The organism is Blattabacterium cuenoti, from assembly GCF_014251595.1.
GTDB lineage: Bacteria > Bacteroidota > Bacteroidia > Flavobacteriales > Blattabacteriaceae > Blattabacterium > Blattabacterium cuenoti_Q.
On record NZ_CP059192.1, the window covers coordinates 1 to 57,671 of the forward strand.

42 protein-coding genes, 3 tRNA genes and 1 other RNA gene (1 of these 46 running past the window's edge) are annotated in these 57,671 nt (G+C 24.3%); 33 read left to right on the forward strand and 13 right to left on the reverse strand.

Annotated elements, in window-relative coordinates; translation table 11 throughout:
* The 3 genes from nusA (at position 1) to aspS (ending at position 5,650) form a co-directional block, all read left to right on the forward strand.
* Entirely contained in the window at positions 1 to 1,239 is a 1,239-nt protein-coding gene (gene nusA, locus H0H66_RS00005; RefSeq protein ID WP_185857957.1) for a transcription termination factor NusA, read from the forward strand.
* Positions 1,240 to 1,316: 77 nt separating this feature from the next.
* Positions 1,317 to 3,935 (forward strand): translation initiation factor IF-2, encoded by a 2,619-nt coding sequence (infB, locus tag H0H66_RS00010; RefSeq protein WP_185857958.1) that lies wholly within the window; start codon positions 1,317 to 1,319, stop codon positions 3,933 to 3,935.
* A 5-nt stretch (positions 3,936 to 3,940) separates the two neighbouring features.
* Positions 3,941 to 5,650 (forward strand): aspartate--tRNA ligase, encoded by a 1,710-nt coding sequence (gene aspS / locus H0H66_RS00015; protein WP_185857959.1) that lies wholly within the window; start codon positions 3,941 to 3,943, stop codon positions 5,648 to 5,650.
* Here the strand turns inward: aspS and H0H66_RS00020 are convergent.
* Together H0H66_RS00020 and H0H66_RS00025 are read right to left on the reverse strand one after the other, a co-directional pair.
* Entirely contained in the window at positions 5,642 to 6,133 is a 492-nt protein-coding gene (locus H0H66_RS00020; protein WP_238785056.1) for an inorganic diphosphatase, read from the reverse strand. The genes aspS and H0H66_RS00020 overlap by 9 nt on opposite strands.
* 5 nt (positions 6,134 to 6,138) lie before the next feature.
* Positions 6,139 to 7,317: a dihydrolipoamide acetyltransferase family protein gene (locus H0H66_RS00025; protein ID WP_185857960.1), complete on the reverse strand. Its 1,179-nt coding sequence runs from the start codon at positions 7,315 to 7,317 to the stop codon at positions 6,139 to 6,141.
* Positions 7,318 to 7,417: 100 nt separating this feature from the next.
* Between H0H66_RS00025 and H0H66_RS00030 the strand changes: the two genes are divergently transcribed.
* Positions 7,418 to 8,962 carry an NAD(P)H-hydrate dehydratase gene (locus tag H0H66_RS00030; protein ID WP_185857961.1) on the forward strand — a complete coding sequence of 515 codons (1,545 nt, stop codon included), beginning with the start codon at positions 7,418 to 7,420 and terminating at the stop codon, positions 8,960 to 8,962.
* Positions 8,963 to 8,984: 22 nt separating this feature from the next.
* On the opposite strand, the gene lnt is transcribed toward H0H66_RS00030, so the two are convergent.
* The 7 genes from lnt to H0H66_RS00065 all read right to left on the reverse strand — a co-directional run bounded on the left by lnt (position 8,985) and on the right by H0H66_RS00065 (position 16,673).
* Positions 8,985 to 10,637: an apolipoprotein N-acyltransferase gene (lnt, locus tag H0H66_RS00035; RefSeq protein ID WP_317167876.1), complete on the reverse strand. Its 1,653-nt coding sequence runs from the start codon at positions 10,635 to 10,637 to the stop codon at positions 8,985 to 8,987.
* A 20-nt stretch (positions 10,638 to 10,657) separates the two neighbouring features.
* Positions 10,658 to 11,064, reverse strand: a transfer-messenger RNA (tmRNA) gene (ssrA, locus tag H0H66_RS00040).
* A 76-nt stretch (positions 11,065 to 11,140) separates the two neighbouring features.
* Entirely contained in the window at positions 11,141 to 12,382 is a 1,242-nt protein-coding gene (rodA, locus tag H0H66_RS00045) for a rod shape-determining protein RodA (RefSeq protein WP_185857962.1), read from the reverse strand.
* Entirely contained in the window at positions 12,366 to 14,270 is a 1,905-nt protein-coding gene (gene mrdA, locus H0H66_RS00050; protein ID WP_185857963.1) for a penicillin-binding protein 2, read from the reverse strand. The genes rodA and mrdA overlap by 17 nt, the downstream gene beginning before the upstream one ends.
* Positions 14,267 to 14,782 (reverse strand): hypothetical protein, encoded by a 516-nt coding sequence (locus H0H66_RS00055; RefSeq protein WP_185857964.1) that lies wholly within the window; start codon positions 14,780 to 14,782, stop codon positions 14,267 to 14,269. Before H0H66_RS00055 ends, mrdA begins: the two co-directional genes overlap by 4 nt.
* Positions 14,782 to 15,615 carry a rod shape-determining protein MreC gene (gene mreC, locus H0H66_RS00060; RefSeq protein WP_185857965.1) on the reverse strand — a complete coding sequence of 278 codons (834 nt, stop codon included), beginning with the start codon at positions 15,613 to 15,615 and terminating at the stop codon, positions 14,782 to 14,784. Before mreC ends, H0H66_RS00055 begins: the two co-directional genes overlap by 1 nt.
* A 17-nt stretch (positions 15,616 to 15,632) precedes the next feature.
* The gene (locus H0H66_RS00065; RefSeq protein ID WP_185857966.1) at positions 15,633 to 16,673 is read right to left on the reverse strand and encodes a rod shape-determining protein; all 1,041 of its coding nucleotides are present in this window, start codon (positions 16,671 to 16,673) and stop codon (positions 15,633 to 15,635) included.
* Between the two features lie 84 nt (positions 16,674 to 16,757).
* On the opposite strand from H0H66_RS00065, the gene folK reads away from it, so the two are divergent.
* From folK to H0H66_RS00100, 7 genes are read left to right on the forward strand one after another with little or no spacing between them, the layout of a single operon-like run.
* A complete protein-coding gene (gene folK, locus H0H66_RS00070) occupies positions 16,758 to 17,270 on the forward strand; it encodes a 2-amino-4-hydroxy-6-hydroxymethyldihydropteridine diphosphokinase (protein WP_185857967.1) in 513 nt (170 codons plus the stop codon).
* 27 nt (positions 17,271 to 17,297) lie between these two features.
* Positions 17,298 to 19,481 (forward strand): putative LPS assembly protein LptD, encoded by a 2,184-nt coding sequence (locus H0H66_RS00075; protein WP_238785057.1) that lies wholly within the window; start codon positions 17,298 to 17,300, stop codon positions 19,479 to 19,481.
* 6 nt (positions 19,482 to 19,487) lie between these two features.
* The gene (locus H0H66_RS00080) at positions 19,488 to 19,874 is read left to right on the forward strand and encodes a RidA family protein (RefSeq protein ID WP_185857968.1); all 387 of its coding nucleotides are present in this window, start codon (positions 19,488 to 19,490) and stop codon (positions 19,872 to 19,874) included.
* A 2-nt stretch (positions 19,875 to 19,876) separates the two neighbouring features.
* Positions 19,877 to 21,574, forward strand: a complete 1,698-nt coding sequence (locus tag H0H66_RS00085) for an OstA-like protein (RefSeq protein ID WP_238785058.1) — start codon at positions 19,877 to 19,879, stop codon at positions 21,572 to 21,574.
* 7 nt (positions 21,575 to 21,581) lie between these two features.
* Positions 21,582 to 22,769, forward strand: a complete 1,188-nt coding sequence (locus H0H66_RS00090) for an aspartate aminotransferase family protein (RefSeq protein WP_185857969.1) — start codon at positions 21,582 to 21,584, stop codon at positions 22,767 to 22,769.
* A 12-nt stretch (positions 22,770 to 22,781) separates the two neighbouring features.
* On the forward strand, positions 22,782 to 23,537 hold the full coding sequence (gene truA, locus H0H66_RS00095) for a tRNA pseudouridine(38-40) synthase TruA (protein WP_185857970.1): 756 nt from the start codon (positions 22,782 to 22,784) through the stop codon (positions 23,535 to 23,537).
* Positions 23,534 to 25,291, forward strand: a complete 1,758-nt coding sequence (locus tag H0H66_RS00100) for an ABC transporter ATP-binding protein (protein WP_185857971.1) — start codon at positions 23,534 to 23,536, stop codon at positions 25,289 to 25,291. The genes truA and H0H66_RS00100 overlap by 4 nt, the downstream gene beginning before the upstream one ends.
* On the opposite strand, the gene H0H66_RS00105 is transcribed toward H0H66_RS00100, so the two are convergent.
* Complete coding sequence (locus tag H0H66_RS00105) at positions 25,288 to 26,532, reverse strand: peptidylprolyl isomerase (RefSeq protein ID WP_185857972.1); 1,245 nt, start codon at positions 26,530 to 26,532, stop codon at positions 25,288 to 25,290. The two genes, H0H66_RS00100 and H0H66_RS00105, sit on opposite strands and share 4 nt — an antisense overlap.
* A gap of 56 nt (positions 26,533 to 26,588) precedes the next feature.
* On the opposite strand from H0H66_RS00105, the gene lptB reads away from it, so the two are divergent.
* Together lptB and H0H66_RS00115 are read left to right on the forward strand one after the other, a co-directional pair.
* On the forward strand, positions 26,589 to 27,323 hold the full coding sequence (lptB, locus tag H0H66_RS00110; protein WP_185857973.1) for an LPS export ABC transporter ATP-binding protein: 735 nt from the start codon (positions 26,589 to 26,591) through the stop codon (positions 27,321 to 27,323).
* Positions 27,320 to 27,952, forward strand: a complete 633-nt coding sequence (locus H0H66_RS00115; protein WP_185857974.1) for a thiamine diphosphokinase — start codon at positions 27,320 to 27,322, stop codon at positions 27,950 to 27,952. Before lptB ends, H0H66_RS00115 begins: the two co-directional genes overlap by 4 nt.
* A 7-nt stretch (positions 27,953 to 27,959) precedes the next feature.
* On the opposite strand, the gene mdh is transcribed toward H0H66_RS00115, so the two are convergent.
* On the reverse strand, positions 27,960 to 28,883 hold the full coding sequence (gene mdh / locus H0H66_RS00120; protein ID WP_185857975.1) for a malate dehydrogenase: 924 nt from the start codon (positions 28,881 to 28,883) through the stop codon (positions 27,960 to 27,962).
* A gap of 83 nt (positions 28,884 to 28,966) precedes the next feature.
* Here mdh and gcvP point away from each other — a divergent pair, with 83 nt between their 5' ends.
* Positions 28,967 to 31,867: an aminomethyl-transferring glycine dehydrogenase gene (gene gcvP, locus H0H66_RS00125; RefSeq protein ID WP_185857976.1), complete on the forward strand. Its 2,901-nt coding sequence runs from the start codon at positions 28,967 to 28,969 to the stop codon at positions 31,865 to 31,867.
* Between the two features lie 12 nt (positions 31,868 to 31,879).
* Here the strand turns inward: gcvP and tsaD are convergent, their stop codons facing one another.
* Complete coding sequence (tsaD, locus tag H0H66_RS00130) at positions 31,880 to 32,911, reverse strand: tRNA (adenosine(37)-N6)-threonylcarbamoyltransferase complex transferase subunit TsaD (RefSeq protein WP_185857977.1); 1,032 nt, start codon at positions 32,909 to 32,911, stop codon at positions 31,880 to 31,882.
* Positions 32,912 to 32,930: 19 nt separating this feature from the next.
* Between tsaD and H0H66_RS00135 the strand changes: the two genes are divergently transcribed.
* The 6 genes from H0H66_RS00135 to H0H66_RS00160 all read left to right on the forward strand — a co-directional run bounded on the left by H0H66_RS00135 (position 32,931) and on the right by H0H66_RS00160 (position 39,897).
* A complete protein-coding gene (locus tag H0H66_RS00135; RefSeq protein ID WP_185857978.1) occupies positions 32,931 to 36,734 on the forward strand; it encodes a translocation/assembly module TamB domain-containing protein in 3,804 nt (1,267 codons plus the stop codon).
* A 189-nt stretch (positions 36,735 to 36,923) separates the two neighbouring features.
* A complete protein-coding gene (locus H0H66_RS00140) occupies positions 36,924 to 37,442 on the forward strand; it encodes an Lrp/AsnC family transcriptional regulator (protein ID WP_185857979.1) in 519 nt (172 codons plus the stop codon).
* Positions 37,443 to 37,563: 121 nt separating this feature from the next.
* Positions 37,564 to 39,591 carry an HD family phosphohydrolase gene (locus tag H0H66_RS00145; protein WP_185857980.1) on the forward strand — a complete coding sequence of 676 codons (2,028 nt, stop codon included), beginning with the start codon at positions 37,564 to 37,566 and terminating at the stop codon, positions 39,589 to 39,591.
* A gap of 54 nt (positions 39,592 to 39,645) precedes the next feature.
* Positions 39,646 to 39,730 (forward strand) — tRNA-Ser (locus tag H0H66_RS00150).
* 8 nt (positions 39,731 to 39,738) lie between these two features.
* Positions 39,739 to 39,813, forward strand: a tRNA-Pro gene (locus H0H66_RS00155).
* Positions 39,814 to 39,823: 10 nt separating this feature from the next.
* Positions 39,824 to 39,897: transfer RNA gene (locus H0H66_RS00160), tRNA-Arg, on the forward strand.
* Here the strand turns inward: H0H66_RS00160 and clpP are convergent.
* Complete coding sequence (gene clpP, locus H0H66_RS00165; protein ID WP_185857981.1) at positions 39,895 to 40,566, reverse strand: ATP-dependent Clp endopeptidase proteolytic subunit ClpP; 672 nt, start codon at positions 40,564 to 40,566, stop codon at positions 39,895 to 39,897. The two genes, H0H66_RS00160 and clpP, sit on opposite strands and share 3 nt — an antisense overlap.
* Positions 40,567 to 40,695: 129 nt before the next feature.
* Between clpP and H0H66_RS00170 the strand changes: the two genes are divergently transcribed.
* The 13 genes from H0H66_RS00170 to H0H66_RS00230 all read left to right on the forward strand — a co-directional run.
* Positions 40,696 to 42,147, forward strand: a complete 1,452-nt coding sequence (locus tag H0H66_RS00170; RefSeq protein WP_317167871.1) for a lipopolysaccharide biosynthesis protein — start codon at positions 40,696 to 40,698, stop codon at positions 42,145 to 42,147.
* Positions 42,148 to 42,150: 3 nt separating this feature from the next.
* Positions 42,151 to 42,519, forward strand: coding sequence for a dCTP deaminase/dUTPase family protein (locus H0H66_RS00175; protein ID WP_185857983.1), 369 nt, complete (start codon positions 42,151 to 42,153; stop codon positions 42,517 to 42,519).
* A gap of 6 nt (positions 42,520 to 42,525) precedes the next feature.
* A complete protein-coding gene (locus H0H66_RS00180; RefSeq protein WP_185857984.1) occupies positions 42,526 to 43,548 on the forward strand; it encodes a sugar phosphate nucleotidyltransferase in 1,023 nt (340 codons plus the stop codon).
* Between the two features lie 42 nt (positions 43,549 to 43,590).
* Positions 43,591 to 43,794 carry a Sec-independent protein translocase subunit TatA/TatB gene (locus H0H66_RS00185; protein ID WP_394366939.1) on the forward strand — a complete coding sequence of 68 codons (204 nt, stop codon included), beginning with the start codon at positions 43,591 to 43,593 and terminating at the stop codon, positions 43,792 to 43,794.
* A gap of 94 nt (positions 43,795 to 43,888) precedes the next feature.
* Positions 43,889 to 44,983 carry a lytic transglycosylase domain-containing protein gene (locus H0H66_RS00190; protein WP_185857985.1) on the forward strand — a complete coding sequence of 365 codons (1,095 nt, stop codon included), beginning with the start codon at positions 43,889 to 43,891 and terminating at the stop codon, positions 44,981 to 44,983.
* Positions 44,984 to 45,020: 37 nt separating this feature from the next.
* Complete coding sequence (recA, locus tag H0H66_RS00195) at positions 45,021 to 46,007, forward strand: recombinase RecA (protein ID WP_185857986.1); 987 nt, start codon at positions 45,021 to 45,023, stop codon at positions 46,005 to 46,007.
* Positions 46,004 to 46,774, forward strand: coding sequence for an MBL fold metallo-hydrolase (locus H0H66_RS00200; protein WP_185857987.1), 771 nt, complete (start codon positions 46,004 to 46,006; stop codon positions 46,772 to 46,774). Before recA ends, H0H66_RS00200 begins: the two co-directional genes overlap by 4 nt.
* Before the next feature lie 43 nt (positions 46,775 to 46,817).
* Positions 46,818 to 49,970, forward strand: coding sequence for a cytochrome c biogenesis protein (gene ccsA / locus H0H66_RS00205; RefSeq protein WP_185857988.1), 3,153 nt, complete (start codon positions 46,818 to 46,820; stop codon positions 49,968 to 49,970).
* Positions 49,967 to 50,782 (forward strand): lysophospholipid acyltransferase family protein, encoded by an 816-nt coding sequence (locus H0H66_RS00210; RefSeq protein ID WP_185857989.1) that lies wholly within the window; start codon positions 49,967 to 49,969, stop codon positions 50,780 to 50,782. The genes ccsA and H0H66_RS00210 overlap by 4 nt, the downstream gene beginning before the upstream one ends.
* Positions 50,783 to 50,792: 10 nt before the next feature.
* Positions 50,793 to 53,453: an alanine--tRNA ligase gene (gene alaS / locus H0H66_RS00215; protein ID WP_185857990.1), complete on the forward strand. Its 2,661-nt coding sequence runs from the start codon at positions 50,793 to 50,795 to the stop codon at positions 53,451 to 53,453.
* Between the two features lie 59 nt (positions 53,454 to 53,512).
* Positions 53,513 to 56,239, forward strand: coding sequence for a 2-oxoglutarate dehydrogenase E1 component (locus H0H66_RS00220; RefSeq protein WP_185857991.1), 2,727 nt, complete (start codon positions 53,513 to 53,515; stop codon positions 56,237 to 56,239).
* A 31-nt stretch (positions 56,240 to 56,270) separates the two neighbouring features.
* Positions 56,271 to 57,497 (forward strand): 2-oxoglutarate dehydrogenase complex dihydrolipoyllysine-residue succinyltransferase, encoded by a 1,227-nt coding sequence (gene odhB / locus H0H66_RS00225; RefSeq protein ID WP_185857992.1) that lies wholly within the window; start codon positions 56,271 to 56,273, stop codon positions 57,495 to 57,497.
* A gap of 47 nt (positions 57,498 to 57,544) precedes the next feature.
* Positions 57,545 to 57,671, forward strand: the beginning of a protein-coding gene (locus H0H66_RS00230) for a type 1 periplasmic-binding domain-containing protein (protein ID WP_185857993.1). 989 nt of this gene lie beyond the right edge of the window; 127 of the gene's 1,116 nt are visible here — the first part of the coding sequence; its start codon is at positions 57,545 to 57,547; its stop codon lies off the right edge, out of view.

Here is a 57,671-nt window from a genome sequence, read left to right on the forward strand (position 1 = left end):
ATGGATAATGAAGCTTTAATAGATTCTTTTTCAGATTTCAAGTATGAAAAAAATATAGATAGAATGAGTCTTATGGCCATTTTAGAAGAATCTATACGATGCGTTTTAAGGAAAAAATATGAATCATCCAAAAATTACGATATTATTGTAAATCCAGATCAAGGTGATTTAGAAATATGGAGAAATCGTATAGTAGTACAAGATGGACAAGTAAAAGATATAAATAAAGAAATAGAATTATCTACAGCTAGAAAAATAGAACCTGATTTTGAAATTGGAGAAGAAGTGACAGAAAAAGTGGAATTACAATCTTTAGGACGTAGAGCCATTTTATCTCTAAGACAAAATTTACTTTCTAAAATTAACGAATATGATAATACAAATACTTATAAAAAATTTAAAAATAAAATAGGAGAAATAATTAATGTAGAAGTTTATCATGTTTTACCGAAACAAATAATTATGAGAGATGATGAACAAAATGAAATGGTTTTACCTAAACAAGAACAAATTCCAAGTGACTTTTTTAGGAAAGGAGATCCAGTTAGAGCCTTAGTAAAGCGAGTTGAATGGAAAGATAATAAACCTTTTGCTATTCTTAGTAGAAAAGACGAATCTTTTTTAGAGGAACTTTTTAAGTTAGAAATCCCAGAAGTTTCGGATGGTTTAATTACAGTCAAAAAAGTAGCACGTATTCCAGGAGAAAAAGCTAAAATTGCTGTAGAATCTTATGATGATCGAATAGATCCAGTTGGAGCTTGTGTAGGAATGAAAGGTTCTAGAATTCATCCAATTGTTAGGGAATTAAAAAATGAAAATATAGATGTTATTAATTATACCTCTAATATACAATTATATATTACACGATCTTTAAGTCCTGCTAGAATTTCTATGATGGAAGTTAATGAAGAAAATAAATATGTCAATGTATATGTAAAAATTGAAGAAATATCGAAAGCAATTGGAAAAGGAGGTCAAAATATTAAATTAGCGAGTCAATTAACCGGATATAAAATTCATATATTTAGAGATTTTCCTTATGAAGATGACGTAGAATTAACAGAATTTTCTGATGAAATCGAATCAGAAGTTTTGGAAAAATTTCATAAAGTCGGTTTAAATACGGCAAAATCTGTTTTAAACTACAATAAAAATGATCTAAAAAAACGTACTAATCTGGAAGAAAAAGTTATAAATAAAGTATTCACTATTTTAAGAAAAGAATTTGAAGAAGTATAAATATATCATTTTTCATTTTTTTTCTTTATAATATTTTTATTTTTGTTTTACCATTAAAATACATTTTATATTTTTATATGACTGATAAAATCAGATTAAAAACAGTATTAACAAAATTTAACATTTCTTTACAAAGAGTAATTAGTTTTTTACAAAAAAAAGGAATTGAAATAGAACATAATCCTAATGCAAAAATAGGAGAAAAAATATATAAGTTTCTTGTTCGTGAATTTCAAACTTTTAAAGAAATACGAGATGCATCAGAAAAAGTTTTTTTGCAAAAAAGAATAGAAAAAGAAAAAATAAAAAAAGAATTACTAAAATCAAAACATATTCGACATTATCCAATTATACGTGCAAAATCGGAAAAGTTAATTGAATTTAAAAAAATAGAAAAAATAGATATTGATACATTAGAAAATAAATATGGGACTAAAGAAGAAAAAAAAAATAATTTACATCAACATATACATAAAGTAAAAAAAATAGATAACAAATTAAAACATCATAATAAACCTGAACATATTGATACCATTTATCAAAAATTAGATGGAGTCATGTTAACAGGAGATAGGATCGATTTATCTCAATTTGAGAAAAAAAAAACGAAATTAGAAATTAAAAAAAAACGAAAAAGAATTAAAAAAGAAATTTTCATAGAAGAAAATATTTCTATAGAAAAAAAGAAAAATAAAGGAAAAGAAAAAAGATCTTCCTTTAAAAAACATTCTAATGAAAAAAAAATAGATAAATCTAGAAACAAAAAGAATATACAAAAATCGGAAATTACTGATGAACAAATCAAAAAACAAATTAAAGAAACTTTGGAAAAATTATCTTCCAAAGGAATGAAATCAAAAGCGTCAAAAATTAGAAAAGAAAAACGTCAGTTTAAAAAAGAAAAAAGACTTTTACAAAATGAAATAGAAAATAAAAAAGAAGAAAAAATTCTTAAACTAGCTGAATTTACGACAGTTAATGAATTGGCTTCCATGATGAAAGTCAATGCTACTGATGTGATAATATCTTGTATGTCTTTAGGAATTATGGTGACTATGAATCAAAGATTAGATGCCGAAATATTAACTTTAGTAGCAGATGAATTTGGATTTAATGTTAAATTTGTTGGACTGGATTTAGAAGAAGCTGTTCAAGATGATAAAGATTTAGAAGAACATTTAAAACCAAGACCTCCTATTATTACTGTGATGGGACATGTTGATCATGGAAAAACTTCTTTATTAGATTATATTAGAAATACTAATGTAATTGCAGGGGAAGCGGGGGGTATTACCCAACATATAGCGGCTTATAGTGTAGAATGTTCTAATAATCAGAGTATTACTTTTTTAGATACTCCAGGTCATGAAGCTTTCACCGCCATGCGTGCGAGAGGAGCACAAATAACAGATATTGCGATTATAGTTATAGCAGCTGATGATCAAGTGATGCAGCAAACTAAAGAAGCAATTAGTCATGCTCAAGCAGCTAATGTTCCTATTCTTTTTGTTTTCAATAAAATGGACAAATCTAATGCCAATTCTGATAAAATAAGGGAACAATTAGCTAGTTTAAACTTTTTAGTCAAAGAATGGGGAGGAAAATATACTACTCAAGAAATATCAGCTAAATTAGGAACTGGAATAGATGAACTATTAAAAAAAGTTCTTTTAGTTGCTCAATCATTAAATTTAAAAGCTAATCCCAATAAACCAGCTATAGGAACAGTTATAGAGGCTTCATTAGATAAAGGAAGAGGATATATTACAACTTTACTTTTACAAGGAGGAACATTAAAAGTGGGAGATTATGTTTTGGCAGGAAGTCATCATGGAAAAGTAAAAAATATTTTAGATGAACGAGGAAAATCTATTTTTTCAGCAGGACCATCTAAACCTATTACTATCTTAGGATTAAATGGAGCGCCTACTGCTGGAGATAAATTTAAAGTCTTTAAAGACGAAAAAGAAGCTAAACAACTTGCTTCTAGAAGGGAACAATTACAAAGAGAACAAAATATACGAGCTCAAAAACACCTTACTTTGGATGAAATAGGAAGACGTATAGCGTTAGGAGATTTTAAAGAATTAAAAATTATTCTTAAAGGAGACGTAGATGGATCAGTGGAAGCCATTGCTGATGCTCTTCAAAAATTATCTACAAATACAATTATAATCAATATTATTTATAAAGGAGTTGGTCAGATTACAGAATCTGATGTTTTATTAGCAAGTGCTTCAGATGCTGTTATTATAGGATTTAATGTTCGTCCTAATATTGGAGCCAATAATATAGCCAAAAAAGAGAATATCGAAATACGAACTTATTCTATTATATACGATGTGACCAACGATATTCAGGAAGCTATGGATGGAATGTTATCTCCTGAAATTAGAGAAAAAATATTAGGAAACGCTGAAATTAGAGAAATATTTAAAATACCGAAAGCAGGAACAATAGCTGGATGTATGGTTATAGAAGGAAAATTATTACGTCAAGCAAAAGTAAGATTAATTAGAGAGGGAATTGTTATTCACAATGGAGAATTTACTTCTATTAAACGTTTCAAAGAAGATGTCAAAGAAGTTTCAAAAGGATATGAATGTGGATTAGGAATTAAAAATTATCATAATCTAAAATCTGGAGATATTATAGAAGTTTATGAAGAATCATCTGAATATTATAAAAAAAGTTAATCAATATGATTTATAGAACACATAATTGTGGAGAATTGAGTCGAAAAGATATTGGAAAAGAGGTGACATTATCTGGATGGATTCAAAAAATTAGAAATTTAGGATCTTTATTTTTCATAGATATTAGAGATTATTTCGGAGTTACACAATTGATTATTTCTAAAAAGTCAGTCAAAAAAAATTTTTTTTTAGGAAAAGAATTTTTGATTAAAGTAAAAGGTAAAGTTGTAAAAAGATTATCTAAAAATAACAATATTCCTACAGGCGAAATCGAAATTTCGGTATCTCATATAGATTTATTAAATTCATCTTTATCTCTTCCTTTCAGTATAGAAAATGAAACCGATGGAAATGAAGAAATTAGAATGTTTTATCGATATCTTGATATTAGAAGAAATCCTATTAAAAATAATTTAATTCTTCGTCATAATTTATCTTTGGAAACACGTAATTTTCTTTCTAAGAATGGATTTTTAGAAATAGAAACTCCTACATTAATAAATTACACTTCAGAAGGAGCTAGAAGTTTTGTTGTTCCTTCTAGAAGACATCCTAATAAATTTTATGCATTAGCTCAATCTCCACAATTATTTAAGCAACTGTTAATGATAGGAGGAATAGACAAATATTTTCAAATTGTCAAATGTTTTAGAGATGAAGATTCTCGTTCTGATAGACAAATAGAATTTACACAAATAGATTGTGAAATGTCTTTTGTAGAAGTACATGATGTGTTAATATTTTTTGAACATTTTATTAAACATATTTTCAAAGAAATAAAGAACATTTCATTAGATCCTTTTCCTTCTATTTCTTATTATGATGCTATAAAAATGTATGGGACAGATTCTCCTGATATTCGTTTTGGAATGCCTTTTATTGAATTGAATGATTTAATTCAAAAGAAAAATATTAATTTTTTAAAAATACAAGAATTGGTAATAGGAATTAAAATTAATAAAAGTCATAATACTCATGAAAAAATAAATTTTTTTTTGAAAAAAATAAAAAATCCAAATTTTTTTTGGATAAAATACTTATATGATCGAACTTTTATTCATTCCAATCAAAACTTTTTAAATAAAGAAATTATAAAAATTTTTGTAAAACATTTTGAAGCTATTCCCGGAGATTTATTATTTTTTTCTTATGGAAAAGAAAAAAAAGCTAGAGAAGAACTTGGAAAGATACGGATAAAAATAGCAGATTTTTTAAATTTAAAAAATCCTAATGTTTTTAAACCTTTATGGATTAAAGATTTACCTCTATTGGAATGGGAAAATGAATCTAAAAAATATAAATCGGTACATCATCCGTTTACGAGTCCCAAAGAAGAAGATATTGATTTTTTGAAAAACAATCCAGAAAACATACGTTCTAAATCTTACGATTTGATTATAAATGGGATAGAAATAGGAAGTGGATCTATACGTATTCACAATAAAAACGTACAAAATTTAATTTTTAAACATTTAGGATTATCTCAAAAAGAAATCGAATATAAATATGGTTTTTTTATAAAAGCTTTTGAATATGGGATTCCTCCTCATGGAGGGATCGCTTTTGGACTAGATAGATTAGTTAATCTTTTAGAAGGAAATAAAAATATAAAAGATTTTATTGCTTTTCCAAAAAATAATTATGGAAAAGATATAATGATAAATACTCCATCTTTTTTAGAAAAAGAAAAATTAAAAGAATTACATTTACGTTAAATGATTTTGATATCGTAAACAAGATTCTTTATACACAAAAATGGCTTCTTTTTGGTCTTTCCAAGGTCCTATTTTCACTTTTTTGTTTTCTAAATCTTTATATACCAAAAAAAAATGCTCTATCTCTTTTCTAGTATGTAAAGATATTTCATCAATATTATTTATAATATTATAATTTGGATCAGCAAGAGGAACACAAATGATCTTTTCATCTTTTCCTTTTTCATCTGTCATAAAAAAAATTCCTATTGGTTTTACTTTTATTAAACAACCTGGTATTGTAGGTTCTGTTAAGAAAACTAAAACATCTAATGGATCCCCATCCATAGAAAGAGTTTTTGGAATAAAACCATAATCTGTTGGATAACTCATAGGAGAATATAATACTCGATCTAATCGAATTAGATTATTTTTTTTGTCAAATTCATATTTATTTCTACTTCCTTTAGGAATCTCAATCATTGCATCAAAACTGATTTTCATAATTTTTATATTTTTGTATAACAATTAAATTTTTCTAAATATAAAGCTACTTTTTTTGCAAAACATCCACCTAAAACTCCATCTATAACACGATGATCGTAAGAATGAGATAAATAAATTTTATATCTTATTCCTATTAAATCTCCTTTTGGAGTTTCTATGACTGATAATTTTTTTTGAATCATACCTATCGCCATAATAGCTACTTGTGGCTGATGTATAATTGGAGTTCCAAAAAGATTTCCAAAACTACCTATATTACTAATCGTATAAGTCCCTCCTTGAGTTTCTTCAGGTTTTAATTGATTAGATTTAGCTCTTTTTATTAAATCATTAATAATTTTTATTAATCCTACCAAATTATAAGAATCTGCATTTTTGATTACAGGAACAATTAAATTTCCATTGGGTAAAGCAGTGGCTAATCCTATATGGATATTTCTTTTTTTGATTATATTAGTTCCAATAACGGAAATATTTATCATAGGATGATCTTTTATAGCTTTTACCACACATTCCACAAATACAGACATTAAGGTTAATTTTTCTCCTGTATTTTTCTGAAAAGTCTCTTTAATTTTTTCTCTCCATTTCACTATATTTGTCACATCTGCTTCAACAAAAGAAGTGACATGCGCAGAAATATTCTTACTGCTAATCATATGTTTTGCAGTAATCTTACGAATTCTATCCATTTCTATTATTTCTTCATTTTCATTTTTAACATTATCGTATTTAGGTTTAGGAAAAATAATATTGTTTTTTCTGATATGGATATATTTTAACATATCTTTCTTAGTAATACGTCCTTTTTCTCCACTTCCTTCTATTGTTTCCAATTCATAAAAATTAATTCCTTCTTTTTTAGCAATACTACGTACAAGAGGAGAATAAAAACGTTTTTTACTTTTTTCTACTGAAATTTTTTCTAAAAAAAATTTTTCTTCCGTTTCTAAAATAGCAATAAAATTACCCACTTTAGCCACTTCATTAGGAGCGAATAGTTTCTTTTTTAAAACCCCATTTACAGGAGAAGATATTTCAGTATCTATTTTATCTGTAGCTATTTCTACCAAAATATCTTCTTTTTTTACAGATTCCCCTTCTTCTTTTAACCAACGAATGATAGTAGCTTCAGCTATGCTTTCACCCATGGCTGGAAGGGGTAAATTATATTCGGCCATCTAGATAAATCGTTTTATATTTGCCGATATGAATCGGATTTTGCAATCTAATCAAAATAGAAAACTTACAAAACCAAAAATAATAAATTCATTTTAAAAAATGAAAATTCTTTCTTTAAATCAAATTAGAAAAGCAGATCAATATTGTATGGATTATGAATCAATTTCTTCTACTCAATTAATGGAAAGAGCAGCTAAAGGTTGTTTTGATTGGATTATTCATCATCATCAATATTTCAAATTAAAAAAAATTCCATTTATAGTATTGGCAGGAAATGGAAATAATGGAGGAGATGGACTTTTTTTATCTAAGATGTTGCATTTATATGGAGCTTCCGTTTTTGTATATGAAATGAATATTTCAAATCATTTTTCAAACGATTTTTTAATCCAAAAAAATAAAATATTAGAACATAAAATAAATTTGAAAACAATTCATGAAGGAGATCAATTTCCTTTTTTTAATCAGGATAGTTATTTGATTGATGCTATTTTTGGAATAGGATTTAATCGCGAAATGAATCCATATTGGAAATCTTTTTTTGATTACATAAACGAAACAAAATTTAAAGCAATTATATCTATAGATATTCCATCTGGACTATTCTTAGAAAAAAAACATGAAAATTTTGAAGGAATAATTAAAGCGACTCACACTTTAAGTTTTCAAGCTCCAAAATTATGTTTTTTATTACCAAATTATGCAGATTATGTTGGGAAATGGTATTTGATAAATATTGGATGGAATAATGATTTTTTGAATAAAATAAAAACTCAAAATTATTATATAGATCATCAATTAGTTTTAAGTATATATAAAAAAAAAAAAAGAAGGAAATTTTCACATAAAGGAGATTATGGGCATGGAACTATTATAGGAGGACGTTTTGGGATGATAGGATCTGTAGCACTGGCGTCAAGTGCTAGTTTTCGTACTGGAATCGGAAAATTAAGTGTATATATTCCTTCCTGTGGGTATCAAATAATACAATCTGTACTTCCAGAAGCTATTGTACATACAGACGTCAAAGACAATTGGATCAGTAATATTGTTATTTCTCATAATAATATAAATGCAATAGGAATAGGAGTGGGAATGGGAGTTCATCCTCAAACGGTATATGCTGTAGAATCTTTTTTTTTAAATTTATTAAAAATAAATAAAAAAATACCTATAGTCATTGATGCTGACGCTATAAATATATTATCATCTCAATCAAAACTTTTGGAGCTTCTTCCAAAAGAAGCTATTATTACTCCACATCCAAAAGAATTTCAAAGATTATTTGGTTCATGGAAAAACGACTATGAAAAATTATTGATTCTAAAAAAAATGTCTATAAAATATAAAATTTTTATTGTATTAAAAGGAGCACACTCCGTGATTTCAACCCCTAATGGGGATCAATATTTTAATAGTACAGGAAATACAGGAATGGCGACAGCAGGTAGTGGAGATGTTCTGACGGGAATCATAATGAGTTTATTGTCTCAAGGTTATTCATCAAAGGAATCATGTATTATGGGTGTTTATTTACATGGATTAGCAGGAGATATTGCTTCAAAAAAATTAAGTAAAGAAGCTATCATAGCCAATGATATTATTAAAAATATAGGAGAAGCTTATCTAAAAATTAAGGTTTAAATTTTTATATTCTGATTTTAATTCATTTAATACTATAATTAATACTAGAGTTAATGACTACAGTATATAATAAAATTATGACTGTTGTTAACAAACAAACTTTGGAAATCAAATCTCCATTTTTAATATAAAAAGTTTTTTTGTGGTTGAGATATATTTTATCTAATAAAACTCCTTCTTTCCCATAAGGAATATATGATTTGATTTCTCCTTTTTCATCAATCAAACAGGAAATTCCTGTATTTGCAGATCTAGCTATGTATTTTCTGTTTTCAATTGCTCTAATACGAGCATAATACATGTGTTGTTTATGTCCTTGTGATCGATCCCACCATCCATCATTAGTAATGATAACCATTAATTCTACATTTTTTTTTCTAAAAAAATTAGAAACATATTCTCCAAAAACAGATTCATAACAAATGATAGGGGCAATTTTTATTTTTAAATAAGGATGTTGAAAAACAGAAGGATAATTTTCTTTTCCAAGTTCCATCACTGTTCCTCCAAAATTAAGTAATATATTTCCTAATATGGGTGAAAAAATTTTTTTATAAGGAAAAGTTTCTACAGCTGGAACAAGTTTAGATTTATGATGAAATTCAATATTATTATGAGTACCGATCTGAATTATTGAATTAAAAATATCTATCCATTGTATATTTTTTCTATCTTTTGAAATAATAGGAAAGGAAGTTTTACTCTTATTTTTATGGTATAAAGTAAATAATTCTACTCCTGTTATAAATACTGTATTTGGAGACTTATTTATTAAATAATTTTTAAATGTAGAAATGATTTTATTTTGATTTATATTTTTGATTGGTATTTTTTCTGGAAACATAGTTTCAGGAGCAATGATAATCATTGATTCTTTAGATATTTTTCGATTTATTAATTTTTTTAATTTTGAAATTAATTCATTTGTTGAAATAGAATATTTTTGATTATATGGGTCTATATTAGGCTGTAAAATTAATACATTTGCAGTACGTTTATATTGATTTTTTTTATATTCATATTTTATATATATAAAATATGAAATCAAAATCATAAAAAAAATTATTCCCGTATTAAAAAATATTCCCTTATAAAAAAATAAAATATTTTTATCGTTTTTATACTTAATAATCGATTCTGTCAGTCCAATGTTGACTATCCATATCCATATAGATCCTCCTAAAATTCCTGTATATTCATACCATTGAATCCATTCCGTTCTATTAGAAAACCCATTTCCTAAATTAAGCCAAGGCCAACTTAATTCCCATTCTAAATGCATCTTTTCAAATGAAATCCATAAACAAACTAAAAATACATATCCTATTTTTTTATTTTTTATATATCTTTTTATCCATGAATAAAAAGAAAAAATAATTGACATAAAAAAAGAATTAAATAATACAGGAATTAAATAAGCTTCTATAGCAAAAGTTCCATTCGTTCTTTTTGCGTAAGACAACCAATATGTAGAAATAGCATTCCATGTTAAAAACGTAATAAAAGAAAATAATAAAATACAAAATAAAGAATGATTCAGATAATTTTCTATATATAATAAAGGAATAAAAGCAATAAATAAATATATGGGAAATCCATCAGTAGGCCATCCTAATCCTAAAAGAATACCTGATAATACACTGTATATAAAAAATTCAATTTTTTGTGTAATGATTTTCTATAATTAACTTAAATAAATGGAGCTGGCGGGATTCGAACCCGCGTCCAAACAAGTAGTATAAAAGATTTCTACATATTTATCCAAAAAAAATTTTAACATTTTTATCCAAGTTTTGGATCTTAAATAAAAATTTCAGATTCAAAATTTTTAGAAAACTTAAGAATCATCCGTTTTCTTATCCTTCACATTTTGAGTACCTCTATATCAGAAATTAGAAGGAAGAATTCCTGAGAGATATTTTGCTTCTGCATTTTTGGCAGATTAAGCTATGTTCTTATCCAAAAAAAACATTAAGCAGCAAAAGCGTATTGTTTTTCGCCATTTATATATTTTGTAACGCCTGATTTTCGTGTAATACCTTACGTGACACGATATGCTTTCTTTTATTACTTATCTTGCTGTCAAATCCAAAATCAGCCCCCATTTTTTACAAAAATAATAAATTTTAAATTATTATGACTTATATTTGAAATTAAAATTCAAAAATTCAATTATATTCAAATCAAACTAGTTTGATTTGAAGCGTCTATTCTTAAAAATAAAAATAATAAAACAGTAAAAGACCATAGAGATGATCCTCCATAACTAAAAAAAGGTAAAACAATTCCTATTGTGGGAAAAAGCCCCATAACCATTCCTAAATTAATCATAATATGAATCAAAAGAATATTTCCAACTGAATATCCAAAAATTCTTCCAAAAATATCTTTTTGTCTTTCAGACAAAAAATAAATACGACTAATAAATAATAAATAAAATATAATTAAAATCATGCTTCCCATAAAACCCCATTCTTCTCCTACTGTGCAAAAAATATAATCTGTATGTTGTTCTGGTACAAATTTTCCTTTTGTAATAATTCCTTTTTGATATCCTTTTCCAAAAAATTTTCCAGAACCAATAGCGGTTTTAGAATATAATAAATTATACCCTACATTATCTCTATATTTTCTATCAAATTCATTTTGAAATAATATATTGATTCTATCTTTATGATGTTTTTTCAAAAATTTTTGAAAAAAAAGTGGAGATACAATAGAAAAAACTGAAAAATTAATCAACAAAAATGTATAAAAACATAAATCAATAAGTGATATATGTTTCTTAAATATCAAAAAAAATATAAAAATAATAAATAGAAGTAAAATTACCATCCCAGATGATAAATTTAATGAAACTACAAATAAAAAAATATAAAACAAAAAATAAAGTATAAAATAAATAGACAACCCTTCTCGATATAAAGTAAGAAAAAAAGAAAAAAAAACAATGGAAGAACCAGGATCGGGTTGTAAAAATATTAAAAAGGAAGGTAATACTAATATAATAAATATATATAATAATGTTTTATTATTATTTTTTATATTTTCCTGACACATAACATGTGCTATCATCAATGATGTTGATATTTTAGCTAATTCAGATGGTTGAAAACTAATAGGACCCAAAACATACCAAGATTTTGATCCATTAATATTTTTTCCGAAAAAAAATATGCCAATTAAAAGAAATAATGTAAATAAAAAGAAAAATGGAGTTATATGTTTATAATGAATAGGTTTAAACAAAAAAATAAAAAATATAAAAATAAAACTTAATAATATCCATATTAATTGTTTTTCTGCTTTTTCGGGAGATACAGAATATAAATTCATGCATCCAAAAAAAATCATAATAATATAAATAACGACAACTATCCAATCTATGTTTCTTAATAATATTTTATTTCTTTTGATCAATAGAATTTTTTGTGTAAAAATCGTTTAATTTTTTCATTTTTGCTATTGAACTATATATTTTTTGTAATCCTGAAGTCATTATTTTTTTTTCAAGGTTTTTTCTATTTACATTATTTTTGATATATTTTTCTGCAATAAGGCTAGCAATGGGACCAGCCCAACGAGATCCAAATCCTCCATTTTCTATTATAACAGAAATAGCAATTTTTGGATCTTCTACTGGAGCAAATAATATAAAAATAGAATGATCGGGTAAAGAAATTATTTTATGATTTATTTTAATAAAATTCTGAGCTGTTCCTGTCTTTCCAGCCATTCTGATATCAGATGATTTGAAATTTCTTCCAGTTCCAATCATAAAAACTTTTTCCATTCCATTAATAATAAAATCAAAATATTTACTTTTAACTTTAGTATGTTTGGCTACTGTATAATTAGGATTAGATATAGGTTGATGATTTATTCGTTTTACTATATGTGGAGTATAGAAAAAACCACGATTTGCTATGGCACAAACCATATTAGCTAATTGCATGGGAGTTACATTTATTTCTCCTTGTCCAATGCTATTAGAAATAATTGTAATCGCATTCCATTTTGTTATTCCATATTTTTTATTATAATAATCCCCAGAAGGAATAACACCTTTTTCTCCTGTAGCTAAATCGTTATATAAATAATTTCCAAAACCAAAACTTTTGATAATATCACACCATTCATTAACCCCTTTTGTCAAGTCTTTAGGATATTTCTCTATGACACGTTTATAAACTTGTGCAAAATAATTATTACAAGAAACAGCAACAGCTGTTTCTACACCGATAGGATATCCATGAATTCCAGAATGACAATGAATTCTTTTTCTTCCATATTTAAATCCTTTATAGCATACAAAAGTAGTATTGGTGTCGACGACTCCCATTTGAAGACCTGCTAATTCGGTTAGTAATTTAAATGGAGAAGCAGGTGGATAACGGGCTTGTGTCGTTCTATCAAATAAAGGATAATCGATTGTGTTTCTCATTAATTTTTGAAATTCTTTAGATCTATTTACACCTACAAACAGATTAGGGTCATTAATAGGACTAGATACTAAAGATAAAATTTCTCCATTTTTAGGATTGATAGCAACTATTCCTCCTTTTTTTTGAAACATAAGTTGTTCAGCATAATTTTGTAAATTCCAATCTATAGTCAAAGAAACATCATTTCCACTTACAGCTTTAACATTGTTTTTACTATTGTTATAACTCCCAATAATACATCCTTTTCTATCTCTTACCCAATATTTTACTCCTTTTTTTCCTCTCAAAACTTTTTCATAAGATTTTTCTACTCCAGACCAACCAATAAAATCTCCTATTTGATAATAATGAGGTTCCTTTTTAATATCTTTTTGAGTTACTTCACCTATATACCCTAAAACATTGGCTGAACTTTCTACTTTATAATCTCTAAGAGAACGTTTTGTCCAATCAAAACCCTTGTATTTATAAAGTTTTTCTTGTATAGTCGCAAATTTTTCTTTCGAAATAAAAGGTAAAAAAACAGATGGTAAATATTTAGAATAAGCTTTTGCTTTCTCTAAATTTTTTAAAAACATATTTTTTTCAATTCCTACAAGATTACAAAACTCCATAATGTTAAAATGTTCATCGATAAGAATCGGGATAACTATCAACTCATAAATAGATTTGTTAAAAACCAATAAATTTTCATTTCTGTCAAAAATTGATCCTCTTTCAGGAATAATAATTTCCTGTTTAATAGAAGTATTAAAAGCATTTAGAATATACTTTTCTGTATAAATTTGTATATAAAATAATCTGATTATAAAAATTACACCGATAACACTCAAAAAAATGTAAAACTTATATAATTTTTTCAATGTTTAATTTTTTTGAAAAAAAAATATATAATACATAAAATAGTTGTAAAAATAATGCTAAATATTGTTCTAAATAAAACAATTTGATTAAAAATAGTTCCTTTCAATACCTTTAATATTAACAAAGAAAAATGATGTGTAAAAACCAACGAAAATATGTAAAGTATTTTCCTAATAAAAGATAATTCATAAATTGAAAAATCACTTCTATTTATAAAATTTTTTCCATCAAAAAATTGTAAAAATTTTAGTCTCAAAAAAGCACATAATGTAGAAGAAAAAGCGTGGATTCCTCCAGAATTCATACAATGATCTATCACCCATCCTATTAAAAATGAAAAAAATAAAAATATAAATTTATTTTCATTATATGGATATATTAATATAAAAAGAACATATATATAAGAATAGCATCCTAAAAATAAAAATAAAGGATTTAATATTGATATTTGAATTAAACAAAGAAAAAAAATATAAAATAAAGAAATAATAAAATTTTTGATTAAATTCATTACTTATTTTCAACTTTATAAAGTTGAAGATTATTCCATTCTTGTTTCAATAAATTCTTGACTACATAAGCATTTTCTATCGTAGAAAAATTAGCCATTAATTTCACTTTTATTACATAGTTAGCGTGTTCTTCATCAAATTTATAAGAATAGACTTTCCCAATAGGAATTCCTTCAGGAAAAGTGGCAGATTTTCCATCTGTTTCAACGATATCCCCTTTATGTATGGTAGAATGTCTGGGGATATCATATAAAATCACATATTCATAATTCATTCCATCCCAACTAAGAGTTCCAAAATATTTATTTTTCTTTAGTCTAGCGTTTACTTTAATTTTTGGATTTAAAATAGAAATCGCTATACTAAAATGTGTAGAAGTTTTTATAATAATTCCTGCAATTCCATTGGATAATATAATACCCATATCTGGTTTGATTCCATCTATACTGCCTTTATTTATAGTTATGTAATTCTCCTGTTCATGAATACTGTTATTTATAATTTGTACGGGTGTAAAAATATATTGTTGTAAATAATTAATATCTTCTTTTTTAAAATCTTTAGATATCTTTCTTATTTTAGAAAATATTTGAGCATCACGTAATCTTTTATTTTCATTTAAAAGTTTTTCGTTTTCTATTTCTAATAAAAAATAACGACGTAGTTTATAATTTACTTCATAGATTTTTCCAATCATAAAATTGGAAGAACCAGCATAAATATTTTTATGAAATTTTGAATTTGAAAAAGAAAGAAAAATAGCCGAAAATTCTAATAAAAAAAAGAAAATGAAAAAACGCCACTTCAAAAAAAAATTAAAAAATTCACGCATAAAATTAATCTATAACCCTATTTCATTAAAAATGTAAATTTATCAATATTTTTTAACGCAACTCCTGTTCCTTTAACGACAGCTCTCAAAGGGTCCTCTACTAAAGAAACAGAAAGGCCTGTTTTATTGGAAATTCTTTTGTCTAATCCTCTTAAAAGAGAACCTCCTCCTGCCATATATATTCCTGTTTTATAAATATCTGCTGCAAGTTCCGGAGGAGTTCTAGAAAGTGTTTCCATAACAGCATCTTCAATTCGTAAAATGGATTTATCTAAAGCAGGAATTGTTTCTTTATAAGAAAGGTTCATTTCTTTAGGTTTTCCTGTAGGAAGATCTCTTCCCTGTATATGAATATCCTCTGGTGGAGTTTCTATGGATTCCATTGCTGCTCCTATATCTATTTTTATTTTTTCAGCAGTTCTTTCTCCAATGTACAAATTATATTTAGAACGAAGAAAATAAGCTATATCATTAGTAAAAACATCTCCAGCTATTTTGATCGATTTTTGGCAAACGATACCTCCCAAAGCTATAACTCCACATTCTGTAGTTCCACCTCCTATATCAATAATCATATTCCCCTCTGCTTTAGTGACAGAAATACCTGATCCTATAGCCGCGGCCATAGGTTCTTCTATGAGATAAACTTCTTTAGCATTAAGATGTTGAGCTGAATCTTTCACAGCTCTTTTTTCTACTTCTGTGATTCCAGAAGGAATACAAATGACCATTGTTAATGATGGAGTAAAAAATTTGTTATTAATACCCGGAACTTTTTTGATAAATTCTTTGATCATCAGTTCTGCTACTTGATAATCTGCAATGACTCCATCCTTTAATGGTTTATATATCTTAATATTTTCATGTGTTTTTCCTTGCATTTGTTTAGCGTCTTCTCCCACAGCTAATACTTTTTTTGTTCTTACATCTATTGCTATGATAGAAGGTAAATCGACAATCACTTTGTTATTATGCATAATAAGTGTATTTGCTGTACCTAAATCTATAGCAATTTCTTGAGTAAAAAGATTTTTCATCAAATCTATTACTAATCCCATTAGTATTATTTTATGAAAATAAATACCTAATTTAAATAAAATTACAGTTTTTCAGTATATTGAACATATTAATAATTTTTTCCTTTGAAAGAACATAAAGAACATGATGTATTTTTGTTACAAGGAAGTAACAAAGAAAATAAAAAAAAGTATTTAGATAAATCTTTAATTTTAATATCTAAAAATATTGGTAAAATTGTTGATTTTTCATCATATTTTGAAAGCGAAGCATGGAATATGAAAAATTATTCTATCTTTTATAATAGAGCTTTGCATATAAAAACGTATTATTCTCCTATTGATCTTTTAAAAAATATTTTAAATATAGAATTTATCATGGGAAGAAGAAAAAAATATTTTGAAGAAGAGCAATATCAAAATCGAGAAATAGATATAGATATTTTATTTTATGATCATGTTATTATATATAGTTGTATTTTAACAATCCCACATCCATTATTACATTTACGAAGATTTGTGTTAGAACCTATGTGTGAAATTGCTCCTAAAAAAAATCATCCAATATTTAATTTAACTATTTTAGAAATGTTAGGATTATGCATGGATAAATTATATGTTCAAAAAATATTCAAATGAATTTGACTTTTTTTAAATAAAAAAAATTTGCATAAAATTCAATTTTTTATTTACATCATCATATTATTTATTTTTTCTATTTCTTTCGGAAACGAAAAAGAAAAAAACAATGATATAAGCCCTCATAAAATAAAACATGATTTATTTTTTTTGAAAGATGTTTTAAAATATAAATCAGATATACAAGAATATGATATAAAGGAAGGAAAATCGTATTTAAAAGGAAAAGCTTCTATAGAATATGATAATACAAAAATTGAAGCAGATTATATAGAATTTAATTGGATTAATGGAGACTTATATGCAAAGTCAAAAGAAAAATCTGTTTTGTTTCAAAAAGGAAATCAACAATATTTAGTTGATCACATTCACTTAAACTTAAATAATCAAATAGGAGAAGCAAAAAATTTTTCCATAAAAGAAGAGAATCATATTTTGATAGCTAACAATATTTTCAAAAAAAAAAAGCATCTTTTAATGAATAAAATTACATATATATCAGATCCTTTTTTTTTAAAAAAAAAAGATAATTATCCTGATTTTTATTTAAAAACAGACTATTTAAAATATTCTTTTGAAAAGAAATATATTTTTTCAGGTCCCGTTTTTTTTTATTGGTATAGAGTTCCAATGCCTATTATTTTTCCTTTTTTATATATACCTATAAAATTGAACCAACCATCTTATGGTATTATATGTCCAAAATTTGGAATTCAAAATAAAAAAATCTATATGGAAGATTTAGGTCTATTTTTTCCTATTTCTGATTTTTTAAATTTTAGAGTAGATACATCAATATATGATATTGAAAAATGGAAAATTAAAACAAGAATAGAATATAAATTAAGATATGCTTACGATGGATTTATAAATTTTGATTATCAAAATATATCAAGTCGAAAAAAACATTATTTATTTCAATGGAAACATCGTTCTGATTTCAAATCAGATTCTGATATAAATTTTAACGCCGATATTAATTATGATAATATTTTTTTACATAATAAAAACGATAATTTTTCTTATATCAACATAAGGAAAAAGTTATCTAATTATTTATGGTTTATGGATATTTATATGATTCAAAATCAAAAAAATGAAATCAAATTTATAATTCCAGAATTAATTTTTCATACAAGAAAAACTTTTTTTAGCGATAAAAAAAATTTTTTTTTAAATCAAGTAAATATTGAAAATAAATTTCATTTAAATAACTTCATAGATTTTAACAAAAAAAAACATTTTCATACTGATTTTACTCACAATATGAGTATGACGGCTTATTTTCCTTTTTTTGATCCTTATTTAAGGATTTCATCTAAAATTTTTTATAAAGATTTTTATAGATGGAATTCTCCATATTTTTATGTTTCAAGTTTTCAAAAAACGGATTTATCAATTAATATAATATCTATTCCTTTTTATAAAATTTGGAAATTTAAAGATACTTTCCAAATAAAACATCAAATCAAACCGATTCTATCTTTTCATATAATATATTTTCCTCCTGTTTTTTATAATGTCAAAAATCATTTTGAAAGAAGAATCGATTTGATTTTAAATAACAATTGGATCATAAAAATACCATGGAATACTGTTTATAAGAAAATAGAAATATTTAAAGAAATCAATTCTTCATGGATTATTGATCCTGATTTTATAGGATGGAAAAATTTTTATGTAATGGGAAATACTGATTTAATCCAAAATTTGGAAGCAAAATATAAAGCAGGAATAAATTTTGACAAAGAAAAAAAAAATAATATGATATATTTTGACTTTTCTTTTTCTTCTAATCATGAGATTAATTTTTTTTCTATAAAAAACGAGTTTCAAAAAAAAGGAAAAAATCGTTATGATTACTTTTTTTTTGATCATAAAAATTATGCAAAATACCCCATTCCATGTAACTTAAAAATTGATATTCATTCCAATTACGAAAATTTTTTAACAAAAAAAAAATTTTTTCAGACCTTTATTAGTCTTAATGGATCTATAAATATTACAAAATATTGGAAAATCAGATTTCATACGGATTACGATTTATTGAAAAATAAAGTAATATTAGCAAATATTATTTTTAATAGAGATTTAAGAAGTTTTGAAATGAGTTTTAACTGGATTTTTTTTCAAAATTATTCTTGGTCATTTTTCATAGGATTAAAAGATCCTAATTTGAGAAACATTATACAGTATAATGAAAAAAACTAATTAATTATGATAGTAAACAAATTTTCAATAGAAAAAATACCATCTTATGGTCCATATAACACATGTGTTCTTGTTGGAGGTTTTTTATTTGTTTCTGGACAAATAGCCGTTAATGAAAATACAAAAAAACTTGATACCGATAATAATATAGAAATAGAAACAAAAAAAGTGATGGAAAATATCAAAATTATTCTTTCAGAAAATGGAATAGGATTTCAAAATGTTATCAAAACTTCTATTTTTGTAACAGATATAAGATTTTTTCCTAAAATCAATGATGTATATTCCAAATTTTTTCATAAAGGAAATTATCCTGCTAGAGAAACTATTCAAGTTTCTGGACTACCTAAGAATGCTAATGTTGAAATATCTTTAATAGCATACAAAAATTAATTGTGAAATATGAATATTTAATTTTTATTGTTTTTTTATTATTTCCGTTAAACAAAATATTTTCTAGTTCTAATTCTCATGAATCATTCTATAATCAAGTTCAAAAAACTATACAAATAATTCATGCAGATTTTATACAAAACGATGATCATAATAAAACTTTTGTTTTAACAGGAAATGTTCATTTAAAATATGATAAATATCATCTTTTTTGTGATAAAATTATATATTACAAAAAATATAATAAATTTCATGGATGCGGAAATATCAGATTGGAATTTAAAAAAAATAAAATAATATCTCAAAATATAGTAGGTAATTTTTTTGATTTTAAATTATCAGGGAAAGTCATTCTATATCAAGATAAAATCAAATTAACATCGGATATTATTAATTTTAATTTTAAAAAAAAATTGTTTCAAGCCATTAATAATGTTGTTTTATTTTTAGATAAAATCAAATTAACAACTGGTGTATTGGAATATAATTTTACAGGAGATCGAATTTTTTATAAAAAAAACGGAATTATTCATTATGGAGATTATACCGTTTCTAGTAAAGAAGGTTTTTTATATATCAAAAATAAAAAAATAGAATTAAAACGTAATATTAAATTAATAAGTCAAAATTATATTGTATATGCCAATACATTAGAATATTTGTTCAAACAAAATCAAGTCAATTTTCATAACACCGTGATCGTAGTGCAAAAAAAAAATTTTGATAATTTTATTTATGCTCAAAAAGCACTATTTTCATTTCAAAAAAAAATATTTTTATTTAAAAATTATGTCAGTATTCATTATGATAATATAATTGTAAGGGGAAAATATTTGTTTTTCGATCAGAAAAAAAAATGTGGTTTTATTCAAAAAATTTTGTTAAAAGATTCAACAAAAAAATATTTTTTGATAAGCGAATATGGAAAATTTGATTTTGATTCTGGTTCTTTAATTCTAAACAAAAATCCCAAAGTTATCAAAATGTTAAAAAATGATTCAGTTGTTATTTATTCAAATATTTTTAAAATAAATGTCAAAAAAAATTTTTCATATTTAATTCAAGCTTTTTCTGTGAATATTTTTTTTTTGAATCAACTTATTCAAGGAAAATGTGATCTTTTCAATTATGCATCTTCAAATAATTATACACAATTTGATGGAAATCCTATATTTTGGTTTTACAATCAAAAAATTACTGGAAAAACTATACATGTTCATTTTCAAAATGAAAATGATGGTTTTTTGAAATATATAAAAATTATCAAAAACGCCTTTTATACAGAAAAAATTAATTCAGAAGAATTTAATCAGGTCGAAGGAAATACTATGACTGGTTTCTTTGATAAAAAAAATTATTTAGAAAAAGTGATAATTCAAGGAAATGTTAATGCCCTTTTCTTTTTTTATCCGGATAAAGAAAGAAAAATAATTCATCGATCGTTTTGTGAAATTTTATCAATATATTTAGATCAATCCAAAAAAATAATAAAAATTTCTTGCAAAAATGAAGCATATTCCAAATTTATTCCAATAGATAAGAATACTCCTAAAGAGGATTTTTATTTACCCCAATTTTCTTGGAAAGATCAAAATATACCTATCAAAAACAAAAAAATTTTTATCCATCAAGAAATAGATCAATATAAAAAAGAAATCTTTTTAGAAAAAGAAGATATGAAAATTATGATAAAAAAATAAATTTCTTATGAAAAAATTAGAAAAAGATTTTTTTCAATATCAAACTCAAATAAATCCATATCCTATGAGTATTATGGTCAATCATGCAGAAGGCAGTTATATTTATGGAATCGATGGTAAAAAATATTTAGATTTTGTAGCAGGGGTTTCCGTCAATGTTTTAGGACATGGAAACAAAGAAATTAAAAAAGCCATAAAAAAACAAACAGATAAATACTTACATACTATGGTATATGGAGAGTTTATACAAAAACCTTGTGTAGAGCTTTGTAAAAAAATATCAGAAAATATTCCATACCCACTTAGTAATACTTATTTAGTTAATTCTGGAACGGAAGCCGTGGAAGGTGCTTTAAAATTGGCTAAGTGCTATACCGGAAAAGAAGAAATTATATCCTGTAAATGGTCTTATCATGGAAGTACTCAAGGTTCTATGAGTATAATGGGATATGAAAATTTTAAAAGACCTTTTAGACCTTTGTTACCTTTAGTTAAGTTTATTAGATTCAATCATATCGAAGAATTAATTCATTCTATAACAGAAAAAACTGCTTGTGTTATTTTAGAAACTATTCAATGTTCTTCTGGAATTATATTACCTGACTTTTCTTTTTTAAAAGAAATCCGAAAACAATGTAATCAAAAAAAAGCTTTAATGATACTTGATGAAATCCAAACTGGATTTGGAAGAACAGGAAAACTTTTTGCATTTGAACATTATGATATCGTTCCTGATATATTAATCATGGGAAAAGGAATGGGAGGAGGAATGCCTATTAGTGCTTTCGTTTCATCTAAAAAAATTATGAAAACTTTTAGTGATATTGTTCCTTTCGGCCATTTAACTACTTTTGGAGGAAACCCTGTTTCTGCTTCTGCTTCTTTAGCTACTTTAAATCAAATAATCAATTCCGATATTATGGAACAAGTATCATTAAAGGAAAAGTGGATCAGAAAATATTTAATTCATAATGAAATTAAAAATATTCATGGGAAAGGTCTTTTTTTATCTTTTGAATTAAAAAACAAAGATACTGTGGAAAAGGTTTTGATAAACTGTTTAAAAAAAGGACTAATATTATTTCGTTTTTTATTTCATAATAGCTTCATTCGTATATCTCCTCCGTTGACCATTACAAAAGAAGAAATTAAAAGAGGATGTTCTATTATTCTTGAAAGTTTAAATAAACTTTAAAAAATAGTCTAATTGAGATTTTTTATTGAATTAGCTTATAATGGAAAACATTTTTTTGGATGGCAAATTCAAAAAAATGTCAATACAGTAGAAGAAAAATTAGAATACTGCTTATCAAAATTATTGAAAACATCAATAAACATTGTAGGTGCTAGTAGAACAGATAAAGGAGTTCATGCTCAACAGATGTTTGCACATTTTGATTATGAAAAAAAAATAAACAATAATTTTGTAAATAAATTAAATGTTTTTTTACCTAAATCGATTCAAGTTTTAAAAATATTTCCAGTAAAAAAAAATATTCACGCAAGATTTGACGCTATAAAACGAACATACAAATATTATTTAACACATGAAAAAAATCCATTCAATCAAGATTTTTCTTGGTATTATTTTTATCCACTAGATATTCAAAAAATGAATATAGCTTCAAAAAAACTTATGGAGTATGAAGATTTTAGTTCCTTTTGTAAAAAAAAAAGAAATAAAAAACATTATGAAAAGGAAAACAATATATGTAAAATTTATCATGCTTCTTGGTCAGAAGAGAATAATGTGTTATGTTTTACCATTGAAGCTAATAGATTTTTAAGATCAATGGTTAGAGGTATTATAGGTTCACTTATAAATGTGGGAAGAAATAAAATTCATATGAATGAATTTATAAAAATTATAGAATTAAAAAATTCTAATTTTTGCAAATTAATAGTTCCTGCATGTGGTTTATTTCTGACTAAAATTATCTATCCAGAAGATATTTTTTTATGAAAGAAAATTTGAATAAGCGAAAATCCTATCTAAAACAGTTGATTTTAATTACCTTGAATTATAAATTTATATTAATATTAATAATAATTACTTCTGTATTAATTTCTTTTATTTCAGCTTATCGTCCTAAATTAATACAAAAAGCTATAGATATTCATATTCTTTATAAAGATTTTTTGGGGTTAAAAAATATATTGACATTAATAACCATACTTCTTTTTCTAGAAAGTATATTTCATTTTGTTTTATTATATCTATCTAATGTATTAGCACAAAATGTTATTGAAAAAATAAGAATTCTTTTATTTGAAAAATTATTACATTTTAAAAATTCTTTTTTTAATAAAACACCAATAGGAAAATTGGTATCTTATTCTGTATCCGATATAGAAACTATAACTGTCATATTTAATGATGGAATTTTACTTGTTTCTGGAGATGTTTTAAGAATTATTATGATTATCATTATGATGTATACAGTTCATCAAAAATTATCTTTTGTAGTTTTTTTAACTATTCCTTTTATGTACATCATAACTCGTTTTTTTCAAAAAACGTTAAAAAAAACATTTCATGAAGAACGTATTCATACTTCACGTATGAATAGTTTTTTACAAGAAAGTATTATAGGAATGTCTATTATTCAACTTTTTCATAAAGAAAAAGAGGAATATTTAAAATTCAAATCTATTAATTATAAGTTAATGAATGCACATTTTAAAACCATTTTTTATTTTTCTATTTTTTTTCCTATAGTAGAAATAATTTCTGCAATAACAATAAGTATTGTCATATTTTATGGAGGATTTCATGCAATTGAAATAGGAAATGTGAAACCTGGACAAATTATTGCTTTTATTTTTTTCATTTATCTTCTTTTTCGTCCTATGCGACAAATAGCGGATCGATTTAATATAATACAAAGAGGAATCGCTGGAATAGAGCGTATATTTTATATTTTAAATTCTGATTATGAAGAAATTATTATTAATAAAGGAAATTTACGTTTTGATAAATTAAAAGGACATATTGTATTTAATAATGTTCATTTTTCTTACATAAACAATGAAATGGTATTAAATGGAGTTTCTTTTGAAATTAAACCAGGAGAAAAAGTTGCTATAGTAGGATCAACAGGTTCTGGAAAATCTACAATTACTCATTTAATTTCTAGATTTTATGAAATACAAAAAGGAAATATTTGGATTGATGGTCATTCTATTCAAGATATAGAGTTAAAAAATTTAAGATCACATATAAGAGTGGTAACACAAGATACTTTTTTATTTAATGATTCAATTATAAATAATATCACATTAGGAAATCCTTCTATTAAGATCGATCAAATAGAAAACATGGCAAAAAAAATAGGAATACATAATTTTATTACATCTCTACCTCATGGATATAAATTTATAGTAAAAGAAAGAGGAAGTTTGCTTTCTCTTGGAGAAAAACAATTAATTTCTTTTTTAAGAGTTCAAATGCATCCTTATTCTGTGCTTATATTAGATGAAGCAACTGCATCTTTGAATAAAGAATTAGAGAAAATGATTTATCATGCTACAGATCTATTAACTAAACATAAAACTTCTATTATCATCACTCACCGTCTTTCAACATTAGAAAATGCTGATAAAATATTGGCTATTGATAATGGATCTATTGTAGAAAAAGGAACTCATCAAGAATTAATTCAATTAAATGGATATTATGCAGGTTTATATAAAAAATCTTTAAACAAAAAAAATTAACAATTAATCTTGACGTAATAAGTTTTTTTTAACATTTCTTTTGCCCAATTTTTAATCGTTTCTTTTTTTTTGAAATCTATCACAAAATTTTTCAATTTATCATAATCCTTTTCAAAGGAAAAAGAATCAGGTTTATATGTATAAAATGGAATTTGATCCAATAATTTTATGACAACAAATCCTTCTTTTCCATTGATAGTTTCCTGATAAGGATTAGTAATTTTTTCTTTTTTTAAAGAAAGGATTAATTTTTTGGATAGTTGATTCTCTTCTAAACAAATTGGATTTTGTATCATCACCTCCACTATTTTATTTTGAATCAAAAAATTAGGTATTTTATCTATATTTATTTTATGGATACGATTCCTAAAAAATTTTATAAATGATTTTGTTTTTTTTAATTCATATTTTGAATATTTAGGTTTTATGAAAATATGTCTGAAATCAATCTCATTTTTTCTTTTCTTTTCTAATTTAACGAGATGAAATCCTAAATCACTTTCAAACGGTTCAGATATTTCTCCTTCTTTTAAAGAAAGAACGAAATGTGAAAATTTATTTGAAAGATGATTTATTTTCATTCCTTTTACAACTCCACCTTTCAATGCAGATGAATCTTCTTCAGAAAATAAAATAGCTTTGCTGGAAAAATCTATATCAGAACGTATTTCTTTTTTAATTTGATTTAAAAAATTTATTATTCTTTTTTTATGAATTTGGCTTAATTTAGGATAAAAAATTATATAAGAGATACATATTTTTTTATTAGATATTTGATTTTGTTTATTCGTAAAAAAATATTTTATTTCTTCTGGATAAACTTCTACATCGTCTGTTTTTTTCTTATAAAATTTATCTATATACTGTTTATTCTTGATTTCTTCAGTTAATTTATTCAAAAAATATTGGTTTTCAAACTCTGTTAAAAAAAATTTTCCTTGATTTATATGCTGATTTTTAAGTTCTGACAAAAATTCTTGAGTTTTCAATCTTAATTCTTGATCACTAATTTGTATACTTTTATCTTGTTTCGCATGAATAAGCATTAATTTTTGTATTAAAAAATCATTTATCATATTGCTATGACAAAACAATTTTCTATCGTCTTCAATTTCAGAGTCTAAAATAATATCATTTCCAATTATTGTAGAAATTCCGCTTAGTTTTTCTAAAGAATGCGAGTATAAAAAGAAATTACATAAAAAAACGGCAAAAAAATATTTTTTAATAAAATTTATCATTACATACAAATATTCGTATTTTTTTTGAAAACAAAAAAATTTTAAAATCAATTAATATGACTTTAAAAGCGAATAATATATATAAAAAATACAAAAATAGATATGTAGTAAAAAATGTTTCAATTCAATTGAATAAAGGGGAAATAGTAGGATTAATAGGACCTAATGGTGCTGGAAAAACAACTTCTTTTTATATGATTGTAGGTTTAATTAAACCAGATAAAGGAAAAATATTTCTTTGCAATCAAGATATCACATCAAATCCCATGTATAAACGTTCTCAAAAAGGAATTGGATATTTATCTCAAGAACCATCTATATTTAGAAAATTATCTGTAAAAAATAATATTTTATGCATATTAGAAATGCAGAAAATATCGAATCAGGAAAAAAAAAGAAGAACAGAAAAACTTATGAAAGAATTTGGATTAGAAAATATACAAAATAATCGGGGAGATCTTATTTCTGGAGGAGAACGAAGACGTACCGAAATTGCTAGATGTTTGGCTATTAATCCTAAATTTATTCTTTTAGATGAACCTTTTTCTGGAATCGATCCAATTGCTATAGAAGAATTACAAAAAATAATTCTTTCTCTTAAAAAAAAAAATATAGGTATATTAATTACAGATCACAATGTGCAAGAAATTTTTACAATAACAGATCGTATTTATTTAATATTTAATGGAAAAATTATAAAATACGGATCCACTACAGAAATCATAGAAGATCCAGTAGTGAAAAAAATTTATTTAGGAAATAAAATTATAAAATTTGAAAATAAAAAATGAATCATCGATTTGATGGACCAGAAATAGGATTATTTCTTAATGGAGAAATTCCTCCTTATTTAAAAAAGGAATTTTCTTTTTATCAAAAAATATTTGCAGTAGATGGAGCTTTTCATTATTTAAATACATTTGGAATTTCAGTAGATTATATAATTGGTGATTTTGATTCAATTCTTTTAAAAAAAGATATTTCTTTAGAAAAAACTCATTTATTGAAAACTTATGATCAAAAATACACGGATTTTGATAAAGCTTTAAATATTATTCATCATCAGGGATTTCTAAACATAAATGTTTGGGGCGGAAGTGGTATGGAACAAGATCATTTTTTAGGTAATCTATCCACAGCTCTAAAATATAAAAATAAATTATCTATTATCTTTCATGATAAGTATCATTTTTATTTTTTTTCTGATAAAAAAACTTCTTTTTATCAGAAAAAAAATAAAAAGGTATCTTTATTTCCTTTCCATCAAGTAGAAGGATTATCCACTAACGGACTAAAATTTTCAATGAAAAAAGCTTTATTAAAAATAGGAAAAAATATAGGAATAAGAAATGAAGCTTTTCATAGAAAAATAGAAATAAATTATAAAAAAGGAGAATTGCTAATATTTATAGAAAAATAATTAAAAATTATATTTTTAGTTTTTCGATCATACTTTTTACATGATTGGCAGATATTTTTAATAGGTTTTTTTCTTTTTGATTCAACTGTAGTTCTATAATTCTTTCTATTCCATTTTTTCCTAAAATAACTGGAACTCCCAAATAGATATTTTTTATACCATATTCTCCTGATAAAAAAGCAGAACACGGAAAAATACGTTTAGAATCTTTCAAAATAACTTCTACTATTTCTATAACAGATGCACTAGGAGCCATCCAAGCAGATGTTCCTAACAAATTAACGATTTCTTCTCCTCCTTTTTTAGTTTTTTCAATAATAACATCATTTTCTTCTTCAGATAAAAATTCTTTGATAGGAATACCTGATACAGATGTATACCTATATAAAGGAACCATAGTGTCACCATGTCCTCCTAATAATAGAGATTGTATATCAATAGGAGAGATATTGAGTTTTTTTGATAAAAAAAAACGATATCTAGCCGTATCTAATATTCCAGCCATTCCAATAATACGATAAGAATCAATTTTGGCCGTCATATAGCTCACATATGCCATGACATCCAATGGATTGGATACAATAATAAACTTAGCTTTCGGAGAAAAAAAAATGGATTTCTTAGTAACAATATGAATAATTTCTGCATTAGTTTTAATAAGATCATCTCTACTCATTCCGGGTTTTCTAGTAACGCCACAAGTAATAATAATAATTTCAGAATTATTGGATTTAGAGTAATCGTTGGTAACACCAATCACTTCAGTGTTTGATTTTATAATAGGAAGCATTTGAGATATGTCTAAACCTTTTCCCTCTGAAAAGTTTTCTTTAATATCCAATAAAATAATTTCTTTGACGATATCTTTTTGAGCTAATAAACTAGCACAAGAAGTTCCTACATTTCCTGCTCCAATAATAGTTACTTTCATTTTTATTTTTTTGAAATGATGATCTTATTTATCTAAATTTGTAATTTATAAAGATTCTAAAGATAAACACAATTTCTCTTTTTATGAAAGAAGATTACATGAAAATAAAAAAATTCTATCATAGACATATAGGTCCGTCTTGTCATGAAATTAATAATATGTTGAAAAAATTAGAATGTTCTTCTATGAAAGATTTTGTGAATAAAACGATTCCCAAAGAAATACGTTTCAAAAGAAAATTAAATCTTCCCAATTCTATTTCCGAATATCAATATTTAAATCACATTTATAGAATAAGTAAAAAAAATAAAATTTATCGTTCCTATATAGGATTAGGATATAAAAATACAATAACTCCAAGTGTCATTCAAAGAAATATTTTGGAAAATCCCAGTTGGTACACTCCTTATACCCCTTATCAATCAGAAATATCTCAAGGACGTTTAGAGGCTTTAATTAATTTTCAAACTATGATTTCAGATTTAACCGGTATGAAAATTAGTAATGCCTCTATGTTAGACGAATCTACAGCTGCAGCTGATGCAATGTTCATGATTTATCATGAAAAAAATAAAAGAAAAAAAATAAAAAATAACTATTATTTTTTTATTTCGGATGAAATACTTCCACAAACTTTTTATGTTTTAAAAACTAGATGTTTTGGTTTAGGTATCCATATTATAAATGATTCTCACAAAAATTTAAAAAAAAAATATAAAAATAAAAAAATATTTGGATTAATAATATCTTATCCTTCTAGTTTAGGAGAAATATATGATTATACTGAAACAATTGAATATGCAAAACGTCATAATATATCGGTAATAGTTTCTACAGATCTTTTGTCTTTATCTTTATTAAAACCTCCTGGTGAATGGGGTGCAGATGTTGTAATTGGTAGCAGTCAATCTTTTGGAATCCCTATGGGATATGGAGGTCCTCATGCTGCTTTTTTTTCTACTCATGAAAAATATAAACGTTTTCTTCCTGGAAGAATTATTGGGATCTCTATCGATCAAAAAAATAAAAAAGCGTTTCGAATGGCTTTACAAACAAGAGAACAACACATAAAAAGAGAAAAAGCAACTTCTAACATTTGTACCTCACAAGTACTTCCTGCTATCATGGCTTCTATGTACGCTTTATATCATGGGAAAAAAGGGTTAATAGAAATAGCAAATACAATTCATGAATATACTAGAAAATTAGAATTTTTATTGATTCATAATATTAATCATATCTATCAAATAAATACTTTTTATTTTGATACGATTAGAATTAAAACAAATTCCATTTACATAGATAAGATAAAAAAAATATCAGAACGTAAAAAAACTAATTTCAGATATATAGATCAAAATCATTTAACGATTACTTTAGATGAAACAACTTCTCAAAAAGATATAAATCATATTCTATCAATTTTTCATGAAGCATTATATGATCAGAATAAAAAAATACAGAATAAAAAATATGTAACGCATAATAAATACAAATTTCCTAGTTTTTTAACAAGAACTTCTAATTTTTTAGAACATAAAGTATTTCAAAAATTTCATTCGGAAAATGAGATGATGCGTTATATAAAAAGATTAGAAGCAAAAGATATTTCTTTAATTCATTCCATGATCCCGCTTGGATCATGTACTATGAAATTAAATGCTTCCTCAGAATTGTTTCCTTTAAGTCAACATGAATGGAAAAATATACATCCTTTTGTTCCTGAAAAACAAGCAAAGGGGTATCATTTTGTAATTCAAAATTTAAAAAAATATTTAAAAGAAATTACTGGATTTTCTGGAATTTCTTTACAACCCAATTCAGGAGCTCAAGGAGAATATGCAGGGCTTATGGTGATTAAGCATTATCATCTTTCATTGAAAGAATATAAAAGAAACATAGCATTAATTCCTAATTCTTCTCATGGGACCAATCCAGCATCTGCAAATATGGCTGGAATGAAAGTTATGTTAGTAAATACAACAAAAGATGGATCAATTCATAAAAAAGACTTATTAAAAAAAGTAAAAGAAAATAAAGATTCATTATCTGTGTTAATGATGACTTATCCATCTACTTATGGTATATACGAGAAAAATATTCAAGAAATTATAAATATTATTCATGAAAATGGTGGACAAGTTTATATGGATGGTGCCAATATGAATGCTCAAGTCGGATTAATTAAACCTGCACATTTAGGGATAGATGTATGTCATCTTAATCTTCATAAAACATTTGCTATTCCTCATGGAGGTGGCGGACCTGGTATGGGTCCTATTTGTGTTGCTTCACATTTAAAACCTTTTTTACCAAATCATCCTTTTCAAAAAGGACAAAATCATGACAAAAAAAATAAAAGAACATTAACGATTTCTTCTTCTCCATATGGTTCTTCTTTAATCTTAACAATTTCTTATGCTTATATTCGTTTGTTGGGACCGGATGGTCTAAAAAAATGCACAGAAATATCTGTATTGAATGCAAATTACATAAAAGAAAAATTGAAAAAATTTTATAACATCTTGTATGTCGGAGAAAACAATACTGTAGCACATGAATTAATTATAGATTGTAGAACTTTTAGAGATACAACAAATATAGGAGTTATAGATATAGCTAAAAGAATGATGGATTATGGATATCATGCCCCCACTATATCTTTTCCTGTAGAAGGATGTATGATGATTGAACCTACTGAAAGTGAATCTAAAGAAGAATTAGATCGTTTCATTGAAACTCTTATTAGTATAAGACAAGAAATTCAGGAAATTGAAAATGGAAAATTTTCCAAAAAAAGTAATGTATTAAAAAACGCTCCACATAGTATGGATATTTTGACTCAAAGTGAATGGAAATATTCTTATAGCAGAGAAAAAGCAGCTTATCCTTTACACTGGATTAAAGACAGAAAATTTTGGCCACCAATAAATCGTATTAATGATGTCTATGGAGATAGAAACTTGATATGTACATGTACATAAAGTTACATACTTTTAAAACATTTTAAATTTTGCATATGGAGTAACATGAATAGAATCAAATAAATTTCTCTTATATTTCATCAATCCTGTAATAGCTATCATAGCCCCATTATCTGTGGTGTATTCTTTTTTTGGAATGAAGATCTTATATCTATTATCTTTTGTTCCAAAAGACATAAATGTTTTCCTAATTTTATGATTAGCAGAAACCCCTCCGGCTAAAACTATTGTGTATATTCCCGTTTTTAAAACAGCTTTTTGTACTTTTTCTAAAAGAATTTCTGCTATAGTTTTTTCTATAGAAGCACAAATATCAGATATATTTTGTTTTATAAAAAATGTGTTATCTTTTAATTTATTTTTGATAAATTGCAAAACATTACTTTTAAATCCACTAAAACTAAAATCTAATCCATTCACGGTAGGTTTTGAAAAAGTAAATTTTTTTTCATTTCCATTTTTAGAATAATATTCTATCATAGGACCACCAGGATAATAAAACCCTAGTATTATAGCTATTTTATCTAGAATTTCTCCTATAGAATTATCTAAAGTTGATCCTAATAATTTCATTTGAAAAAAATCAGATACTTTTATAATCTGAGTATGTCCCCCGCTTATAACTAAACCGAGAAACGGAAATGTTGGATAAGAATTATTTATATTGGCATTTTTTATAAAATGAACAAGTATATGAGCTTGTATATGATTTACAGTCAATAAAGGGATTCCTAGTCCCATGGAAAATGATTTAGCAAAAGAAGCTCCTACTAATAAAGAACCAATAAGTCCAGGTCCTAAAGTGAAAGATACAGCATCAATTTGATATGGATTGATTTTTGCCGTTAAAATAGCTTCTTGAACAGCTTTTACTATATTTTTATCATGTAGTCTTGAAGCTAATTCTGGAACGACCCCTCCATATTTTTTATGAATGTTTTGATGAATGATAATATTAGATAACACATTTCTATTTTGAATAATAGAAACACCTGTATCATCACATGATGATTCTATACCAATAATGATAGGTTTTTTTTTCATAAAAACAATATCTTTGAAAATGAATAATGCTTTTTTCCATAAATTTAAAAAGACTAGAATCCTTATTTTATTTTTAATATTAGGATTATTTTTTTTTTCTATTCATCATTATAAACAAAAAATAGAAGAAAAAGTTTCCACTTTTTTTTTAAAAATTTTTATGAAAAAAGCGATAAAGCATTTTAATAAAAAAATTAGGATCAAACACGCTTCTATTAATTTTTTGGAAAAAAAACTTATTTTTTATGATGTAAAAATTATAGATCATCATCATTTTTCTTTTATTCGTTTGTCTAAATGTCAAATAGATATTGATAATTTGTTTTATTTTATTTTTATCAATTCAGAACATTTAAAAATAAAAAATATTTTTATTGAAAACTCTTCTTTATTAATTAAAGAATATTTTCGGGAAAAAGAAAACAATATGGTTCTTTTCATAAAAAATTTTTTGATTCATAAAAAATTAAATAATTTGAATATCAATAGGATTACATGTTCTAAATTAATCATCAATAAGTCTTATTTAGAATATAAAAATATAAATAACAATAAAAAATTTCAACATTTTTTTTCTAGTTCTATAAAAAATATTCGAATTAACAATAAAAAAATAAAAGCTTCTATTTTATCTTTTCAATCTCATCAATATCAAAAATTAATAAAAAAAAATAAATTTCCTATCATAGAAAATTTATTTTGTAATCTAACATATCATTATTTTTCAAAATTAAAAATTGATAATTTTGTTATAAAGACATCTAATAGTTATTTTAAAGGATATTTTACTTTATTTCAAGAAAATAAAAATTCATTTCCGAAAATACGATGCAAAATTTTGGATGGATCCAAATTAGGTTCAGATTTAGGAAGTTTTTTTTACAAAAAATGGAGTTTTTTATCAAAAGTATTTATTAAAGGATGCATTCATTGTGAATTGAACCATAAAGAAAAAATATTTTTCCTTCATCATGTTTATATAAAAAAAACACAAAAAAACAAATTTTTTGCAAATCAAATTTATATTATTTATGCAAAAAAAAAATGGAACAAAATCAAGTTTTTTAAAACTTTTATCCAATTTAATCTTTATGAGATAAGTAAAATCATTCCATATAATTTAAACTATAAATTGAAAAAATTTATTTTAAATCAACATGTAATCTATAAAGGAAATTTAACTTTTTCTTTCTTTGAAAATAAAAAAAATTTAGAAATTAAAGGAATTATTCAAAATCATTTTTTCGTAGCCAAAATATTTACTTATGTTCATTTTATAAATGAACAATATTCAGGTCAAATTTTCATAGAGAAAAAATATCTTATTATAAATGAAAATAATTTTTTTTATAAAAAAATACCGTTATTTAATAATATTTTATCATCCAATATCCCTGTTCTGAACATTACAGAAAATTTTTCTAAATTTTTTAGAACTATACTTTTTTATCATTCAGAATATCAAATCCATTTTACAGGAAATACATTTCCACATTTCAAAAAAATATATATCACAATACGTCAAAAACACAATTCAAATTCCAACAATAAAAATATAAAAATATTATTTATCAATCAAAAAATTAGGATTAACATATATGATATGATTATTGGTCATATTTATGGAAGTATAAAATGGAAAAATTTTTTCAAAACTTTTAATTTAAAAAACAGATATCAATTAAACATAAAATACGTGAATTTTTGTTTTTTGATAAAAAAATCTTTTTTTCATTTTATAAATCCAATCGAAAGCAAGAATACATTTTTTGACATTCAAATTTCAGGGGAAAAAAAACATAATGTATTTAAAATGATTTTCTATACAAAAGGAATGCAATTAAACAATATTTCTATTGAAAAATTATTTATAATTATTGATTCCTCTTTGAATAAAAAAATAAAGATTTATATAGGGAAAATGTTTTACAAAAATTTTTTTTCAAAAAAAATAAATATATCTGTTTTCCCAAATTTTGGTATAATAAATTTCAAGTTTTTTTTTAAGTTAAAAAAACAAGAATACCAAAAACAAATACTTAATTTTTTTTGCAAAAAAAAAGGAAGTATTTTAATGTGTTATCCTTTTCTTTCTAAATTAAATATAAATGGACATAACTGGTTCATTGATTATCATAGCTTTAGAATTCTGAAAATTGATTTTATCCATAAAAAATATATTATTGATCATCTCATTTTATCTTCAGAAAAACAAAAAATTATAATTCATGCAAATTATGATATGAAAAAAAAACAAAATATACTTCAATTTTATTTAAAAAATGTAGAATTGAAAAAAATCATATCATATAAAAATATAGACGGTTTAGCAAATGGTTTTTTTTTATATAAAAATATTCATAATCGAATTGAACCTAATATTAATATTACAATTCAAAATTTTTCAATAAAAAAAATTTTTTTAGGAAATTTTTATATTTTTTCTTTTCAAAAAAACAAAAATAATTATAAAATAATTGGATGTCTAAGACAAAATGATTATGATATATTGAAAATATTTGGAAATATTAAAAATCAACCTAAAAATAAATCCAAACTTAATTTAAATATAACAATTCAAAACTTTAGAATAGATAATTTTTCTTCTTTTTGGAAAAAAGTAAAAGCTGAGGTTCGGGGAAGTATCAAAGGAAAAATACAGGTTTTTGGTTCTTTATATAACCTTCATTATTTTGGAAAATTAAAAATTCAAAAATTTGGAATCAAAATTCATTCTACAAATACAAATTATAATATAAAAAGAGCAGCTTATATCACTATTTATTCTAAATATTGCATATTACATACTTTTGATTTAGTAGATACTAAATCTAATACAAAAGGATATATGAATGGTTTTATTTTACATAAAAATCTTATTCAATGGGATTTAATAAAACTATCTATTAATACAAAAAACTTGCTTATTTTAGACTCGGATGAAAATAAAAATAATTTTTTATGTGGAAAAATATTTTATAATGGAAAAATTCAAATCATAAAAAAAGAAAATAAGATTTGCATTTTTATGAAAAAAGGAAAAATTCTGAATTCTTCTCATTTATCCGTTAATCCTAAAATGATAGAATATCATAAAAACAGCATATATGAAAAAAAAGAAAACGATTCTAAAAAAAAAGAGGAATATAATGATTTATTAATTGATATAAATACAATAATCAATAAAAATACAAAAATATCAATATTTTTTGATAAAAATCATTTTGTTGAATTTAGAGGAGATGGTTTTCTTTTTGTACAAAAAAAACATAAAAAAAATCTACAAACTAGTGGGGTTTATTTTGTCAAAGATGGGTATTATTATTTTCATAAAAATCAAAAAATTCCAATAAAATTAGAAAAAAAATTTAAAATAAAACCCGGAGGATCTATCACTTGGAAACATAATTTTTATCAATCAAACATTAATTTGATAGCTTATGAGACAAAATATGTGTATAACGTTATTGAATATACAGATTTTATAAAAGAACCACATCATAAAAATATGATTTTTACAGAGTTAAGAATTAATATTTCTGGTGAAATACAAAAGCCTAATATTAACATGGAAATTTTATTTCCTGGAAGTCATGAATACATTCAAAAAAAATTATCAGAAAAATTAAATTCTTTTGATGAAAAAACAATGCAATTTATATCTGTTTTAATATTGGGAAAGTTTTTTATAAAAAATGATATGATAAAAAATGTTCTATATTTTTATATGTATGAAATTTTTTTAAAAAAACTAAAAAATATATTATCATATAATCATCAAAATTATCATTCTATTTTTTTGAATGATCAAAATCATTGTTGATATAAAAAATGATTTTATTAATCCAATATTCATATAAAAATCATTCATCATATTATAAATGAGTCAAAATAAATTATTCAATTTATATATCAAGTCATAAAATATATTGAAAAAACAATAATCTATTTCTTCAAAAGAAAGTTTTGTATCTTGGTATTTTATTCAAGAAAAATAAAAAAATATAAAACAATGATTCTAAGATATAATACAGATGAAATTGACAATACTATTGTCAAAAAACTAAACATAAATGCTAGAACTCCCTATACTGAAATTAGTAAACAAATTAGTCAAGAAATTAAACCGTTATCTGTTGGAACAGTTCATGTGAGAGTTAAAAAATTAGAAGATGCAGGAATTATTAAAGGAAGTACCCTAATTATAGGGTATGAATCATTAGGTTTTCATTTAATAGCTTTTGTAGGAATTTTATCAGATTCTCGTGAATCCAAATTAGTCAAAGAAGAATTAAAAAAAATTCCAAATATTGTACAATTATATATTACTTCAGGAAAATATAATTTATTTTGTAGAATTATTGCCAGAGATCCTTCAGATGCGAGAGATGTTATTTCTAAAATAGGAGAAATAAAAGGAGTACTTAGAACAGAATCTACTATTTGTTTAGAAGAAAGCATAAATGATGAAAACAGATTATTATCTAATATTTTACAAAAACATCAAACATCTTATAAAAAAAAAACATGATTATAATATAACCCATTGTTATTATCATAATTTTTTTTCATTTCAATATGAAACTTCTTCTTTAAAAAAAGAAAACAATTCATCCTTCCGAAAAAATTGTATAAGTTTCAATTTTTAGGTAATGGCTAACTTATTAAAATTTTATAAAAAAAATATTGCATATAGAATTTTCATTCTAATTATTGTAATCTTGCTATTGACATTTTTTTTCCCAAAAAAAGAGATTTTAAAATATGAATTTTTAGAAGGAAAAACTTGGTCTTATGGAGATTTATTTTCTCCATTTAATTTTTTAATTCCAAAAAATAGTCAAGATATTGATTTAGAAATCAAAGAATTAAAAAAGAACCAAGAAATATTTTGTATTAAAAATGAAAAAATAGTAAAAAACATAAAAAGAAAATTAAAAAAAATTACATTTTTTCGAAAAAACAAAAAACACTACAAAATTATTCATCATATCATCAATGCGATATACAAATATGGGTACATCAAAGATTATAATAATTGTATAAAACAAAACAAAACTCACATAATTTTTTTCAAAAAAAATAAAAAATGGATTCCAATTTTATACAAAAAAATTTTTACTTATAATAAAGTGAATAAGATGATTGATAATAATTTTAAGAAAAAAAGTAATCATGTAAGAACATTAAAAAAAATTCTAAAAAAAATTATTATTCCCAATTTATTTTATAGTCAATATTATACCGATTTTTTTTTTCAAAAAAAAATACAGTCCATCAAAAACATTAAATACTATTTTACAAAAGGAGATAATATTATTAGAAATAATGAGATGATAGATAAAAATAAATTTGAAATTTTATCTTTTTTTAAAAAAGAATATGAAAATAAAATATGGAATCAAAAAAAATATTATTGTCTTATTATAGGATATTTTTTAATAATAAGTATAATATTTACTTTATTTATGTTATATATTTTTTATTTTGAACATAAAGTATTCAAAAATGATAGAAAAGTAAATTTTTTAGTTATAAATATACTATTAATATCATTAATTACCATTACAATTTTAAAATATCATTCTAAAATATTATATATAATTCCTTTCTGTATACTTCCTATAAGTACACGTGCTTTTTTCAATTTTAATTTAAGTATTTTTATTCACTTAATCACCATTTTATTGTTATCCTTAATTACACCCAATAGTTTTGAATTCATTTTTATTCAAATCATTACAGGAGTTTTAGTTATGTTGACAAAAAAAAACATTTATAAAATGGAAAATCTTTTTATTGCTGCAGCAAAAATAACCATGACCTATATTATTACTTTTAGTTTGCTTACATTAATCCGTGAAGGATCTTTAGAAAAGATTTCTTTGTATACATTTTCTTTATTCTTTTTTAGTGGAGTCTTAACTTTATTTGTTCATCCATTAATTTTTCTTTTTGAAAAATTATTAAATTTAACCTCAGATATTTCATTATTAGAATTATCTGATAATAATACTCCTATATTAAGGTTATTATCTCAAAAAGCTCCAGGTACTTTACAACATGTTTTAACAGTTGCAAACATAGCAGAAGAAGCGGCTGTCGAAATTGGTGCTCATTCTCTATTAGTAAGAATAGGAGCAATTTATCATGATATAGGAAAAATTAAGAATTCTATATTTTTTACAGAAAATCAACATAATAAAATTAACCCTCATGAAAGATTAAGTCCAAAAGAAAGTGCTAAAATTATTTTAGAACATGTATCTATAGGAATAGAACTAGCAAAAAAATATCATTTACCTGATTCTATTACTGATTTTATACGTACTCATCATGGAAATAGTGTTGTTTATTATTTTTATGAAAAACAAAAAAAAATAAATCCAAATATAGAAGTAGATAAAAAACAATTTCAATATTCTGGTCCTAAACCATTTTCTAAAGAAACTGCTATTGTCATGATAGCAGATTCCGTAGAAGCAGCTTCAAAAAGTATCAAAAATCCATCTACTGAAGATTTAGAAAATTTAGTTGAAAATATAATTCAAAAACAAAAAATTGAAAATCAATTTTCCAATGCAGACATTACTTTGAAAGAAATAGAAAAAGTGAAACAAGTTTTAAAAAGGAAATTAATAAATATTTATCATACTAGAATCGAATATACTAATCCTTAATGATAAATTATTTGATTATTTAATAGATCTATTTTAGATTTGTATCTTATTTTTGGAGAGTTGCCGGAGTGGTTAACGGAACAGTTTGCTAAACTGTCGGTATGTAAATACCGCGTGGGTTCGAATCCCACATTCTCCGCAAAGAAACGGGGTATGGCGTAGTTTGGTTATCGCGCCTGGTTTGGGACCAGGAGATCGTAGGTTCAAATCCTGCTACCCCGATTATTTTTGAGATCACGTGGCTCAAATGGATAGAGCAACTGCCTTCTAAGCAGTAGGTTACAGGTTCGAGTCCTGTCGTGATCATTTTTTACCTTCTAATACTTCATCAATCATTCCATATTCTTTAGCTTCTATCGAAGTCATCCAGTAATCTCTATCGGAGTCTTTTTCTATTTTTTCAATAGGTAATCCTGAATGTTTTGATATAATTTCGTAAAGTTCTTTTTTTAATTTTAAAATTTCACGAACTGTTATTTCAATATCAGAAGCTTGTCCTTGTGTTCCTCCTATAGGTTGATGAATCATAATTCTAGAATGTTTTAATGCTGATCTTTTATTTTTTACTCCTGAACAAAGTAATACAGCAGCCATAGATGCCGCCATACCAGTACAAATAGTCGCAACATCCGGTTCTATAATTTGCATTGTATCATATATTCCTAACCCCGCATAAACATCTCCTCCTGGAGAATTAATATATATTTGAATATCCTTTATAGGATCTACAGATTGTAAAAATAATAACTGAGCTTGTACTATATTGGCTACTTGATCTTCTATTGTCGTTCCTAAGAAAATAACTCTATCCATCATTAAACGAGAAAAAACATCCATTTGAGCTACATTTAATTTTCTTTCTTCAACAATATAAGGTGTCATAAATTTAATATATTCATGAATTGTTAAACTACTAATTTTTTTATGTTTTGTAGCATACAGCATAAATTCTTCTGAGTTTTTATGATAATTCATTTTTATGTCTTTTTTATATATCAACTTCTATCAAAGTTACTTTCTTATATATAAAATTTTGCAATAAAGTTTATTCTATCCATAAAAAAAATACAGAAATTAGGAACTTTTAATTTAAAAGTATTGATTTTGTACAAAAAATTAGCAATACAAACAATTATATATTCTATAGGATTTATATTTCCCAGAATTGTTAATTATATTTTTTTAAAATTTTTCACTCTTTTTTTTAAAAGAGAAGAATTTTCTCTTTATACGGATATGTACGCTCTCTCTTTTATGGTTATAGGATTTCTTTCTTTTGGACTAGAAAATACCTATTTTAGATTTTTATATAAAAAAAATTATAAAAAAGAAATTGTTTTTTCAACGGTTGTTATAATACAATTATTCATAAGTTCTTTTTTTTTAATAATATCTATAAATTTAATAAAGTATTTATCTTATATAATTGGATATCAAAAACATACAGAATATTTATTCATGTTTTTTTTTATTATATTTTTTGATACAATTTGTATTCTTCCTATGGCTTGGCTTCGTGCAAATGATAAACCTTTACAATATTCTGCAATAAATATTGTCAATATATTAATACAATCTTTACTAATAATATATTTATTTTTTTGTTATACCTATGATAATGATAAAAAAACTGGCTTTTTTTTCATTTTTCAATGTATTAATTCTTTTACAGATAAAATAGGTTATATTTTTTTTGCAAATATGATTTCTTCTTTAGGTAATTTATTTTTAGTATTTCCAATTCTTTTAAAGGAAGTCACTATAAGTAAATTTAACAAAATTCTTGCTATAAACATGTTAAGTTATGGAGTCCCTATTATGTTAGGAACTATAGCGTTTTCCATTAATGAAAATTTGGATAAAATTTTGATAAAAAGATGTATTTCAGATGAAATTAATGGCTCTTATTCTGCTTGTTATAAAATAGCCTCATTTATAAGTTTATATATCAAAATATTCAAATTAGGAATTGAGCCTTTTTTTTTTAAAAAATCAAAGGATTCTGATGCAATACATTATTATGAAGAAATCACTTATATGTTTATTCTATTTGGATTAATTTTTTATGTTTTAATATGTGGAAATATTAATTTATTTATGAAATTTTTAATTGATAAAAAATATCATATCGCTATTTCCATAATACCCATAATAATGATGGGAAATCTATTTTTAGGAGTTTATACTAATTTATCCATTTTTTATAAAATTATAGATAAGCCTATAATCGGGACTTATATATCATTGGTTGGAGTATTCATCACTTTTTTATTTAATAGTATTTTTATTTATTACAATCATAGTTTTATGATTCCTGCTTGGGGCACTTTAATTTCTTATGGATCGATGTTAATAGTTTTATATCTTTGGGGTAAAAAAGAATTTTTTAAATTCTGTAATCAAAAAATAAAAAATATTATAATGCATTTTATATTTGCACTTTTTATCGTTTTTATAATAAAAAAAGAAATGGAATTTAGTTTATTTTTACAATTTTTATATTTAATAATTATTTTTTTTATAGAAAGAAAAAGATTCATTAATTTAATTCAATAAACTTTGTGTCATCAATACATTTTAATTGCTAACATAAAGAAATCTATTTCTATTAATTTTTTAGAAAGAAAATTAATTCCTACAGGTTTTTTTATTCAAGTAAAAAAAGATCCCCAATATTATTTTTTTTTGAAAAAAAAGTTTATAGAATCTATTTGTATAATTCATATCAAAAAAAATAAAAAACATAAATCATATAAAGAAATTCAAATCATTATATTTAATGTTTTTTTTAAAAATATAATGATTAAACCCTATGAAAAAATAGGGATATTAAATATCGTTAAAAATGTTAAAATAAAATGGAAAAAATGTTCTATTTTAAGTATCAGTATAAGAGGAAGTAATAGTTTTGGAAGTACTGGAATATAAAACGATATGAAAATTATAATACCTATGGCTGGAAAGGGATCACGTCTTCTTCCACATACTTTAAATACCCCTAAACCGATGATATCTATTGCCGGAAAAACAATTTTAAGAAGATTAGTAGAAAGTTTATATAAACTTATTCAAGTTTTTTCCATACAAGAAATTGTTTTTATTATAGGAAATTTTGGAAAACAAATAGAAAAACAATTAATAAAATTATCTCATGATATGAGTGTAAATCCTATTATATATTATCAAATTATTCCACTTGGAACTGCAGATGCATTGTTACAAGCTAAAAACTCTTTAACAGGAGAACCAATTATTGTAGCTTTTTCAGATTCTTTATTTTATCATAATTCTTTTGATAAAGAGATTACTCATAAAGAAGATAACATAATATGGACAAAAAAAGTTAAACATCCTCATTTATTCGGTATTGTAAAATGTAATTCATCAGGAATAATTACTCATTTTATAGAAAAACCTAATAATTATATATCAAATCTCGCTATTGTAGGTATTTATTATTTTAAAAATAGTTTACTTTTAAAAAAAGAATTACAATCTATATTCGATCACAATATTAAGAATGAACAAGAATATCAATTAACATCAGCTTTAGAAAGTATGAGAAGAAAAGGGGAAAGATTTACTAGCAAACAAGTTAAAGAGTGGATGGATTTTGGAAATCATAAAAGAACTATTTATTCCAATTCACGAATATTATCTATTGAATCTAAAAATTCAAAATTAATTCATAAAAAAGTCATTATAAAAAATAGTTTGATCATAAAACCTTGTTCTATAGAAAAAGATACAACTATTGAAAATAGTATTATAGGTCCTTATGTTTCAATAGGAAAACATACAACAGTGAAGAATAGTAATATCAAAAAATCTATAATTCAAAATTATACAAAAATTCAATACGCAAATTTAAATCGTTCAATAATAGGAAATCATTCTCTATATATCGGAGAAAAAGCAAAAGAAGTAAGTTTAAGTGATTATTCTGTTTCTAAATAAATCAAAAATTCATAATTTTTTTTATATTTGATAAAAAATTCCATGTACATGGATTTTATTTCTGTTTTTTTTATACTACTTGGAACATTTGGAACCACAGAAATCGTGGTCATTGTCATTCTTGCACTTTTATTATTTGGAGGTAAGAAAATTCCAGAATTAATGAAGGGATTAGGTACTGGATTAAAAGAATTCAAAAAAGCTTCTGAAACTGAAGAAAAAGATTCAGAATCTGAAAAAGAATAAAATTTTTCTTTATAAAATTTTTCTTTCATTTTTCGTTTGTTGATTAGTGCTTTTTTTTTTCTAAAATTTTAGAAACTAATTAAACTAATAAACAATGGGAACGACAACGATAAGAAATATTATGTTTTTTGTGTTCATATTAAAAAGCTTGGTAATTCAATCTGTATCAAAAACATTTTTAGAACAAAAAAATGTAATAAACTTTCATCAAAACTTTTCTAATCCAAAATTAGATTTACATGATATGTATGTAGAAAAATTATGGAATAAAATGTTATTAGTAAAGAAAAAATATTTATATGTCAAAAAAATATCTCATAATCACAAAAAAAACACTGTTATTATCAATATTAATGCAGAAGAATTAAAATTAAGACTATATTTTCTGAATCAAAAATCTCAAATTAAAATATTAAAATACAATAATATTGTACATGCCTCTGTTGAGAGTTATCTTCGTATGAATAAATATGTAGAAAAAATGATTTCATTATCATACTTTTATTTTCCTATATTTGAAGAAAAACTCGAAAAACATCGTCTTCCAAAAGAATTAAAATATTTAGCAATTGTTGAATCAAATTTAAACCCTTTTGTGACTTCTAAAGTAGGGGCGCAAGGTATTTGGCAATTCATGTATGAAACGGGAAAAATATATAATCTTCATGTTAATTCTATTTTGGATGAAAGAAATGATCCGATTCAATCTACAGAATCCGCTTGCAAATATTTAAAATTTTTATATAAAAAAATCGGGAATTGGGAATTAGTTTTAGCAGCTTACAATGCCGGTCCTGGAACTGTAAAAAAAATATTACAGCGTTCTAAAAATAAGAAAGATTTTTGGGAATTATGGGATTTGTTTCCGAAAGAAACCCAAAATTATGTCCCAAAATTTATTGCCATAAATTATATTATGAATTATTATAAAGAACATAATATTTATCCACACTATTCTTATCCTTACAAACACAAATTTAAAGAAACTATATTAATTCCTGTAAAAGAAAAAATTTCATTAAAATTATTGGCTTATAATTTAAACATTTCTTATCAAGATTTAATTATACTTAATCCCAAATATATTGTAGATATTATACCCCCCGGAAATAAATTAAGATTGCCAAGAAATAAGATTTTACTTTTTAAAAGTAAAGAGGAACTTTTTTTAAAAAAAAAACATAAATGAAGATTCATTTCTTGAATAAAAATTAATTTTCAAAATTATGAAGGAAAAAATTGAACAAAAAAGGAAATCCTTACAACTTATCTTGGAAAAGATGGATAAAATATATGGGAAAGGAACTGTCATGCAAATGGGAAATTCTCATATAGAAAATTTAGAAATTATTTCTTCTGGATCTTTAAGTTTAGATATGGCTTTAGGTATCAAAGGATTTCCAAAAGGTCGTATTATTGAAATATTCGGTCCGGAATCTTCCGGAAAAACGACTTTAGCTTTACATGCTATTTCTCAATCTCAACAATTAGGAGGTTTTGCTAGTTTTATCGATGCCGAACATGCTTTTGATCGTATTTATGCTCAAAAAATAGGAGTTAATATAAAGGAATTAATAATATCTCAACCAGATAATGGAGAACAAGCACTTGAAATTGTGGATAATTTAATTAGATCTGGAGTGATTGATATAGTGGTCGTTGATTCTGTAGCCGCTTTAACACCTAAAAGCGAAATAGAAGGAGAAATGGGAGATTCTAAAATCGGATTACAAGCAAGATTAATGTCTCAAGCTTTGAGGAAGCTAACTTCTAGTATAGGAAAATCTAAAAGTATATTGATATTTATCAATCAATTAAGAGAAAAAATAGGAATTTATGGGAATCCAGAAGTAACAACAGGAGGGAATGCTTTAAAATTTTATTCTTCAATACGATTAGATATACGAAAAGGAAATCAAATTAAAAACGGAGAAAAAATATTAGGAAATAGAACAAAAGTAAAAGTAGTTAAAAATAAATTATCTCCTCCTTTTAGAATTGCGGAATTTGATATTATATATGGAGAAGGAATTTCAAAAATTGGAGAAATTTTAGATATGGGAGTAGATTTAGGAATTCTTAAAAAAAATGGATCTTGGTTTAGTTATGGAGACCTTAAATTAGGTCAGGGAAGAGATTCCGTGAAAGAATTTTTAAAAAAAAAAGAAAATATTATGAATGAAATACAAAAAAATATATATAAAAATATATGAAAATTATTTTTTTGGGAACTGGAACTTCTCAAGGAAATCCTATCATTGGATCTAAACACCCAGTATGTTTATCAAAAAATTCGAAAGATAAAAGACTTAGAAGTTCTATTTTAATAGAAAAAGATAAAAAAATTTTTTTGATAGATTGTAGTCCAGATTTTCGTTATCAAATGCTCAGAAGTAATTATGATAAATTGAATGCCATTTTGATCACACATGAACATTATGATCATGTTGGTGGATTGGACGATATAAGATCTATTAATTTTCATATGAATAAACCTATCCCCATTTATGGATTACGTAGAGTAATAGAAAATTTAAAAAAAAGACTTTTTTATCTTTTTTCGGATAATAAAAAATCAAACATTTCAAAAATAGACGTCCATCAATTAGATGTTTATGATAACTTTTTTTTTATAGAAAACTATAAAATTTTTCCTTTATTGATATGGCATGGAAATCTTACTATTTTAGGATTTCGTATAGAAAATTTTGCGTATATAACAGATGCTAGTGAGATTCCTATTCAAACAATACAAAAATTAAAAGGAATAAATATTTTGGTCTTAAATGTACTAAGAAAAATCGAAAAAAATCCTTTTCCTGTTATGCTTTCTGAAACTTTGAATATCATTCAAAAAATTTGTCCTAAAAAAACTTATTTGACACATATTAGCCATACATTTGGATTTCACGAAAAAATTGAAACACAATTACCTAAAAATGTATATCTCGCTTATGATAAATTAATTATATATGAATAAAAATATTCAATATAATAGAATTGATAAATAAACATACGATCCAATGCAAAAAATATTCAAACTTAAAATACTTTTTTCTACAAAAATTACTGCTTCTTTATTCTTATTATTAGCTTTATCTATGTCTATAGCAACTTTTGTAGAAGAAAAATATTCTACAGATGTTGCCAAAATATTTATTTATGAATCTATTTGGTTTGAAGTAATTATGTTACTAACCATAATTAATCTAATAGGAAATATATGGAAATATAAATTATGGAATTATAAAAAATTTCCTTTGTTTATTTTTCATATATCATTTGTCTTAATTTTTATTGGGGGAATTTTTTCCAGATATTACAGTTTTGAAGGAACAATGTCTATAAGAGAAGGAGAAATAAGTGGAAAAATTCTTTCTAGAAAAAATTATATAAAATTAAAAATCAATAAAGGACATGATACTAGATATTATCATGATCCTTATATTTTATCATCTTTTCATAATGGATATAAAGGAAAATTTTTTTTTCAAAAAAATCTTTTACAAGTAAAAGTAATAGATTATATACCATGTGCAAAAGTTTTTTTATCTAAAAAAAAACCTGAAGAAAAAATTATAAGAATAGTTTCAACCAATCAAAAAGAAAGAACAGAACATTTTGTTAAAAATGGAAATATTACAAATGTAAATGGGGTTTTATTTTCTTTTAACAAAAAAATTCCTTTTGGAATTACAATTTTTGAAAAAAAAAATAAACTTTACATCAAATCATCTTTTTCAGGTAAAAGTATAAATATGATCAATAAAAAAAAACATTTTTTATTAAAAGATCATTATAGTTTATTGAAAATAAGAAATTTATATCAAATAAACATTGGGCACAATCGTGAAATTGTGCAATGGGTTATTCCTGAAGGAGTAGTCGAAGGACAATTAAAATATGTAAAATCATGTTATCATGAAGACGATAATAAATTAAGTGCTATTACGGCAAAAATATTTTTCAATAATCAATCCCAATCGGTTACATTTTTAGGAGGAAAAAATAGAACAACAATGAGCTCTCCTTTATTTTTTAATAATTATAAAATTCAGATTGGATATGGATCAATTTTTTTGAATCTTCCCTTTTTTTTAAAATTAAAAAAATTCAAAATTGAAAATTATCCAGGATCAAAATTTCCATCCTCTTTCATGAGTGATGTCACATTAATAGATAATAATAAAAGAAAAAATTATTTAATTTATATGAATAAAGTTTTGAATTATAAAGGTTTTAGATTTTTTCAATCCGGATATGATCCGGATGGAAAAGGAACTCATTTTTCTGTAAATAATGATTATTTAGGAACATATTTTTCTTATATAGGTTATATTTTTATGAGTATAGGAATGTTTCTTACTTTATTTTGGAAAGGATCAAGATTAAATTATCTTAAAAAAAAATTGACATATTTTTCTTATAAAAATTATTTAATATTATTTGTTTTTTTTTTATTGTCAAGTATACATAATACTGTATTTTCTCAAACACACGAATTCAAAAAAATTCCTTTAGAAAATATATTCGATGCTGTTCATATTCCTAAAAAACATAGTGAAAATTTTGGACGATTGTTAGTCCAAGATTATAAAGGTAGAATTAAACCGATTAACACAATAGCTATTGAATTGCTTAGAAAAATACACAAAAAAGACTCCGTAGGTAGATTAGACGCAAATCAGTGGTTTATATCTATCCATCAAGATAGTATTTTTTGGACCAAAATTCCTTTTATTAAAGTTGATAAAAAAGGAGGATACAAATTTTTAAAAAAAGTAAGAGCAAATTCACAATATTATGTTTCTCTTATGGATTTATATTTTATAGATTCAAAAACTTCTAAACTTAGATATCTTTTACAAGAAGATTATGAATCAGCTTTTTCTAAAAATCCTATTCAAAGAAATGAATATGATAAAGCTGTACTAAATCTCAGCGAACGTGTAGGAATAATGCATGAAATTTTTCAAGGAAGATATATACGTATTTTTCCTATTCCTCATGATAGGAATCATACTTGGTCTAGTTGGATTTCAGATTCAAATCAATTAAATCCTTCAGGTTTATCCATGTTTAATAACTATCTTAAATCTTTATTATTTTCTCAAAATGAAAAAAATTGGAGTATTTCGGATCATGAAATTCAAAAAATACGATTATATCAAATTAAATACGCAAAATCTATTTTACCTTCAGAAAATAAAATTTCGGCAGAAATTATTTATAATAAATTAAATATATTTTATATATTATCTTTTTTTTATGCCTCATTTGGAGTAATGATTATTATAAATTCTTTTCTTTTAATTTTTTTCGATAAAAAGTACATATTTTTTTTTCATAAAATATTTGTTTCCATTTTATTTTTTTTATTTGTTTTAAATTTTTTGGGTTTAATTTTTAGATGTTATGTTTCTGGACATGCTCCCTGGACTAACGGATATGAATCTGCAATTTTTATTAGTTGGTGTTTAATTGGAATAGGTTTTTTATTTTATAAAAATCAATTTGTATCAGGAATCACAGCTTTAATTTCATCTATTTTACTAATGATTGCACATGGAAATGCTATGGATCCAGAAATCACCAATTTAGTTCCTGTTTTAAAATCTCATTGGTTAATTATTCATGTTGCTACCATAACATCAAGTTATGGTTTCTTTTTAACAGGAGCATTTTTAGGAATTTTAGTATTACTTTTTTTTATATTAAAGGTATGTTTTCGTAAAAAAAGTGAAATAATTCATATTCATATCGAAAAATTAACTATTATTAATGAAATATGTTTAACCATAGGACTTTTTTTACTAACCATAGGTACTTTTTTAGGTTCCGTTTGGGCTAATAATAGTTGGGGACGTTATTGGAGTTGGGATCCTAAAGAAACTTGGGCTTTAATTAGTATAATGGTTTATGCTTTTGTATTACATATTCGGTTGATTCCATATTTAAAAAATATATTTATTTTTAATTTATCCAGTATATTATCAGTCAGTTCCATTTTAATGACTTATTTTGGAGTGAATTATTATTTATCTGGATTGCATTCTTATGCAAAAGGAGATCCGATCTCTATCCCTTATTGGATATATTATAGTTTGATAATTTTGTTAATTATCACTATTTTATCTTATTATTCATTCAAATTTCATAAAATAAAATATCAGTGAATTGTCATTTTTATTCTTTTAAAAAATTTTTAAGAAAAAAAGAAAGTACTTTATTTAGAGATGCATTTGGAAATTTTCATCTTATAAAACGTTTTTTAATTTTTACTTTTGGTTGTATTTCTTATAATCGTTATAATGGATTCAATCAATTACATTTGGAAGGAACTGAGTATATAAAAGATTTACCTGATAAAAAAGTTCTTTTTGTGTCTAATCATCAAACTTATTTTGCAGATGTTTTTGCTATGTTTCACGTATTTTGTAGTGTCAAAAATGGGTTTGTCAATAGTATTAGAAACCCTATTTATCTTTTAAATCCTAAAATTAATTTATATTATGTAGCCGCAAAAGAAACTATGAATCGAGGTTTTTTAACAAAATTATTTACATATTCAGGAGGGATTACAGTCAAAAGAATTTGGAAAGAAAAAGAAGAAAAAGAACAAGTTCATCGTTCTGTTAATATATTATCTGATATAACACGTATGGGGATCGCTCTTAATGATGGATGGTTAATTACATTTCCACAAGGGACAACTCAAGCTTATGCTCCTGGACGAAGAGGAGTTGTTCACGTAATCAGAAAATACAACCCTATTGTTGTTCCCATTGTAATAGATGGATTTCAAAAAGCTTATGACAAAAAAGGATTTCGTATCAAAAAAAAAGGAGTTTTACCCAAAATGAAATTTAAAGAGCCTATTCAATTGGATTTAAAAAAAGATACAACAGATTTTATTATGGAAAAAATTATGGATGCAATAGAACAATCCCCTAAATACAGGAATACAAAAAGGATAATTCATTCATAAATTATGAATAATGAAATATAAATTGATAAAAGATACTTTTCTTAGTTTTTTTCAAAAAAAAAAACATAAAATCATTCCTTCTTTTTCTATTTTTTCAAAAAATGATCCCTCTATTTTTTTTATTAATGCGGGAATGAATCCTTTTAAGGATTATTTTTTAGGACATATAAAACCTGAATATCCTAGAGTGGCAAATATTCAAAGATGTCTTAGAATAACGGGAAAACACAATGATTTAGAACATGTTGGATATGACAATTATCATCACACGATGTTCGAAATGTTAGGTAATTGGTCTTTTGGGGATTATTCCAGAAAAGAAACGATAGAATGGGCTTGGGAATTATTGATTAAAATATATAAAATTCCTCATCAAAATATTTATGTATCTATTTTTGTTGGAGATAAAAAAGATGGATTATCCATGGATAAAGAAACTTTTCAATGTTGGAAAACTTTAATTGACGAAAATAATATTCTTTTTTTTGGAAAAAAAGATAATTTTTGGGAAATGGGATTAACAGGACCTTGTGGTCCTTGTTCAGAAATTCATGTAGATCTACGAAATGATCAAGAAAAAAAAATATTACCTGGAAAATTTCTTATTAATAAAAAACATCCTGAAGTAATAGAAATTTGGAATCTTGTTTTTATGGAATTTTTACGTAAATCAGATGGAAAATTATATAATCTTTCGACGAAACATATAGATACAGGAATGGGATTGGAGAGATTATGTATGGTTTTACAAGGAAAAATTTCTAGTTATGAAACTGATATTTTTTATCCTATAATTCAAGATATCAAGAATGATTTAGGAGGTTTTTATAATCCAAATGATTTTCATCAAAAAGTTTCTATACAAATTATAGCAGATCATTTAAGAGCTATTGTTTTTTCTATTTCAGATGGACAATTACCATCCAATAATGGAGCGGGTTACGTGATAAGAAAAGTACTTAGAAGATCCGTTATTTTTTCTACTCGTTTTTTATATAAAAAAGAACCTTTTATTTATAAATTTGTAAATTCTTTAGTCAGAGAAATGAAAACTTCTTTTCCAGAATTGGAAAATAAAAAAGAATACATACAAGATATCATTAAAGAAGAAGAATCATCATTTTTCAATGTTATTGAAAAGGGAAATAAAAAAATGAAACATATAATTCACGAATATAAAGAAAAAAATAAAAAAATTATTGATGGAAAAAAAATTTTTCAATTATATGATACTTACGGTTTTCCCATAAAATTATCTAAAATATTAGTGGAAAAAAACAACTTATTCATTGATGAAGAATCATTTCAAAAAAAATTGTTAGAACAAAAAAAAAGATCCCAACTAAAAAACGACTTAATCATAAAAAAAGATTGGATCAAAGTCCATAATGATTTTCATAAAAATCAAAATTTTGTAGGATATGATTTTACAGAGTGTAATATTTTTATATTAAAATACAGAGAAGTAGAAAATAAATTAAAAAAAATCCATTATTATGAATTAATTTTTTCTAAAACTCCTTTTTATCCTGAAGGTGGAGGTCAGTTGGGAGATACAGGATTTATAATAAATCAATTTGAAAAAATTGATATTTTTAATACTAAAAAAGAAAATTCTATTATTATACATTATGTTAAAAAATTACCTGACAATATTTTTTCTTCTTTTAAAGCCATAGTAAATCAAAACAGAAGATCAAAAATAGAGAAAAATCATACTTCCACTCATTTATTATATTTTGCTTTGAAAAAAATTTTAGGACATCATATTCAACAAAAAGGTTCTTATGTGGGGGACGATTATTTAAGATTCGATTTTTCTCATTATAAGAAAATAAGCACTAAAGAATTAAATCAGATAGAAAATTTAGTTCAAGAATTAATTTTTTATGATCTTATTTTAAAAACAAAAATATTTAATTCTTTACAAGAAGCTAAAAAAAATGCTTTATGTAGTGAAATATTTGAAGATAAATATAATAAAGAAGTTAGAGTGGTTTCTTTTGGTGAATCTTCAGAATTATGTATTGGAACACATGTTAGACATACTGGATTGATTCAAGTTTTTGAAATATTATCAGAATCTTCCATATCGTATGGAATACGTAGAATTAAAGCTATTACTTCCGAACAAGCAATTCAACATCTAAAATCTATTCGAGATCAGTATCAATCTTTAAAGAAGATGATGAAATTTCCAGATTCTCCTATAAAAAGTTTTTCCATATTACAGGATGATAATGAAAAATTAAAACAAGAAATATCCAAAATTAATTTGGAAAAAATAAAAATATTAAAAAAAGAATATTCGCTGAAAGCGATAGAACTACCTTTCATAAAATATATATATGAAATTGATCCTAATCAAGAAAGAGAAATAAACATGATGAGAAAAATAGTTTTAGACTTAAGACATGAAATTCATAATTTATTTATGATTATAGGATTTATAAAAAATGAAAAAGCAATTATATTGATATCTATTTCTGATTCTATTATTAAAAAAAATAATATTAGTGCCCATCAAATCATATCTAAAATGGCGGATCATATACACGGAAAATATTGGGGCAACTCTTATTTTGCTACAGCTATGGGAACTAAAAAAAATGGGCTTAATTTTGTTTTAAAAGATGCAATAGAGTTCCAAAGTTGGTTACAAACCAAGTAACTGATTTTGATAGATATTTAAAATGTTTAAATTTGAAGTAAAAAGTAATATATGTGTATATGAATGATAGATATTCTTTTCTAAATACCATTCATTTGAATGATATAGAATTTCTATATAATAAATATCAAGATAATCCTAATTCAATAGAATCGAGTTGGAGAGCTTTTTTTCATGGATTTGATTTCGGAAATAATAAATCCAAAAACATTTTAAAATCAGTAAATTATGATACTATAAAAAAAGAATTTTTAGTATATAATTTAATTCATGATTATAGAAAAAGAGGTCATTTTTTTACGAATACAAATCCTATACGAAAAAGAAGAAAGCATTTTCCTTCTTTAGATTTAAAAAATTTTGGATTATCTGAAAAAGAATTGGATACACATTTTGAAGTAGGAAAGTTAATAGGAATAGGAAAAACTTCATTAAGAAATATAATTCATCATTTAAAAAAAATTTATTGCGGTTCGATAGGTATCGAATACATGTATATTTCAAGTCCTGAAAAAGTACAGTGGATTGAAAAATGGTTTGAAAAAGAAAAATTGAAATTTTATCCAGAGGATAAAAAATTTTTTTTGAAAAAATTAAATGAAGCAGTTACATTTGAAAATTTTATTCATACTAAATTTGTAGGACAAAAAAGATTTTCTATAGAAGGAAATGAATCCACATTACCTGCATTAGAAGAAATGATAGAGTATGCTTCTGACAGATATTTCACTAAGGATTTTATGATTGGAATGTCACATAGAGGTCGTTTAAATATTCTTTCTAATTTTTTTAAAAAAAATTATTCTCAAATATTTAGCGAATTTCAAGGGAAAGAATATAAAGAAAAAGAATTTTCTGGTGATGTTAAATATCATTTAGGTTTTTCCAACAAAAGAAAAACTCGTAAAAATCGATATATAAAAATGAACTTAGTTCCTAATCCTTCTCATTTAGAATCTGTAGATGCAATTGTGGAAGGAATTACACGTGCTAAAATAGATATGATTTATAATCAGAATAGTAATTCTGAAAATATAATACCTATTTTGATTCATGGAGATGCCGCTTTATCTGCTCAAGGTATTGTATATGAAGTACTTCAATTATCTCAATTAAAAGGATACAGAACTGGAGGAACAATCCATATCGTAATTAATAATCAAATAGGATTTACTACAAATTATATTGAAGGTCGTTCAAGTATATATTGTACTGATATAGCTAAAACCTTGATGTGTCCAGTATTACATGTTAATGCTGATGATGTTGAGGCTGTTATTCGTTCTATGTATTTTGCTGTCGACTTTCGAATGCGTTATCATGAAGATATTTTTATAGATTTATTGGGATATAGAAAATATGGACATAATGAAGGTGACGAACCAAGATTTACTCAACCTTCTTTATATAAAGCTATATCTAAACATCCTAATTCTTACGAATTATACAAAAAAAAATTGGAAAAAGAAAAAATTATTGATAATAATGATGTAAAAGATATGGAAAAAGAATATGAAAACATTCTTAATACAAAATATAATGAAGCTAGTAATATTAAATGGAACGTATTAAATTCTTTTTTAGAAGAAGAATGGAAAGATTTTCCTATTATATATAATAATGAAGAAATTTTTAAACAAGTAGATACACAATTTCCTATTGAAAAGATTCTCAAAATATCTGATCAAATTTTTTCTCTTCCTAAGAAGAAAAAATTTTTTAAAAAAACGGAATTTATCTTTCAACAAAGATTAAAAATGATAAAAAAAGAATTAGTGGATTGGAGTATGGCCGAACTACTTGCTTATGGTACACTTTTATATGAAGGATTTCATATTCGTTTATCAGGAGAAGATGTAGCAAGAGGGACATTTTCTCAACGTCATGCCGTTGTAAAAACAGAAGAAGAAGAAGACATTATTCTTCTTAATCATATCTGTGAAAGGCAAGGAAAAATACAAATTTTCAATTCTCCTTTGTCAGAATATGGAGTTTTAGGTTTTGATTATGGATATGCAATGTATTCTCCTCATGTTTTAACTTTATGGGAGGCTCAATTTGGAGATTTTGTCAATGGAGGACAAATCATAATAGATCAATATATTTCTTCTGGAGAAAACAAATGGAAAATTAGAAATGGAATTGTTTTATTATTACCCCATGGATATGAAGGACAAGGTCCAGAGCATTCTTCTGCACGTATTGAACGTTATTTACAACTTTGTGCTAACAATAATTTGTTTGTCGTGAATTGTACGACTCCAGCTAATTTTTATCATCTTCTGAGAAGACAAATGAAATTAAAATATAGAAAACCTCTTATTGTTTTTACTCCTAAAAGTTTGTTAAGAAATACAAAATGTTTATCATCAATAAAAGATCTTTCTGAAGGAATGTTTCAGGATATATTGGATGATCCTTCTACAAAGGATAGAAACAAAATCACGAAATTAATTTTTTGTTCAGGTAAAATGTATTATGAATTACTCAATCAAAAAGAATCCATTAAAGATGATAAAACTGCATTAATTCGTGTAGAACAGATCTATCCATTAAATATAGAAAAAATTAAAGTCCTTATAAATAAATATAAAAATCAAAAAAAAATTTTTTGGGTACAAGAAGAACCAGAAAACATGGGATTATGGAGTTTTATTTTAAGAAAAATAGGAGATATTATTTCATTTAATTTAATAGCTCCATCTGAAAATTCTAGTCCGTCTACAGGATCTTATCCTGGTTTTTTAAAAACTCAAAATAAAATATTAAAAAAAGCTTTTCTTTGAAATTTAAATTATAATAATTAAAATTTAAATTATGATAATACAGGTAAAAGTACCTTCACCAGGAGAATCAATTACAGAAGTAGAAGTTTCCACATGGCTCGTTAAAAATGGAGATTATGTTCATAAAGGTCAAACAATAGCAGAAATAGATTCCGATAAAGCCACTTTAGAAATTTCTGCAGAAGATGATGGTATAATAACTTTAATGGTGGAAAAAGGAGAAAGAGTCCGAGTAGGAAATGTTTTATGTATTATCGATTCTTCCAAAAAAGAAAAATTTACAAAAAAATATCAAGATAATATCGTTCATGATCATAAAAAAAAAGATAATCTTGAAAAAAAATATTCTCTTAAAATACCTTCACCTGCTTCAAAAAAAATTTTGAAGGAAAAACATATTCCTATAGAATCTATTCAAGGAACAGGAAAACATGGTAGAATTACAAAAAAAGATTGCATCTTTCATTTAGAAAAAATAGAAAAAAATGAAATTCCATTTTTTCCTAATGAACCTGTTACAATGTATAGATCACAAACAAAAACCACACTTTCTTCTCTCAGAAGAAAACTTTCTAAGAGGTTAGTTGATGCCAAGAATCAAACTGCATCTCTTACCACATTTAATGAAGTCGATATGCAGGAAATTTTTTTAATTAGAAAAAAATATAAAGATATTTTTAAAAAAAAACATGGAGTTAATTTAGGTTTTATGTCTTTTTTCACTATGTCTTGTGTAAGAGCTCTGAAACTTTATCCAGATATCAATGCTATGATTAGTGGAGAAGAAAAAATTAATTTTGAATATTATGACATTAGTATTGCGATATCTGGTCCCAAAGGATTAATAGTTCCCGTAATTAGAAATACCGAACATTTATCATTTCGAGGAATAGAACAAGAAATATACAAATTATCAACACGGGTTCATAATGGGACAATTTCTATAGATGAAATGACAGGAGGAACTTTTACCATTACTAATGGAGGAGTTTTTGGATCTATGTTATCGACTCCTATTATCAATCCACCACAAAGTGCCATATTAGGAATGCATAAAATTATGGAAAGACCTGTTGTCATTAATGAATCCATTGAAATACGTCCTATGATGTATTTGGCATTATCTTATGATCATAGAATAATTGACGGAAGAGAATCTGTAGGATTTTTAGTATCTGTCAAAGAATCTATAGAAAACCCCATAAAATTTTTGATGGGAGGAAGTGAAAAAAATATTTATAAAAAATTAGAATTATAAAAATCAAGATTTATAAAGATTAAAAAAATAGAACATTAAATTTTTTTATGAAAAAAATTTTTATCATTTTTTTTTCTTTGGTTATTTTATTAGGAGGAGTAAAAAAACAACCTCATAAAGAAAAAATAATAATAAAAGAAGATAAATTACATTTCAAAAAACCTATTAACATTA

Coding starts and splice junctions, on each gene's coding strand:
- nusA (WP_185857957.1), top strand. CDS start 1: ATGGATAATGAAGCTTTAATAGATTCTTTTTCAGATTTCAAGTATGAA.
- infB (WP_185857958.1), top strand. CDS start 1,317: ATGACTGATAAAATCAGATTAAAAACAGTATTAACAAAATTTAACATT.
- aspS (WP_185857959.1), top strand. CDS start 3,941: ATGATTTATAGAACACATAATTGTGGAGAATTGAGTCGAAAAGATATT.
- H0H66_RS00020 (WP_238785056.1), bottom strand. CDS start 6,133: ATGAAAATCAGTTTTGATGCAATGATTGAGATTCCTAAAGGAAGTAGA.
- H0H66_RS00025 (WP_185857960.1), bottom strand. CDS start 7,317: ATGGCCGAATATAATTTACCCCTTCCAGCCATGGGTGAAAGCATAGCT.
- H0H66_RS00030 (WP_185857961.1), top strand. CDS start 7,418: ATGAAAATTCTTTCTTTAAATCAAATTAGAAAAGCAGATCAATATTGT.
- H0H66_RS00055 (WP_185857964.1), bottom strand. CDS start 14,782: ATGAATTTAATCAAAAATTTTATTATTTCTTTATTTTATATTTTTTTT.
- mreC (WP_185857965.1), bottom strand. CDS start 15,615: ATGCGTGAATTTTTTAATTTTTTTTTGAAGTGGCGTTTTTTCATTTTC.
- H0H66_RS00065 (WP_185857966.1), bottom strand. CDS start 16,673: ATGGGATTAGTAATAGATTTGATGAAAAATCTTTTTACTCAAGAAATT.
- H0H66_RS00080 (WP_185857968.1), top strand. CDS start 19,488: ATGATAGTAAACAAATTTTCAATAGAAAAAATACCATCTTATGGTCCA.
- H0H66_RS00090 (WP_185857969.1), top strand. CDS start 21,582: ATGAAAAAATTAGAAAAAGATTTTTTTCAATATCAAACTCAAATAAAT.
- H0H66_RS00100 (WP_185857971.1), top strand. CDS start 23,534: ATGAAAGAAAATTTGAATAAGCGAAAATCCTATCTAAAACAGTTGATT.
- H0H66_RS00105 (WP_185857972.1), bottom strand. CDS start 26,532: ATGATAAATTTTATTAAAAAATATTTTTTTGCCGTTTTTTTATGTAAT.
- lptB (WP_185857973.1), top strand. CDS start 26,589: ATGACTTTAAAAGCGAATAATATATATAAAAAATACAAAAATAGATAT.
- H0H66_RS00115 (WP_185857974.1), top strand. CDS start 27,320: ATGAATCATCGATTTGATGGACCAGAAATAGGATTATTTCTTAATGGA.
- mdh (WP_185857975.1), bottom strand. CDS start 28,883: ATGAAAGTAACTATTATTGGAGCAGGAAATGTAGGAACTTCTTGTGCT.
- gcvP (WP_185857976.1), top strand. CDS start 28,967: ATGAAAGAAGATTACATGAAAATAAAAAAATTCTATCATAGACATATA.
- tsaD (WP_185857977.1), bottom strand. CDS start 32,911: ATGAAAAAAAAACCTATCATTATTGGTATAGAATCATCATGTGATGAT.
- H0H66_RS00135 (WP_185857978.1), top strand. CDS start 32,931: ATGAATAATGCTTTTTTCCATAAATTTAAAAAGACTAGAATCCTTATT.
- H0H66_RS00140 (WP_185857979.1), top strand. CDS start 36,924: ATGATTCTAAGATATAATACAGATGAAATTGACAATACTATTGTCAAA.
- H0H66_RS00145 (WP_185857980.1), top strand. CDS start 37,564: ATGGCTAACTTATTAAAATTTTATAAAAAAAATATTGCATATAGAATT.
- clpP (WP_185857981.1), bottom strand. CDS start 40,566: ATGAATTATCATAAAAACTCAGAAGAATTTATGCTGTATGCTACAAAA.
- H0H66_RS00180 (WP_185857984.1), top strand. CDS start 42,526: ATGAAAATTATAATACCTATGGCTGGAAAGGGATCACGTCTTCTTCCA.
- H0H66_RS00185 (WP_394366939.1), top strand. CDS start 43,591: ATGTACATGGATTTTATTTCTGTTTTTTTTATACTACTTGGAACATTT.
- H0H66_RS00190 (WP_185857985.1), top strand. CDS start 43,889: ATGGGAACGACAACGATAAGAAATATTATGTTTTTTGTGTTCATATTA.
- recA (WP_185857986.1), top strand. CDS start 45,021: ATGAAGGAAAAAATTGAACAAAAAAGGAAATCCTTACAACTTATCTTG.
- H0H66_RS00200 (WP_185857987.1), top strand. CDS start 46,004: ATGAAAATTATTTTTTTGGGAACTGGAACTTCTCAAGGAAATCCTATC.
- ccsA (WP_185857988.1), top strand. CDS start 46,818: ATGCAAAAAATATTCAAACTTAAAATACTTTTTTCTACAAAAATTACT.
- alaS (WP_185857990.1), top strand. CDS start 50,793: ATGAAATATAAATTGATAAAAGATACTTTTCTTAGTTTTTTTCAAAAA.
- H0H66_RS00220 (WP_185857991.1), top strand. CDS start 53,513: ATGAATGATAGATATTCTTTTCTAAATACCATTCATTTGAATGATATA.
- odhB (WP_185857992.1), top strand. CDS start 56,271: ATGATAATACAGGTAAAAGTACCTTCACCAGGAGAATCAATTACAGAA.